Source organism: Streptomyces sp. NPDC091649 (genome assembly GCF_044756785.1).
GTDB lineage: Bacteria > Actinomycetota > Actinomycetes > Streptomycetales > Streptomycetaceae > Streptomyces.
Genome location: NZ_JBIVTR010000012.1, coordinates 1 through 55,278 on the forward strand (window position 1 = coordinate 1; position 55,278 = coordinate 55,278).

53 protein-coding genes, 1 tRNA gene and 1 CRISPR repeat array (1 of these 55 only partly in view) are annotated in these 55,278 nt (G+C 72.0%); of the genes, 31 read left to right on the forward strand and 23 right to left on the reverse strand.

Features of this window, described 5'->3' with window-relative positions:
* The first annotated feature begins 598 nt into the window (after window positions 1-598).
* From ACIQMU_RS20540 to ACIQMU_RS20550, 3 genes are all read left to right on the forward strand, one after another.
* Complete coding sequence (locus ACIQMU_RS20540; RefSeq protein ID WP_402689388.1) at window positions 599-1,642, forward strand: MarR family transcriptional regulator; 1,044 nt, start codon at window positions 599-601, stop codon at window positions 1,640-1,642.
* Between the two features lie 298 nt (window positions 1,643-1,940).
* Window positions 1,941-2,396: direct repeats of the CRISPR family, unit length 29 nt; unit sequence GTGGTCCCCGCGCACGCGGGGGTGGTCCC.
* Between the two features lie 227 nt (window positions 2,397-2,623).
* Window positions 2,624-2,917, forward strand: coding sequence for an ArsR/SmtB family transcription factor (locus ACIQMU_RS20545; protein WP_402689389.1), 294 nt, complete (start codon window positions 2,624-2,626; stop codon window positions 2,915-2,917).
* Entirely contained in the window at window positions 2,914-3,303 is a 390-nt protein-coding gene (locus tag ACIQMU_RS20550; protein ID WP_402689390.1) for a VOC family protein, read from the forward strand. Before ACIQMU_RS20545 ends, ACIQMU_RS20550 begins: the two co-directional genes overlap by 4 nt.
* A 31-nt stretch (window positions 3,304-3,334) precedes the next feature.
* Here ACIQMU_RS20550 and ACIQMU_RS20555 read toward each other — a convergent pair whose 3' ends face one another.
* Complete coding sequence (locus ACIQMU_RS20555) at window positions 3,335-4,183, reverse strand: hypothetical protein (RefSeq protein ID WP_402689391.1); 849 nt, start codon at window positions 4,181-4,183, stop codon at window positions 3,335-3,337.
* A gap of 100 nt (window positions 4,184-4,283) precedes the next feature.
* Entirely contained in the window at window positions 4,284-4,859 is a 576-nt protein-coding gene (locus ACIQMU_RS20560; protein ID WP_352239972.1) for an ATP-binding protein, read from the reverse strand.
* A gap of 167 nt (window positions 4,860-5,026) precedes the next feature.
* Between ACIQMU_RS20560 and ACIQMU_RS20565 the strand changes: the two genes are divergently transcribed.
* From ACIQMU_RS20565 to ACIQMU_RS20595, 7 genes are all read left to right on the forward strand, one after another.
* Entirely contained in the window at window positions 5,027-5,941 is a 915-nt protein-coding gene (locus ACIQMU_RS20565) for a Scr1 family TA system antitoxin-like transcriptional regulator (RefSeq protein WP_402689474.1), read from the forward strand.
* A complete protein-coding gene (locus tag ACIQMU_RS20570) occupies window positions 5,898-6,023 on the forward strand; it encodes a DUF397 domain-containing protein (RefSeq protein WP_402689392.1) in 126 nt (41 codons plus the stop codon). Before ACIQMU_RS20565 ends, ACIQMU_RS20570 begins: the two co-directional genes overlap by 44 nt.
* Before the next feature lie 602 nt (window positions 6,024-6,625).
* A complete protein-coding gene (locus ACIQMU_RS20575; RefSeq protein ID WP_402689393.1) occupies window positions 6,626-8,611 on the forward strand; it encodes an ATP-binding protein in 1,986 nt (661 codons plus the stop codon).
* Window positions 8,612-8,726: 115 nt separating this feature from the next.
* Window positions 8,727-9,143 carry a roadblock/LC7 domain-containing protein gene (locus tag ACIQMU_RS20580; protein ID WP_352239975.1) on the forward strand — a complete coding sequence of 139 codons (417 nt, stop codon included), beginning with the start codon at window positions 8,727-8,729 and terminating at the stop codon, window positions 9,141-9,143.
* Complete coding sequence (locus ACIQMU_RS20585) at window positions 9,140-9,496, forward strand: DUF742 domain-containing protein (RefSeq protein ID WP_352239976.1); 357 nt, start codon at window positions 9,140-9,142, stop codon at window positions 9,494-9,496. Before ACIQMU_RS20580 ends, ACIQMU_RS20585 begins: the two co-directional genes overlap by 4 nt.
* On the forward strand, window positions 9,477-10,091 hold the full coding sequence (locus ACIQMU_RS20590; protein ID WP_352239977.1) for an ATP/GTP-binding protein: 615 nt from the start codon (window positions 9,477-9,479) through the stop codon (window positions 10,089-10,091). Before ACIQMU_RS20585 ends, ACIQMU_RS20590 begins: the two co-directional genes overlap by 20 nt.
* Window positions 10,088-11,350 carry a cytochrome P450 gene (locus ACIQMU_RS20595; protein WP_402689394.1) on the forward strand — a complete coding sequence of 421 codons (1,263 nt, stop codon included), beginning with the start codon at window positions 10,088-10,090 and terminating at the stop codon, window positions 11,348-11,350. The genes ACIQMU_RS20590 and ACIQMU_RS20595 overlap by 4 nt, the downstream gene beginning before the upstream one ends.
* Window positions 11,351-11,403: 53 nt before the next feature.
* On the opposite strand, the gene ACIQMU_RS20600 is transcribed toward ACIQMU_RS20595, so the two are convergent.
* The 4 genes from ACIQMU_RS20600 to ACIQMU_RS20615 all read right to left on the reverse strand — a co-directional run bounded on the left by ACIQMU_RS20600 (window position 11,404) and on the right by ACIQMU_RS20615 (window position 17,527).
* The gene (locus ACIQMU_RS20600) at window positions 11,404-12,555 is read right to left on the reverse strand and encodes a cytochrome P450 (protein ID WP_352240191.1); all 1,152 of its coding nucleotides are present in this window, start codon (window positions 12,553-12,555) and stop codon (window positions 11,404-11,406) included.
* A 260-nt stretch (window positions 12,556-12,815) separates the two neighbouring features.
* The gene (locus tag ACIQMU_RS20605) at window positions 12,816-13,712 is read right to left on the reverse strand and encodes a cellulose-binding protein (RefSeq protein WP_402689395.1); all 897 of its coding nucleotides are present in this window, start codon (window positions 13,710-13,712) and stop codon (window positions 12,816-12,818) included.
* Window positions 13,713-13,958: 246 nt separating this feature from the next.
* Entirely contained in the window at window positions 13,959-16,544 is a 2,586-nt protein-coding gene (locus ACIQMU_RS20610) for an SUKH-4 family immunity protein (protein WP_402689396.1), read from the reverse strand.
* Window positions 16,545-16,549: 5 nt separating this feature from the next.
* Window positions 16,550-17,527 (reverse strand): SMI1/KNR4 family protein, encoded by a 978-nt coding sequence (locus ACIQMU_RS20615; RefSeq protein WP_352239981.1) that lies wholly within the window; start codon window positions 17,525-17,527, stop codon window positions 16,550-16,552.
* A 235-nt stretch (window positions 17,528-17,762) separates the two neighbouring features.
* Between ACIQMU_RS20615 and ACIQMU_RS20620 the strand changes: the two genes are divergently transcribed.
* Together ACIQMU_RS20620 and ACIQMU_RS20625 are read left to right on the forward strand one after the other, a co-directional pair.
* Window positions 17,763-18,287, forward strand: coding sequence for a YwqJ-related putative deaminase (locus ACIQMU_RS20620; RefSeq protein ID WP_352239982.1), 525 nt, complete (start codon window positions 17,763-17,765; stop codon window positions 18,285-18,287).
* Between the two features lie 10 nt (window positions 18,288-18,297).
* The gene (locus ACIQMU_RS20625) at window positions 18,298-18,813 is read left to right on the forward strand and encodes an SUKH-3 domain-containing protein (RefSeq protein ID WP_352239983.1); all 516 of its coding nucleotides are present in this window, start codon (window positions 18,298-18,300) and stop codon (window positions 18,811-18,813) included.
* A gap of 298 nt (window positions 18,814-19,111) precedes the next feature.
* On the opposite strand, the gene ACIQMU_RS20630 is transcribed toward ACIQMU_RS20625, so the two are convergent.
* Complete coding sequence (locus ACIQMU_RS20630) at window positions 19,112-20,437, reverse strand: histidine kinase (protein ID WP_352239984.1); 1,326 nt, start codon at window positions 20,435-20,437, stop codon at window positions 19,112-19,114.
* Window positions 20,438-20,593: 156 nt separating this feature from the next.
* On the opposite strand from ACIQMU_RS20630, the gene ACIQMU_RS20635 reads away from it, so the two are divergent.
* The 8 genes from ACIQMU_RS20635 (at window position 20,594) to ACIQMU_RS20670 (ending at window position 27,067) form a co-directional block, all read left to right on the forward strand.
* Window positions 20,594-21,478, forward strand: coding sequence for a hypothetical protein (locus ACIQMU_RS20635; protein ID WP_352239985.1), 885 nt, complete (start codon window positions 20,594-20,596; stop codon window positions 21,476-21,478).
* Window positions 21,479-21,551 (forward strand) — tRNA-Gln (locus ACIQMU_RS20640). It begins immediately after the preceding gene.
* A 109-nt stretch (window positions 21,552-21,660) separates the two neighbouring features.
* Window positions 21,661-23,109, forward strand: coding sequence for a bifunctional UDP-N-acetylglucosamine diphosphorylase/glucosamine-1-phosphate N-acetyltransferase GlmU (glmU, locus tag ACIQMU_RS20645; protein ID WP_352239986.1), 1,449 nt, complete (start codon window positions 21,661-21,663; stop codon window positions 23,107-23,109).
* 119 nt (window positions 23,110-23,228) lie between these two features.
* Window positions 23,229-24,206: a ribose-phosphate diphosphokinase gene (locus ACIQMU_RS20650; protein WP_015609053.1), complete on the forward strand. Its 978-nt coding sequence runs from the start codon at window positions 23,229-23,231 to the stop codon at window positions 24,204-24,206.
* Between the two features lie 204 nt (window positions 24,207-24,410).
* Window positions 24,411-24,992: a 50S ribosomal protein L25/general stress protein Ctc gene (locus ACIQMU_RS20655; protein WP_352239987.1), complete on the forward strand. Its 582-nt coding sequence runs from the start codon at window positions 24,411-24,413 to the stop codon at window positions 24,990-24,992.
* A gap of 131 nt (window positions 24,993-25,123) precedes the next feature.
* Entirely contained in the window at window positions 25,124-25,717 is a 594-nt protein-coding gene (gene pth, locus ACIQMU_RS20660; RefSeq protein ID WP_352239988.1) for an aminoacyl-tRNA hydrolase, read from the forward strand.
* Between the two features lie 39 nt (window positions 25,718-25,756).
* Complete coding sequence (locus tag ACIQMU_RS20665; RefSeq protein WP_352239989.1) at window positions 25,757-26,200, forward strand: hypothetical protein; 444 nt, start codon at window positions 25,757-25,759, stop codon at window positions 26,198-26,200.
* 126 nt (window positions 26,201-26,326) lie between these two features.
* Window positions 26,327-27,067, forward strand: coding sequence for an LPXTG cell wall anchor domain-containing protein (locus tag ACIQMU_RS20670; RefSeq protein ID WP_402689397.1), 741 nt, complete (start codon window positions 26,327-26,329; stop codon window positions 27,065-27,067).
* A 184-nt stretch (window positions 27,068-27,251) separates the two neighbouring features.
* On the opposite strand, the gene ppc is transcribed toward ACIQMU_RS20670, so the two are convergent.
* Window positions 27,252-29,981 carry a phosphoenolpyruvate carboxylase gene (gene ppc, locus ACIQMU_RS20675; RefSeq protein WP_352239991.1) on the reverse strand — a complete coding sequence of 910 codons (2,730 nt, stop codon included), beginning with the start codon at window positions 29,979-29,981 and terminating at the stop codon, window positions 27,252-27,254.
* A gap of 397 nt (window positions 29,982-30,378) precedes the next feature.
* On the opposite strand from ppc, the gene ACIQMU_RS20680 reads away from it, so the two are divergent.
* Window positions 30,379-31,365, forward strand: coding sequence for a fatty acid desaturase (locus tag ACIQMU_RS20680; protein WP_352239992.1), 987 nt, complete (start codon window positions 30,379-30,381; stop codon window positions 31,363-31,365).
* Window positions 31,362-32,048, forward strand: coding sequence for a TetR/AcrR family transcriptional regulator (locus ACIQMU_RS20685; protein ID WP_352239993.1), 687 nt, complete (start codon window positions 31,362-31,364; stop codon window positions 32,046-32,048). The genes ACIQMU_RS20680 and ACIQMU_RS20685 overlap by 4 nt, the downstream gene beginning before the upstream one ends.
* 63 nt (window positions 32,049-32,111) lie before the next feature.
* On the opposite strand, the gene ACIQMU_RS20690 is transcribed toward ACIQMU_RS20685, so the two are convergent.
* Together ACIQMU_RS20690 and ACIQMU_RS20695 are read right to left on the reverse strand one after the other, a co-directional pair.
* Window positions 32,112-32,489 (reverse strand): glyoxalase, encoded by a 378-nt coding sequence (locus ACIQMU_RS20690; RefSeq protein ID WP_352239994.1) that lies wholly within the window; start codon window positions 32,487-32,489, stop codon window positions 32,112-32,114.
* Window positions 32,486-33,292 carry a trans-aconitate 2-methyltransferase gene (locus ACIQMU_RS20695; RefSeq protein WP_402689398.1) on the reverse strand — a complete coding sequence of 269 codons (807 nt, stop codon included), beginning with the start codon at window positions 33,290-33,292 and terminating at the stop codon, window positions 32,486-32,488. The genes ACIQMU_RS20690 and ACIQMU_RS20695 overlap by 4 nt, the downstream gene beginning before the upstream one ends.
* Window positions 33,293-33,380: 88 nt before the next feature.
* Here ACIQMU_RS20695 and ACIQMU_RS20700 point away from each other — a divergent pair, with 88 nt between their 5' ends.
* Window positions 33,381-33,878 carry a MarR family transcriptional regulator gene (locus ACIQMU_RS20700; RefSeq protein WP_352239996.1) on the forward strand — a complete coding sequence of 166 codons (498 nt, stop codon included), beginning with the start codon at window positions 33,381-33,383 and terminating at the stop codon, window positions 33,876-33,878.
* Here ACIQMU_RS20700 and ACIQMU_RS20705 read toward each other — a convergent pair.
* A complete protein-coding gene (locus ACIQMU_RS20705; RefSeq protein WP_402689399.1) occupies window positions 33,834-34,616 on the reverse strand; it encodes a LuxR C-terminal-related transcriptional regulator in 783 nt (260 codons plus the stop codon). The genes ACIQMU_RS20700 and ACIQMU_RS20705 overlap by 45 nt on opposite strands.
* 244 nt (window positions 34,617-34,860) lie before the next feature.
* On the opposite strand from ACIQMU_RS20705, the gene ACIQMU_RS20710 reads away from it, so the two are divergent.
* Window positions 34,861-35,301: a GNAT family N-acetyltransferase gene (locus ACIQMU_RS20710; RefSeq protein WP_352239998.1), complete on the forward strand. Its 441-nt coding sequence runs from the start codon at window positions 34,861-34,863 to the stop codon at window positions 35,299-35,301.
* An 18-nt stretch (window positions 35,302-35,319) separates the two neighbouring features.
* On the opposite strand, the gene galK is transcribed toward ACIQMU_RS20710, so the two are convergent.
* The 7 genes from galK to ACIQMU_RS20745 form a co-directional block, all read right to left on the reverse strand.
* Window positions 35,320-36,537: a galactokinase gene (gene galK, locus ACIQMU_RS20715; RefSeq protein WP_402689400.1), complete on the reverse strand. Its 1,218-nt coding sequence runs from the start codon at window positions 36,535-36,537 to the stop codon at window positions 35,320-35,322.
* The gene (gene galE / locus ACIQMU_RS20720) at window positions 36,534-37,514 is read right to left on the reverse strand and encodes a UDP-glucose 4-epimerase GalE (RefSeq protein WP_402689401.1); all 981 of its coding nucleotides are present in this window, start codon (window positions 37,512-37,514) and stop codon (window positions 36,534-36,536) included. The genes galK and galE overlap by 4 nt, the downstream gene beginning before the upstream one ends.
* On the reverse strand, window positions 37,511-38,554 hold the full coding sequence (gene galT / locus ACIQMU_RS20725; RefSeq protein ID WP_352240001.1) for a galactose-1-phosphate uridylyltransferase: 1,044 nt from the start codon (window positions 38,552-38,554) through the stop codon (window positions 37,511-37,513). The genes galE and galT overlap by 4 nt, the downstream gene beginning before the upstream one ends.
* A gap of 174 nt (window positions 38,555-38,728) precedes the next feature.
* The gene (locus ACIQMU_RS20730) at window positions 38,729-39,439 is read right to left on the reverse strand and encodes a LuxR C-terminal-related transcriptional regulator (RefSeq protein ID WP_352240002.1); all 711 of its coding nucleotides are present in this window, start codon (window positions 39,437-39,439) and stop codon (window positions 38,729-38,731) included.
* 244 nt (window positions 39,440-39,683) lie between these two features.
* Window positions 39,684-41,579 (reverse strand): PQQ-binding-like beta-propeller repeat protein, encoded by a 1,896-nt coding sequence (locus tag ACIQMU_RS20735; protein ID WP_402689402.1) that lies wholly within the window; start codon window positions 41,577-41,579, stop codon window positions 39,684-39,686.
* Between the two features lie 85 nt (window positions 41,580-41,664).
* Window positions 41,665-43,533 carry a PQQ-binding-like beta-propeller repeat protein gene (locus ACIQMU_RS20740; protein ID WP_402689403.1) on the reverse strand — a complete coding sequence of 623 codons (1,869 nt, stop codon included), beginning with the start codon at window positions 43,531-43,533 and terminating at the stop codon, window positions 41,665-41,667.
* Between the two features lie 557 nt (window positions 43,534-44,090).
* Complete coding sequence (locus ACIQMU_RS20745) at window positions 44,091-45,905, reverse strand: ABC-F family ATP-binding cassette domain-containing protein (RefSeq protein ID WP_352240005.1); 1,815 nt, start codon at window positions 45,903-45,905, stop codon at window positions 44,091-44,093.
* A gap of 126 nt (window positions 45,906-46,031) precedes the next feature.
* Between ACIQMU_RS20745 and ACIQMU_RS20750 the strand changes: the two genes are divergently transcribed.
* The gene (locus ACIQMU_RS20750) at window positions 46,032-46,283 is read left to right on the forward strand and encodes a type II toxin-antitoxin system Phd/YefM family antitoxin (protein ID WP_402689404.1); all 252 of its coding nucleotides are present in this window, start codon (window positions 46,032-46,034) and stop codon (window positions 46,281-46,283) included.
* The gene (locus ACIQMU_RS20755) at window positions 46,280-46,540 is read left to right on the forward strand and encodes a Txe/YoeB family addiction module toxin (protein ID WP_352240007.1); all 261 of its coding nucleotides are present in this window, start codon (window positions 46,280-46,282) and stop codon (window positions 46,538-46,540) included. The genes ACIQMU_RS20750 and ACIQMU_RS20755 overlap by 4 nt, the downstream gene beginning before the upstream one ends.
* Here ACIQMU_RS20755 and ACIQMU_RS20760 read toward each other — a convergent pair.
* A complete protein-coding gene (locus ACIQMU_RS20760; RefSeq protein WP_402689405.1) occupies window positions 46,528-47,925 on the reverse strand; it encodes an acyltransferase in 1,398 nt (465 codons plus the stop codon). The genes ACIQMU_RS20755 and ACIQMU_RS20760 overlap by 13 nt on opposite strands.
* Before the next feature lie 261 nt (window positions 47,926-48,186).
* Here ACIQMU_RS20760 and ACIQMU_RS20765 point away from each other — a divergent pair, with 261 nt between their 5' ends.
* Entirely contained in the window at window positions 48,187-48,705 is a 519-nt protein-coding gene (locus ACIQMU_RS20765; RefSeq protein WP_402689406.1) for a PASTA domain-containing protein, read from the forward strand.
* A 64-nt stretch (window positions 48,706-48,769) separates the two neighbouring features.
* On the opposite strand, the gene ACIQMU_RS20770 is transcribed toward ACIQMU_RS20765, so the two are convergent.
* From ACIQMU_RS20770 to ACIQMU_RS20785, 4 genes are all read right to left on the reverse strand, one after another.
* Entirely contained in the window at window positions 48,770-49,675 is a 906-nt protein-coding gene (locus ACIQMU_RS20770) for a 4-(cytidine 5'-diphospho)-2-C-methyl-D-erythritol kinase (RefSeq protein ID WP_402689407.1), read from the reverse strand.
* 5 nt (window positions 49,676-49,680) lie between these two features.
* Window positions 49,681-50,553: a 16S rRNA (adenine(1518)-N(6)/adenine(1519)-N(6))-dimethyltransferase RsmA gene (gene rsmA, locus ACIQMU_RS20775; protein WP_352240011.1), complete on the reverse strand. Its 873-nt coding sequence runs from the start codon at window positions 50,551-50,553 to the stop codon at window positions 49,681-49,683.
* Between the two features lie 88 nt (window positions 50,554-50,641).
* On the reverse strand, window positions 50,642-51,517 hold the full coding sequence (locus ACIQMU_RS20780; protein WP_402689408.1) for a TatD family hydrolase: 876 nt from the start codon (window positions 51,515-51,517) through the stop codon (window positions 50,642-50,644).
* A 124-nt stretch (window positions 51,518-51,641) separates the two neighbouring features.
* Complete coding sequence (locus tag ACIQMU_RS20785; RefSeq protein ID WP_352240013.1) at window positions 51,642-52,004, reverse strand: hypothetical protein; 363 nt, start codon at window positions 52,002-52,004, stop codon at window positions 51,642-51,644.
* Window positions 52,005-52,457: 453 nt separating this feature from the next.
* Between ACIQMU_RS20785 and ACIQMU_RS20790 the strand changes: the two genes are divergently transcribed.
* The 4 genes in view from ACIQMU_RS20790 to ACIQMU_RS20805 are tightly spaced (at most 10 nt apart) and all read left to right on the forward strand, a layout consistent with a single transcriptional unit that may run on beyond the window.
* The gene (locus ACIQMU_RS20790) at window positions 52,458-52,634 is read left to right on the forward strand and encodes a hypothetical protein (protein WP_352240014.1); all 177 of its coding nucleotides are present in this window, start codon (window positions 52,458-52,460) and stop codon (window positions 52,632-52,634) included.
* Between the two features lie 10 nt (window positions 52,635-52,644).
* Window positions 52,645-53,364, forward strand: a complete 720-nt coding sequence (locus tag ACIQMU_RS20795) for a hypothetical protein (RefSeq protein ID WP_402689409.1) — start codon at window positions 52,645-52,647, stop codon at window positions 53,362-53,364.
* Complete coding sequence (locus ACIQMU_RS20800; RefSeq protein ID WP_402689410.1) at window positions 53,361-54,386, forward strand: DUF6895 family protein; 1,026 nt, start codon at window positions 53,361-53,363, stop codon at window positions 54,384-54,386. The genes ACIQMU_RS20795 and ACIQMU_RS20800 overlap by 4 nt, the downstream gene beginning before the upstream one ends.
* Window positions 54,383-55,278, forward strand: the 5' portion of a protein-coding gene (locus ACIQMU_RS20805; protein WP_402689411.1) for a DUF6895 family protein. The gene runs 34 nt beyond the window's last position; only the first 896 of its 930 coding nucleotides appear in the window; it begins with the start codon at window positions 54,383-54,385; the stop codon falls past the right edge of the window. Before ACIQMU_RS20800 ends, ACIQMU_RS20805 begins: the two co-directional genes overlap by 4 nt.

A 55,278-nucleotide genomic window follows, 5' to 3' on the forward strand; every position in this document is an offset into this window, starting at 1 on the left:
GCCATAGCCACCCGCTACGACAAAACCCGCGAATCCTACGAAGCAGCACTCACCATCGCGTCACTCCTGATGTGGATATGACCCTTTGAAGACAGGCCCTAGGGCCGGTGTGTCTACGCGCGCCGCTCCCAGGCATCTCGACATCAGCGGCTGACCGCGTCATCGACCAGCTCGGGACGGCTCATCCCTCGAAGCTCGGGGCCCGGACCCCGAGCCCCGGGCCCCGAGCTTCGGAACGGTCGGTTCACTCTTCCGGGGGTACGTGGGTGGGGCTCCGGCCCGAAGCTCGGGTGCCGGGACTCGGGCGTCGGGATGCGGGACCCGGGGTTCGAGCGCCTTCTGTAACCGGTAGGGAGAAGAAGGGGGTTGGGGGAAACCTCCCCTACCTCCCCACCTCGTAACGGCCAGCAAGTATGACTAATCGTGACAGCTTGCGGCACAGCGTCACGACTGCTTACGGTGCGAGAACCAAACGACCCCGACCGGTGTTAGCGCACCAGGCCGGGGTCTCACCGCAAGATCGAGACAAGGCGATCCCGTGGCTATCCAGCACCTTAGCTCTGCCCCGCATGCCCCAGCGGCTGCACCCGCGTACCCGATGGCGAAGCCCGGCTACGGCAAACGCTCCGCACCCGACCAACGCCCGCGTACGCGCGACGATTTCGCCCTCCTGCCGACGCGGGAACGGTATGTCGCCGGGTTCGTCGACCACCTCCCCGAGGGCGCGGCGATGAGCGTGAAGCAGCTCGCCAAGCAGCTCCCGCTCTACGGGCAGCAGGCCATCTCCACGGCCCTGACAGCCCTGTCCGTCGCCGGGCACCTGCGGCGCGTCCGGTGTGCGGTCGGCGCGGGGGACGAGATGCGCTGGGTCTTCCGCACGTTCTGGTCCCGCACGGCCCGGGACAACGAGTGGTGGAACGCGTACCTCGCCACCGAGAAGGCCGTGCTGGCCGCAGCCCCCGTGCCGTCGCCGTCCGTGCCCGACACAGCACCGCCGCCACCGTGGGCCCCGGCCGAGGAACCGCCGCCGCTGCCCGCCCCGGAGGGGCTCGGTACGGAACACGCCCCCGAGCCCACCGCCGTACCGCGTCGGCGCACCCCGGCCCAGACTCCGGACACCGAGCCCGCGCCACCCTCACCGCCCGCCCCGGGCAGGGTTCCCACGACGTCCCGAGCCCCCGGAGCCGGCCGGTCTCCCGCCTACCTCGCCCTGGCCCGCCTCGGCCGCGACGACCACCGCCTCGCCCTCTCCGCCGACGACTGCGCCGCCCTGGAAACCCAGGCAACGGAATGGCTCGCCCGAGGCGTGAGCGTCGACTACCTGACCCACGCCCTCACCGCAGGACTCCCCGCCCAGGTCGACAGTCCCCTCGGCTTCCTACGCCGCCGCCTCACCGACAAGATCCCACCCCAACTCCCCACCGACAACGCCCGACCCGCCGCCCCCGCGGTAACCCGCCGCCTCCTCATGGAATGCACCGACTGCGGACGCCCCGGCCGGCCGGAAGCTCTCCCCGACGGCCTCTGCCGCCCCTGCCGCACCGCCCACTCTCCGGCAGACGAGACCCCGCCCCACCCTGCCGAGATCGCCGACGTCAAGGCCCACATGAGCAACCTCCGCGACCTGCTCAAACCCATCTGAGCCCGAGCGCCACGATCAACTCGCACCCCCGACCGACAGAAGCCACGGGCAAAGCGCACGACAGTCACCGAACCTCCCGCATGGCAGCCATGCACCTCCTCTGGATCCCGAACACGACGACGAATGCCCTCCCTCTTGCAGAGACGAGATACCGCACGCGACCGGCAGAGGGCAGAATCACCCGTGCACATGCCGAGCTCCAGGCCATGACGGTTTGCCACATCGAGGAGATATGCCCGTTTCTCAAGAAGTGGGTAAAAACAGCCCCACGGGCACATAAACCCGCAGGTCACGAACTGTGGTCCCCGCGCACGCGGGGGTGGTCCCCAGCTCCGAGCCGCTCAGGACGCCTCCGGTGAGTGGTCCCCGCGCACGCGGGGGTGGTCCCACCGCAGTGTGGACCCGGGTCGTCGCCACGATGTGGTCCCCGCGCACGCGGGGGTGGTCCCTGCCCATGCTCGGCAGAGTAGACGCGGCACACGTGGTCCCCGCGCACGCGGGGGTGGTCCCTGGTGGGAGCCGAAGCCGGTCATCACCGCCGAGTGGTCCCCGCGCACGCGGGGGTGGTCCCAGGGCCTTGACGAGCAGGTAGGCGCCGAGGTGGTGGTCCCCGCGCACGCGGGGGTGGTCCCCTGGTCTCCGACCTGGCGCTGGACGCCGCCCTGTGGTCCCCGCGCACGCGGGGGTGGTCCCTTCACGGCCTGGATCTGCCGCTCGGGCAGGATGTGGTCCCCGCGCACGCGGGGGTGGTCCCGGCATAACTCTGCGCACGCAGGTCCTGGGCAGACGGTTTCCGCGCGTGCGGGGGACCCATGGGAGGCACGTCGTTCCGCCTCAGCGACAGGGGCTGCCCGCACGCCATGGCACCCCTTCTCCTATTACCCCCTCCATGGCCCACCCTCCGCGAGCCGACAACGGGTCCCGGCAACCGGTCCCGGACCCGCCTTGATAGGCAAGTCGATACTTGCCTATCGTGTAGTCATGGCGGACGATGTCTTCAAGGCCCTGGCCGACCCCACACGGCGGCACATCCTCGACGAACTGACGGAACGGAACGGCCAGACCCTGTTCGAGATATGCGCCCGGCTGGCCACCAAACACGGCCTGGGCCTGTCCCGCCAGGCGATCAGCCAGCACCTGGCCGTCCTGGAAGCGGCGGGCCTGGTCACCACCCGCCGCCAGGGCCGCTACAAGTTCCACGATCTGAACACCGACCCCCTTGAGCGCATCGCCGACCGATGGCTCAGGCCGAAGACACCGGAGAGCACCCCATGAGAATCACCCTGACCAGCGTCTTCGTCGAGGACCAGGAGAAGGCGCTGCGCTTCTACACGGACGTCCTGGGCTTCGTGAAGAAGCACGACGTCCCGCTCGGCGGCGAGGCCCGCTGGCTGACCGTGGTCTCGCCGGAGGACCCGGAGGGCACCGAACTGCTCCTGGAGCCGAACAAGCACCCCGCCGTGAAGCCCTACACGAATGCCCTGGTCGAGGACGGAATCCCGGCCACCGCCTTCGCCGTGGACGACGTACGGGCGGAGTTCGAGCGGCTGAGCGGACTCGGCGTCCGGTTCACCCAGGAGCCGCTGGAGATGGGGACCGTCACCACCGCGGTCCTGGACGACACCTGCGGCAACCTGATCCAGATCATGCACACCTCCTGATCCCGCGCCCCGGGGGCGGCGAGGCCGGCCCTCAGGAGTTCGGGTAGGTGAAGCACACCAGGATCGTGCGGTCGGCGACCACCAGGGACCAGTACGTGCGCCGGTCGGACGAACCCTTCCTGCAGTACTTCGAGCCGGCGTCCGACGGGGCGCGGTAGACGTCGGAGACGACCAGGACGTGGTCGTACGGCTTGGGTACGCGCTTGGCCCGGCAGTCGACGGCGGTGGTGGTGCCCAGCGACATGCCGTCACTGGTGTTGTTGCCGAGGATGCAGTAGCGCGCCACCCAGACCCGTTCCAGGCACAGCGTCGTCGTCCCCGCCACACGGGAGCGGTAGCGCCAGGACGTGCTCCCCCTCCCGGCCTCGCAGGTGACGCCGCCGTCCCCGGTCCGTGTGACACGGAAGAGACCGGCGCGGCGGGAGCCGCAGGAGACCGCGCGGGGCGGTACGTCGACGTTCCAGGCGCTACCGCGCCCGGTGCGGTGGACGGGGAGGCAGCTTCCCACGCGTACGCGCTGGAACGCCTCCGCCGTGGGATCACTCTCGGGCGGCTGCTCCACCACGCCGCCGGATCCGCCGCTCCCGCCGTCGCCACCCGAGTCGGAGCCACCGCCGCCGTCACCACCGCCGCCCCCGCTCCCGCTCCCGCCGCCGATGCTGACCTCCACGCCGACGTCGACGCCCGGGCCGCCACCCCCGTCGTCCGCGCCGTCGCCGTCCCTCGCCTCCGACGAACCGGAGGGCCGGCCGGGACCCGCATCCGGGTCCGGGCCTCCACCCCTGCGGCCCGACGCCCCGCACCCGGCCACCACCAGCATCACAGGCACCAGGAGCCACACCAGCCAGACCCGGGCCGACCGTCGCCGCGCACTCTTCATCGAGCCCCCCTACTCAGAACAGTGCCCACCAATATTCCACAGCCGGACGCCCAACTCACTTAGCACGCACATCTGTTGATACGCACCCGGCGCACTCCCCTCAGGCCGGACGCGCCCCCTGGGGCCGGGCGGCCGCCACCTCCGCCCAGACCGTCTTCCCGATCGGGTTCCGGGGCTCCCACCCCCACCGCGACGCCAGGCACTCCACCAGGAACAGGCCGCGCCCCGACTCCTGATCCTCCGGCGGCAGCTTCGGGTCCTCGGGCGTCCGGCCGAGCACGGCGTCCGAGACCTCGATACGGAAGCGGCTCACGGGGCCTTCGTAGTCCACCCGCACATGGAAGTCCCGCCCCCGGAGCCGCCCGTGGCACACCGCGTTGGCGGCCAGCTCCCCCACCACCAGCGCCACCGCGCATGTGGCGTCCGTCAACGGCCCGAACCCCCAGTGGCCCAACTGGCGCACCACGGTGCGGCGGGCGAGTCGCACACCCCGGGGCGTGGAGGGAAACTGCCGGGACAGTGAGCCGTAGCCGTTGGCGGTCAGCCCGAAGCCGCGCGGAACGGACCGGACCGCTTGCCGCCCACCGGCCTTCTCCGCCTGCTCCGCCTCCTCCGCTTTCTCCACCTTCTCCACCTGCTCCGCCGTGGTCGTCCTCTTGCCGGCCATGCTGACCATCCGCTCGCTCGACTCTCCTCACGTCACCCACACGTGCGGGTTCCGTGACGTTCCGTACTCAAGAGTCGTCAGCGCGGCCTAGCCTCGGAAGGTGACAGCGCCTTACCTCGCAGGCCGTAAGGAACGGAAGTAACGCCGTGGCCAAAGCAATTGATCCGCAGTCCTCCATGGCCGCGCTCTTCGGATCGCGCGTACGCAAGTTACGTACGGCGGCCGGACTCACCCAGACCGAGGTGGGCACGCTGACGCACGTGGTCGGCAGCCGCATCGCCCAGATCGAGCGCGCGACCGGGGCGAAACCGACCCTGGAGCTGACCCGGGCCCTGGACAAGGAGCTGGTGGCGGACGATCTGCTGATCGACCTCTGGCCGTATGTGTACCGGGAGGCGTTTCCGGACTGGTCGCAGGCGTTCATCGCGCACTCCGGCCGCGCGGCGGCGATCCGCGAGTACGCCTCCCACGTCGTGCCAGGTCTGCTGCAAACTCGGGAGTACGCACGGGCGTTGCTGAGCGTGGGCCACTCGCTCCGGGACGCCGAGCATCTGGATGAGCGCCTCGCAGCCCGGCTCGACCGACAGGTGCGGCTGACCGGCCCGGACCGGCCCGAGCTGTGGATCATCCTCGACGAGGCCGTGCTCCGGCGGCCGGTCGGCGGATCGGCGGTGATGCGCGGCCAACTGGAGAAGCTGCTCCGCATGGCGGAGGAGCCCGCGATCACCGTTCAGGTGTTGCCGTTCGATCAGGGCGAGCACGGTGCCCTGGGCGGCTCCCTCACCGTGCTGGTCATGCCGGACGGCACCGAAGTGGCTTACACGGAAGGCGCGCACCACGGCCAGTTGACCGAGGAACCGGACGACATCGAACGGTTCGTTCTGACTTACGATCAACTCAGGGCGATGGCACTACCGCCGCTGATGTCGCTCGACCTGATCCGATCCGCGCTGGAGGCCGATTACCGTGGAAGCCGCGTCCCGTCCCGATCTGACCGCCGCCACCTGGCGCAGCAGCAGTTACAGCAACCAGGAGGGCGGCAACTGCGTGCAGGTGGCCGACGGATTCCCCGGCGTCGTCCCCGTCCGTGACAGCAAGAACCCCCACGGCCCCGCCCTGGTCCTCCCGGCCGCCGCCTGGACCGCGTTCCTCGCCGGAGTCGTCGTCCGCTGACGCCGCCCCCACCGGACGGCCGATCCGCGCATCCGCCCGGTGCGAACGCCGGCCCGGCCGCCCGGCCAGTCATCTTCACGCGCGCGTCGGCCTCATTCGTTGACTGGTGTCATCAGACCTTTACCGGCGCTACTCCGGATTTACCGGTCCTTTACTGACCGCCGGAACGATCGCATCATCCGACGCGAATTCTCAGATTGACTGAAAAGAATTCCTCCACGCGGGCCAATACCGGCGTGCGGCTCACGTCCCCGCCGAACGGCGGGCGGGACGCGTACGCCCCGGCCGCTCCCCGCAGGCCAGGCCCACTGTGGCGCCTGGCAGGGCGGTGCGCACCAGCGCGAGTAACACAACTGCCGCAGCACAACGGCTAATTCTCGACAAAATCACTCTGCCTACGGACTATGCCGCTCGCCGGATCATCCGGTGCATCAGGATGTCTACGATGAGGGTTGCTCCCTGACGGGAAAGGTCGTTTTCGACCTTCTTTCGGCTCACCAAGGTGATCTGCACCTTCTCGGGGCGGCCGCATACCTTCTGCTCGGTAGAACTGAGGGACCGCATCCATGCCAAAACCCGCACCAGCCAGTCAGCGACGGCCGATGAGAACACCGAAGGCGGCGATAGCCCCGCTTGCGGCCGTTCTGTCGGTGAGCGCCGTCGCCGGAGCCGTGGCCGCGGTCCTGGCGCCTTCGGAGGCGCGCGGCTGGGCGGTGGCGGTTGTTCTCACCGCCTGGGTGGTCCTCGCCGTCACGCTCGCCGCCACGCACCGCGCCACGCGGCGGGCCCAGCGCACGGCCGCGGAGCGGGCGGCGGAGGCCGACCGCCTCAAGAATTCGCTGTCCGCCATCGAAGCGGACACGGCGCACACCGCCGACGTGGCGCTGCCCGCACTGATCAGGCTCGTGCGAGGCGGCTGGACGACCCCGGACTCCCTCGGCCAGATCCCGTTGCCGCAGAGTCCGCGTCAGCGGAAGCTGCTGCACGTCCTCGCGACCACGATCGAGGAACAGGAGCAGCAGACCGCCTCGCTGCGGGCGGAGAACGCGCGCCTCCGCGAGGAGATGGGAGCGGAGAACGCCCGGCTCCGCGAGGAGATGCACGCGGTGACCACCGAGGTGGAGCGCTTCACCCGCGACACCCTGCCGACCGTGACCGCCAGGCTCCGGGAAGGCGAGTCCGGCGCCACGGTGCGCGCCGAGGTGGAACTGCCCGCACATCCGCTCCTGCGTACGCCGGTCGAAGCGGTGCTCCGGGAGCTGGCGCTCAGCGAGCGCCGTGCTCTCGCGGCGCAGACCGCGTCGGCCAAGGCGCTCAGCCGCGTCCAGGCGAAGTCCGTCAGCATGCTCGCCGACCTGCGCAGCATGCAGGAACGTCACGGCGAGGAGGTCTTCGGTGATCTCCTGAAGCTGGACCACAGCACCTCGCAGCTCGGCCTGATGACGGACCGGCTGGCCCTGCTGATGGGCGGCCGGACCAGCCGCGCCTGGAACAGGCCGATCGTCATGGAGAGCATCCTGCGCGGCGCGGTCGGCCGCATCGCCGCCTATCAGCGGGTACGGCTGCACTGCTCGTCCAGCGTCGCCATCTCCGGCTTCGCCGCCGAAGGCGTCATGCACCTGCTCGCCGAGCTGATGGACAACGCTGCCAACTTCTCGCCGCCCATCGACGAGGTGCACGTCTACGTGGAGGAGCGCGGCACCGGCATCGTCGTCACCATCGAGGACAGCGGTCTCAAGATGGCCGACGCGGCGATGCGCCGGGCAGCGGACTCCGTCGCCGGCCGGATGACCGACCTCGCGACCCTGCAAGGCACCCGGCTCGGCCTCGCCGTGGTGGGGCGGCTCGCTCTCAAGCACCGGATCAGCGTCAACTACCGGCCGTCCTCGCGCGGTGGCACGGGCGTGGTGGTCCTCCTGCCGCGGCACCTGATCGCGCAGGAGCCGCGCGAAGGCCACCAGACCCCGGGTCACCAGGCCCCCGGCGGGCAGACGCCCGGACACCGGGTCTCCCGTGACCAGGCGCCGGACCGGCGCGCGATCCCCGCGCCTGCCGCACCGCCCGCACCCGCCTCCCCGGCGCCGCCCGCCGCACCCGTGACCGCCGAGCCGCCGTCCCCGTTCTCCGCGGCACCGCCCGCGCCGCCCTCCGTGCCGGATGCCGTGGTTCCCGCCCTCGCACCGCCGCCGGCCGCGCTCCCCCCGCTGCCGCCCGCGACGGCCGACGACCACCTCGTCGCCCGTCCCCGCGAGTCCGCGACGGAGACCGGGCCGGAGGCAGGGCGGGAGACCGGTCGGCAGGCCCGGCGCCCCGCGGCCGGCTCCACCCCCGGCGGTCTGCCCGTACGCACGCCCGGCCGCACCATGGCCGAGGCGGACCGGGAGCGCGGCCGCCACCGCGGCTCCCCCGCGCCCACCACTCCGGCGGACTCGCCCGCCGCCCCGCCACGAACCTCGCCGCCCCGCAGCGCGGGACAGCAGTTCGGCGCCTTCCGGCTCGGTACCAAGCCCGAAGGCGCGGCCGGAAGGCAGGAAGGCAGGGCCGGAGCACCCGACGGCCCGCCGGTACCGCCGACCACCGCTCCGTAACCCGGAACACCCATCCGTACGGTGTCCGGTCCGCCGGACGCGCTCGCTCGAACTTCCGAGATTGGAGGTACGGGCCGTCGGCCGGTCCCCCGGCGCCACGGTCCCGTCACTCATCATGCAGACCACAGACAACAGCCTCACCTGGCTCCTGCAGAGGCTGCTCGAGCAGACCCCCGGAACGCGCCACGCCCTGGCCCTGTCGCGCGACGGGCTCAAGCTCTGCTGGACCGAGCACCTCACCCTCGACCAGGCGGACCAGCTGGCGGCCATCTGCTCGGGCATGCAGGCGCTCGCCCAAGGCGCTTCCATCGAGTTCGGCGACAGCACCGGAGGCGTCCGGCACTCGATGACGGAGTTCCACGGCGGCCTGCTCTTCATCGTCGAAGCCGGTGAGGGCGCGCATCTCGCCGTCGTCGCGACGGAGGAGGCCGACCCCACCGTCGTGGGCCACCAGATGACGCAGCTGGTCGAGCAGATCGGCGAACACCTGCGCGCCGCACCACGCGGCGAGGTGCCGAGGAGCACGTCATGACCCTTCGCCCCGTCGACACCGGAGCCCCCGACCGGCTCTACACGGTCACCGGCGGACGCAGCCGCTCCGAGGACTCCTTCGATCTGGTGACCCTCGTGGTCAGCGAGTGCCGGCCCACCCCCGGAATGCAGTCGGAGCACGCGCAGATCCTCGACCTGTGCCGCCACCCGACCGCCCTCGTCGAGATCGCCGCCGAACTCTCGCTCCCCATCACCGTGGTGCGCATCCTGCTCGACGACCTCCACGCCATGGGCCGTATCACCGCCCGCCACCCCCGCTCGGCCGCCTCACCCGCCGCGCTCCCCGACTCCGATCTGCTGAAGGAGGTGCTCCATGGGCTCCGGAGGCTATGAGCTGCCGGACCGGCGCACACCGCTGGCCGACGCGGCGGAGACCGGCCTGAAGATAGTCGTCGTCGGCGGATTCGGCGTCGGCAAGACCACGCTCGTCCACTCGGTGAGCGAGATCCGGCCGCTGAACACCGAAGAGGTCATGACGCAGGCCGGCGTCGGCGTCGACGAGACCAGCGGCGTCGACGCCAAGACGACCACCACGGTCGCCTTCGACTTCGGCCGCATCAGCCTCAACGAGCGCATCGTGCTCTACCTCTTCGGCGCCCCGGGCCAGGAGCGCTTCTGGTTCCTGTGGGACCGGCTGTTCTCCGGCACGCTCGGCGCCGTGGTCCTCGTGGACACCCGCCGGATGGACGACTCCTGGTACGCGATCGACCGGCTGGAACACCACGGCACCCCGTTCGTGGTGGCCGTCAACCGCTTCGACGACGACCTCGCCCACTCCCTGGACGAGATCCGCCAGGCGCTGGCCCTGCCCGCACACATCCCGATGATCGACTGCGACGCCCGGGTCCGGCGGTCCAGCAAGAACGTACTGATCACGCTCGTCGACCATCTGCGCACGATGGCCATCGCCCGGGAGACGACACCATGAGCACCTCCAGCCCCTCCTTCGGACACCAGACCCCCGCGGGCTGCCCGGCCGGCTCCGGCGCGGTGCGCCTGTCCGGAGCCTCCTACCAGCAGACGCCCACGGAGCTCTACCGCACGCTGCGCCGGGAACACGGTGCGGTGGCGCCGGTCCTGCTCGACGGCGACGTACCGGCCTGGCTGGTGCTCGGTTACGCCGAACTGTCCTACGTCACCACGCACGACGAGCTGTTCGCGAGGGACTCGCGCCGCTGGAACCAATGGGGGGCCATCCCTCCGGACTGGCCGCTGATGCCGTTCGTCGGCTACCAGCCGTCGGTGCTCTTCACGGAGGGCGACGAGCACCGCCGCAGGGCCGGCGTCATCACGGAAGCCCTCGAAGGCATCGACCAGTTCGAGCTCGCACGCGACTGCCGGCGCATCGCCGAACGGCTCATCGCGGACTTCGCCGGAAGCGGCCGCACCGAACTGATGAGCAGCTACGTCCACGCTCTGCCGATGCGGGCCGTGGTCCAGATGTGCGGCATGCCGGTGTCGGGCGCCGACACGCAGCAGCTGGTGGAGGACCTGCGCATCTCGCTCGACGCCGGCGAGGGGGACGATCCGGTGGCGGCCTACGGGCGCGTCGGCGACCGGCTGCGCCAACTGGTGAAGGACAAGCGGGCGGCCCCCGGCCCCGATGTCACCTCCCGCATGGTGACGCACGGGGCGGCCCTCACCGACGAGGAGATCGTCCAGGACCTCATCTCGGTGATCGCCGCGGCCCAGCAGCCCACCGCCAACTGGATCTGCAACACACTGCGGCTGCTGCTGACCGACGAGCGCTTCGCGGTGAACGTCTCCGGCGGCAGGCTCAGCGTCGGCGAGGCGCTCAACGAGGTGCTGTGGCTGGACACCCCGACGCAGAACTTCATCGGCCGCTGGGCCGTACGGGACACCCAGCTCGGCGGCCGGCACATCCGGGCGGGCGACTGCCTGGTCCTCGGGCTCGCCGCCGCCAACACCGACCCGGAGATCTGGCCCGAGTCGTACGTCGGCGCCGAGAACTCCGCACACCTGTCCTTCAGCGCCGGCGAGCACCGCTGCCCCTACCCGGCGCCCCTGCTGGCCGACGTGATGGCCCGTACGGCGGTGGAGACGCTGCTGGAACAGCTGCCGGACCTGATGCTGGCGGTCGAGCCGACGGAGCTCGCCTGGCGTCCTTCGATCTGGATGCGCGGGCTGTCGACACTGCCCGTCCGGTTCAGTCCGATGGCGCAGTAGCGGGGCGAGCGGCCGGAGTCCACGGATCCGGCCGCTCGGGTACGACGTCGCGGTCAGCCCTGCACCGGTGTGAAGCGGACCGGCAGGCTCTGCGGCCCCCGGGTGAAGACACCGCGCTCGACCGGGTCGAAGCCGTCGGCCAGCCGCAGGTCCGGCATGGCGTCCAGCAACTGGCCCACCCCGATCTCGACTTCGGCCTTGGCGAGCAGAGCGCCGACGCAGAAGTGCCGGCCGAGCGCGAAGGCGAGGTGATCTGCCGCCGCCGAGAACGCGTTCGTGGCGGTCAGGTCCTCGCGGAAGATGTCGAAGTCGTCGGGATCGCGGTAACGGTCCTCATCACGGTTGGCGGCGCCTATCAGGCAGGTGACGGTGACTCCCGCCGGCACGGTGCCGCCGCTGAGCGCCACCTCCGTCGCCGACTTGCGCATGATCATGTGTACCGGCGGGGTGTAGCGCAACGTCTCGGCGAAGGCCCTGGGTATCAGACCGTGGTCGGCGCGGACCGCCTCCAACTGCTCCGGATGCCGCAGCAGGTTGGCGAAGATGCCGGCGATGGCCTTGTCGGTGGTCTCGCCCCCGGCGGCCAGCAGCAGACTGCAGAACGCCTTGATGTCCTCGTCTTCCATCCGGACGCCGTCGACCTCCGCGGTGCACAGCGTCGACAACAGGTCGTCGCCCGGCGCCTCCCGTCGCGCGCGGATGATCGGCAGCATGTACTCGGCGAACTCGACGCGCGTACGCTCCCCGTTCCGCGTCACCTCCGGATCACCGGAGAGATTACCGAGAAAGGCGATGACGGCCGTGTACCAGCCGTGAAAGCGCTCATAGTCGGACTTGTCCAGCCCGAGCATGTCGGCGATGACGTTGACGGGAAAGCGGGTGGCGTAATCAGCGACCAGATCGACGGAACCGGAGGAGCGGAACACGTCGATCAATTCACGCGAATTGCGCTCGATGACCGGTAAAAACTTCTCCCGCAGGTCGCTGCCCCGGAAGGCCGGCGCCACCAGCGCCCTGCGCACGGCGTGTTCGCGCCCGCTGAGCTGGAGTATCGTCCGCCCGTGCACGGGTTCGATCTGCCAGTCGTAGTTCTCCGTGGTGAATTCGCCTTCTTTGTCCTTGAAGACGCGCTCGACGTCCTCGTAACGCGAGACGATGTAACTCCCGGTGGGCTCGTGCCACAGGAGAGGCGCGTCCTGACGCATCAGGCGATATGCCCGGTACGGGTCTCTCTCGAACTCGGGTGACAAAATGTCCGGCGCTCCGACCGACATGAACACTCCCTTGGACTGCGAACGAGAACGTGCGAACTGACTGAGCCAATCAGCTCGCGCGAACAAACATTCGTCAAGGGTTGCCACCCGTTGCGACCACCCCGGACCGGGCTGGAACGCCCCGGTCCGGACCCACTCGCGAACGGGAGCCGAACCGGCCCCGGGCCGGCCCACACCCCGCCGGGGAACGCTCAGTCGTCCGGCCCCGACGCCACCCGCCCCGTCAGCGCCGCCAGCGAGCTGCGCACATGCGCCATATGCGCCTGGACCTCCTCGCGGCCCTCCTCGTGCTCCCGCAGAATCCGCTCCGTCTCCCGGACCACCCGCTCCTCACGGACCCGGGCCTCGGCCAACAGCTCCGCCGCCCGCGCCTCCGCGTCCTCCTGGCCGTGCCGGGCCGCCTCCTGCGTGGCCGCGAGCCCCCGGGCGGCCTCCGCGAGCAGCGCCTCCGCCCGCTCGGTCAGCTCCGTGTACCGGGCCTCCGACGCCGCCTCCGCGGCGGCCAGTTCGGCCTCAAGGGCCTTGAGCCGCTCGGCGTGCTCCTGCTCCTGATGGGCCAGCACGCTCGCCGTACGGTTACGGGTCTCCTCCATCGCGGAGGCGGCGGCCGACCGCACCTCCTCGGCGTCCTGCCGGGCCGCGGCCAGCAGGCCCTCCGCCTCCCGGACCGCTTCGGCCACCCGCTCCTCGGCCGCCCGGGACGCCGCCGCGCGCACCGAATCGGCCGCCTCACGGGCCGCGTCCCCGGCCGCCCGGCCCGCCGCCTCCGCGGCGTCCCGCAGCGCCTGGCCCGCCGCCACCGCCTCGGCGTCCAGCGCCTGCGCCTCGCTCTCGGCCAGGGCCAGAAGCCGCTGCGCCCGCTCCCCCAGCTCCGCGTAGTCCTGGACGGGCAGCGTCGCGACGGTCTCCGCCAGCCGGGCCGACTCGGCGGCCAGCTCCTCCACCCGGCCCGTCAGCCGCGCCAGCTCGGCGAGCGCCGCGTCCCGCTCGGCCGTCAGGGCGGCCGTCATCCGGTCCACCTGCTCCGGGCGGTAACCACGCCCCCGCACCCCGACGACGTCGTACGCGGACACCGGTCCAGCACTCATCCCTGAAACCTCTCTACGACCCGCCGACACGCTCTGCCACGCTCCGACACCCGTACTACGCCAAGGATGCGGCAATTGACGCCCGAAGTCGGAATCGATCAGCGGCATTCCGGCCGGAAGCGACCGGCATCACAGACCCGGGCGAACCGGGGCCATCGGCCCGAAGCCCCCGCACACGGCAAGGCACCCGGCCCCTCCCGGGTCCGGGTGCCTCGGGCGCGCCCGCCGCTCAGCCCTGCCCACCGCTCAGATCAGGCCGTCCCACATCTGCTCCAGCAGCACCGACCACCAGCTCTCCGGCGACGCCAGCGCCGCCGGGTCCAGCGCCACCAGCTGTGCCTGGAAGTCGACGGTCCAACGGCCCGCCTGCTCCGGATTCAGGCCGAACCGCAGCCGCCACATCCGGCCCAGCAACGCCATCGACCGCACGAACTCCGGCAGCCCCGTGTTGACGAACTGCGGCGGCACCGACTGACCGCCGGGCCCCGCCTCCACCGGCACGGCCACGATATTCGCCGTCCCGTACTGCACACAGATCGCCCGGCCGAAGTCCGTGCCCATCACCAGGTACGACCCCGCGTCCGGCGCGGGCTGCACCTGACGCTGCGCCGCCAGCTCGGCCAGCGTCGGCACCACCGGCTGCCCCGGCTGCGCCCAGAAGAACGGCCCGAAATCGGCGGGCAGCCCCGCCCACACCAGGGTGTGCGCCACGACCTCGGGCACCCCCTGACGGGACACCGCCCGCTGGTCGAACCGCAGGATGCCCTGCGGACCGAACGCCTGTGCCAGCTCCTCGGCCACCGCCTCCGGCGGCAGCGCGGGCGCCGGCGGCATGTGCGGCAGCGGCGCCCGCACCGGCGCCGGCCGCGCCGGCCCGTCCGCGACCTGGTGCAGCTCGCCCTGGTGCGTCAGCAGATGCTGCATGCCCTGCTGCCGGCTGGCGTGATCCGTACCGTACGGAGCGACGCTGGTGATCCGCACCTGCGGCCAGGTCTCCCGGATCATCCGCGCGCAGTACCCGCCCGGCAGCTCACAGGACTCCAGCTCGGTGTGCAGCTCGATGACCTGCTGCGGCGGTACGTTCATCGCCCGCAGCTCGTGCAGCATCTGCCACTCGGGGTGCGGGGTGCCCGGAGCCGAGCGGCGGATCAGCTGCTGCTCGCTGCCGTCCGGAGCCCGGAACCGCAGAACGGCCTGGTAGCCGGGGCCCACGGTCGGCTGACCGGTGGGCGGCTGCGGATAGCCGTACGCCGGAGGCGGCGGGGTGTGCGGACCGGCCGGACCGGGCGGCGGGCCCGGGGGGCCCGGCGGCTGCGGCACGGGGCCCGGCGCCCCGGGAGGACCGGGCAGACCGACCTGGCCCGGAGCCGCGAACATCGTCTCCGCATGGTGCACCCCGCCCCCCGGAGGCGGCGTGGAGCCCGGCGGCGGACCCGGCGGTCCGGGCGGCTGCGGCGCACCCGGAACACCGGGCGGACCGGGCGGCTGCGGGGCCCCGGGCGGGCCCGGCGGCCTGGGCGGGCCCGGGAGACCCGCACCGATGCTGCTGCCGTCCGCCAGCATCGTCGCGGCATGGTGCATCCCGCCCCCCGGAGGCGGCGTGGAGCCCGGCGGCGGACCGGGCGGACCCGGAGGCGGCGTGGAGCCCGGCGGCGGACCCGGCGGGCCCGGCGGCGGCGGTGTGGCGCCGGGCGACGGCGGCCCGAGCTGGGAAACGAGCTGCGTCGGGAGGTACCCGCCCGCCGGAGCACCGGGCGCGCCCGGACCCGAAGGCGGCGGCGTCGCGCCGGGAACCCCCGGCGCACCGGGCGGCGGCGGGGTCGACGAGCCGGCCCCGCGCGCCCCGCGCGGCGGCACCTCGGCCTTGCCGGTGGCCGCGTCCGCGATGCCATCGACACCGGGCGGCGGCCCCTGGTCCGGCCTGAGCGCCTGCGCCACCTGCGTACGCGGCAGCTGGCTGCCCCCGGACATCAGAGCGGTGGGCGCCTCCGCCGGGACGACCGGCGGAGGCGTCCCCTCGTCGTCCGTCCCCGACAACGGCGGCGCGAACACCGTCGCCGGCAGCGGGACGGCCCCGTCGTCGGAGTCGGAATTGGTGTCCGTACCCGCCCAGGGGGTCGCCCCGGCCGGCACGCCCTCGGGCGCCGTGGGCTCGTGGGCGTCACCGCCGGCGGCGGGCCACGAAGCGGCCGAATCCCCGGCAGCGGCGGAAGAAGGGGACGAAGAGGGAGAGGGAGAGGGCGACGGAGGTGTCGCGGCGGACGACGCGGACTCGGGGACGGACACGACAGCCGGACCGGGACCGGGCGCCGGAGCCTCCCCCGGGGGCGCTGCCGCCGGGGACACCGACGGAGCCGAGGGCGCGGGGACCGAGGGCGCGGGGACCGAGGGCGCGGACGAGTCGGAAGGCGGCCGACCCGCCGCCTCCGGCTCCCGCCGCTCCGCACGATGATCCGGAATCCCCAGCTTGTCCGCCGCCTCCTGAAGCCACTCCGGCGGCGTCAGCAGGAACGACGTCTGGTTCAGATCCACCCGCTGCGGCGGCTCCGGAGCAGCCGCCGGAGCACCGGCCACCGTCCCGTACTCCTCCTCGTACCGTCGGATCACCTCACCCACCGGCAGCCCCGGCCACAACGTCGCCTCACCGCTGTCCCGGGCGATCACCAGCCGCTGACGGCCCCCGTCCGAGACAGGACCCTCCGGCCGGTCCTCGGCCCACACCACGAAACCCAGCTCGAACTCACGGACCCGCACCTCACGGTGCTGGTACGCGGGCACGTCGCCGTTGACCCACTCGTCCGCCCGCTCCTGCGCCTGCGCGAAAGTCACCACCGCGCTCACCCCTCCACCGGGACGGCCCGCGCGAAGCCGCCGTCCACCATCAGGTTCGCCACGGTCTCCAGCTCCGGCGGATTGCCCGCCAGCCGCTGGAGGAAGGCGTCGAAGTCCGCACCGCAGGGCAGCAGCAGCCGCTCCACACGCTCCTGGACACTCCAGCCGTCCTGATCCCGGGCATCGTCGTACGGGCAGAACCACACCGAACCCAGGTCCTGACCGCGCACCTTCACCGCGAGAATCCCACCCTGGACGAACGCGACGCCCAGGAAGTCCTTCGTGAAGTGGTCCCGCAGACACTTGTTCACGTACACCAGATCATTCACCGCGGCCTCGTCACGCACCGTGAAGAACGGCTGGTCCACCAGCAACCCCAGCTCCGCGTCCAACGCGGCGCCCACCGGAGCCGAACCGCCCGCCGCCTTCAGGAACGAGCGGTACGCACCGGGCAACCGGTAGCCGAGGTCCTCCTCGACACCCTGGACCTGCTGCTCGCTCACCGCACCCGCGCCCTTGGGCAGCCGGAAGTGCGCCGGACGGGTCTCCTGCAACGGCCGCGTACCGCGACGGTGCTGATCCACGTCCGTACCCGCCAGACCCCCGTGATGACGCAGCAGCGCCTTCACCTCGACCGGCACCAACTCCATCCGACGGCCGCCCGCCACGTGGTGCCACGTCCAGCCGTGCGGAGTCGCCACCGCGGGAATCGTGTCCCACAGCTCATGACCACTCGCCGCCATCGCCGCGTTCGCCGACACGTAATCGGTCAGGCGCAGCTCATCGATCCCGAAACCCGGAGGCGGATCGGCGATCTCCGCGGCGGCACGCGCGTACGGCGAAAGAACCGGGTGACCGCCCTCGTCCATCCGCACCCCTCCGGGGTGACGGGACGCCCGGACCGGGTCCGGGAAGTTCACGGCCTGCCCGGCATAGGCGGCGTTCGGTGGCGCGGCTTGCTGCCCGAGCCGACCTGTCGTCATGGCTGATGCCCCCTGCTGCGTCCGGTGTTCCGCACAGCCTAAGCGGTGGGGCGACAGGCGATCCCGTCCCGCCGGTTCCATCACGAACGGTCACATTCACGTGACAGCGAGGCGACCGCCCCGCCCCCAACGGCGACACGCAGAGGCGTTTGCCCGACCCAGCTTCCCCACCACCTGGCACATTTGGCAGGCTGTCCCCGCAACTCGGGGGATTGCAGGGAGGGACGTCAACACGATGCATTCCACACAAACCGTCACATCAGGGGACCCGCGACTCACCTGGAGCAGCACCGAGACCAGCCGTACACCCCGACTGATCCACCGCCGCGACGGGATCCTCCCCGCCGTGGCCGCCGCCCTGTCCGTACGCGGCGAGACGCTCACCTGCACCGCGGGCAAGGGAGACCAGCCACCCGTACTGCACCCGCTCGTCCAGGACTTCCTCGACACCCTCACCAGCGGCCAGCGCGAACGCTTCACCGGCCGCTGCCCCGAAGCCATACTGCTCTCCCGCCAACTCACCGCAGCCGAGAGCGGGCGCTCCAAACGAGCCCAGCGCAAACCCCTCACCAACGGGGAAGCACGCCGCGCGCTCAAACACTCCCGGCTCACCGCCCGCCGCATCCGCGAGGACGGAGACCCCCTCCACGGCAGCTACGCACCCCCCTGCCGATCCTGCTCGGCACTCCTGTCCCACTTCGGCGTACGCCCCGTCGACCTGACCTCCACCGGCCCCGCCACCACCGCCGAGAAGGGCTGACCGCCCACCGATGCACGACCGCCAGCACACCACCACCCGCTTCCCCGTCGCCGTCGACGCCGCCCTGCGCGACGCGGGCTGGCAGCCCGGCCGCTGGGACATCCGCCAAGCGGAGGAATGGGCCGACGCGCTGCGCTCCCACGCCTCACCCGCCGGCCACCAGCACGCCGTCTTCCCCGCGGCGGTCGAGGCATGGGCGGAGTTCGGCGGCCTCCACATCACCGCATCCGCCCCCGGCCGCCACATCGCACCCGCCGCCGTGCGCATCGACCCCCTGCACGGACTCCACCTGGCCCGCACCCTGGGAGACCTCGGCCGCGCCCTGGAGACGGAGGTCAGCCCACTCGGAGCGGAGGGCGAGGAACAGGCGGTCCTCGCCATCGACACCGAGGGCCGGGTGTACAGCGTCGACCACACGGGCGACTGGTTCCTGGGCCAGGACATCGACGAAGCACTCGCGACACTCGTCACCGGTACCCAACCGGCCCGCCTCACCTCGGCCCCGCCCAACCCGGCCGGCGGCTGAGGACCCGCCCGCCGCCCGGGACGCACGGGCACCACCGCGTCCCGGACACGACGAGGCCGCCGCGCCGCACAACGAGAGTTCCGTCCGCACCCGCCGGAGCGACCGAAGGGAAGCAGGACCTCACCCGCCGGACCGGCCGAAAGGGGCTGCTGCCACCACGCCGGGACGGGCTGCCGACAGCGGCCCCGGCACGGGCGGCCACCCCGGCACGGGCCGACGACGGACCGGCCCCCACCCCCGGCACAGGCCGAAGACGCGCCGGCCCTCAGGCACCGACCGGGCAGAGGAGAGGCAAGCCTCAGCCGTCGCCCGAGCCGTCCGGAAGCACCGCCGAGACCCGGAACCCGCCCGCGTCCGTCAGACCGGAAACGAACACACCCCCCAGCCCCAGCACCCGCTCCCGCATCCCCACCAGACCGTTCCCCCCGCTCGGCAGCCCCGCATCGGCCGCCGCGGAATCCGAAGGACCGTTCTCCACCTGCATCGCCACCTCGGCCTCCCGATGCGCGAGCCGCACCCACGTCCTCGCACCCGCCGCGTGCTTGTGCACGTTCGTCAGCGCCTCCTGCACCACCCGGAACGCGGTCTGCTCCACCTCCGGCGGATACGGCCGCGGCTCACCGTCCACCGACAGCTCCACCGTCATCCCCGCCTGCCGCGACTGCGCCACCAGCGCCTCCAGCTCATGCAGCCGCGGCCCGTCCTCGGAGGCGGCGGCCGCGGCGGCCACCACCGCCGCCTGCCGCACCGAAGCGAGCGGAACCGCCCCCGCGGCGGCGGGCGCCGTCAACGCCTCCCCGGTACGCAGCACCCCGAGCATCTCGCGCAGCTCCGTCAACGCCTGCCGCCCCATGTCCCCGACCAGCGCCGCGTTCCGCACCGCCTTCGCCGGGTCCTTCGGCGCGACGGCCTGGAGAGCAGCCGCGTGCACCACCATCAGGCTCACCCGGTGAGCGACCACGTCGTGCATCTCCCGAGCGATCCGCGTCCGCTCCTCCGTACGCGCCCACTCGGCCCGCTCCTCCGCCCGGTCCGCGAGCAGCGACAGCTCCCGCTCCAGCGAATCGGCCCGCTCCCGCAGGCTCTCCATCAGACGGCGCCGGGCCCCCGTGTACAGGCCGAACAGCACGGACGGGGCCGTGAGCCCCACCGCCATGAAGACGGACATCAGCGGGACGTACCAGTCCCCCGGACCGAAGTCGGTCTGCTCGGCCACACTCTGCCGCAGCCGTACATACGTGACGATGAACGTCCCCACCAGCGCCATCCCCGCCAGCACGACGGTGATCCGGCGCGGCACCTCCGACGCGGCCAGCGTGTAGAGACCCACGAGGCCCATCAGGAAACCCATCTCGGCCGGCGTCATCGCGATCATCACCAGCACCACGACGATCGGCCACCGCCGGCGCACCAGCAGCACCGAACCCGCCAGCATCCCGAACACCACGCCCACCGGCACCGGCACGCCGGTGTTCCGGGCGAACTCCACCCCCTCCAGGCCACACTCCAGCGCCGACACCAGCGCCAGTCCCACGTCCAGGGCGACACTGCGTCGCCGCTCCCACCACCAGTAGCCGCGGGTGGTCGATCCCGCCGCCTCCCGGTCTGCCCCCGTTGCGGTCATGGCATCCAGCCTACGGGCGGACGCATCGCATTTTCGGGTGACCGGCAACAGCACGTTCCGCGTACGAACAAGCACGAAACACAGCCCGATCGCCTGAAAAGGCGAATCGACCGCACTTTCGACCCGGACGTCCGCATTCCGGACGACGCTCCCCGTATGACGGAAACCACGAGCAAGTACGCCGACTTCGAGGGCCTGCGCGAGCGGGCGGTGGCGCTGCGCAGGGAGGGGCTAAGTGTGCGCCAGATCAGGGACCGGCTGAAGGTCTTCAACAACGACATGCTCCACCGCCTCCTCCAGGGCGAGCCAGCCCCCGAGTGGACGAAGCGCCCGAACGCCAAGGATGACGTCCGGGAGATGGCCCGCGAACTGCGGCTCCAAGGTCTGACCTACGACCAGATCCAGATCGAGCTGGGATGCTCGAAGAGTTCGATCTCGCTATGGGTACGGGACCTACCGAAGCCGAAACCCCGCTTCACGGAAGAGGAGCGTCTTGCCCGCATGCAGGCCGGCCTGACCGCTCTGCGCGCAGGCCAGGAACAGGAGCGAAACGAAACCAAGCGTGTCGCGCGCGAGTCGATGGGCGACCTCTCCGACCGAGAACTGTTCATCGCCGGAGTCACCCTCTACTGGGCCGAGGGCATGAAGGACAAGCCGTACAGCCGCCGGGAAAGCCTGCTCTTCATCAACAGCGACCCCAACGTGATCAAGCTCTACCTGCGCTGGCTCAACCTGCTCGGCGTCGAACGCGAGCGCCTGCACGTTCGCGTCAGCATTCACGGGACGGCAAATGTCACCGAGGCCGAGGGTTTCTGGTCGGAGCTCACAGGGGTGCCCCACAGCGACTTCATGAAGGCAACACTCAAGAAGCACACCCCGAAGACCAACCGCAAGAACACCGGCGAGGCTTACCGCGGCTGCCTCGTCATCTACGTGACCAAGAGCGCCGAGCTCTATCGTCGCGTAGAAGGCGCTTGGTACGGCATAGTGTTGGGTGCCGATCCGGCGAACCGACGCAACGTCCGGTTTAGTCGGAATTGATCCCCCATGGTGTAATCAGGCAGCACTGCGGTTTTTGGTACCGTCTGTTCAGGTTCAAATCCTGATGGGGGAGCTCCGGCCTTCGGGCCCCGACCACACCGGTCGGGGCCCGCCCCCGTTTCGTGCGGAAACACCCCCGGTATCCTGCGGATGACCACCACCCGAAGCCGAAGGGCACATCCGTGAGCGCAACCAGCCCGGCAGCCGTCGTCGTCCTCGCAGCGGGTGAGGGCACCCGCATGAAGTCGAAGACCCCCAAGGTCCTGCACGAGATCTCCGGGCGCTCGCTCGTCGGACATGTCGTCGCCGCAGCCCGTGAGCTGGACCCCCAGCACCTCGTCGTGGTCGTCGGCCATGCCGGCGAGCGGGTCACCGCGCATCTCGACGCCGGTGAGGCCCCGGTGCGCACCGCCTTCCAGGCCGAGCAGAACGGGACCGGCCACGCCGTCCGCATGGGGCTCGAAGAGCTGGGCGGCGCCGTCGAGGGCACCGTGATCGTCGTCTGCGGCGACACCCCGCTGCTCTCCGGCGAGACGCTGGGGGCGCTCGCCGCCACCCACGCCGCCGACGCCAACGCGGTCACCGTCCTGAGCGCCGAGGTCCCCGACTCCACCGGTTACGGGCGCATCGTGCGCGACCCGGCCACCGGCGCGGTAACCGAGATCGTCGAGCACAAGGACGCCACCGACGAGCAGCGGGCGATCCGGGAGATCAACTCCGGGGTGTTCGCGTTCGACGGGCGGCTGCTGGGCGACGCGCTGAGCCGGGTGCGCACGGACAACAGCCAGGGCGAGGAGTACCTCACCGACGTGCTGTCCATCCTGCGCGAGGCCGGGCACCGGGTCGGGGCGTCGGTGGCGGGCGACCACCGGGAGATCCTCGGCGTCAACAACCGGCTCCAGCTGGCGCAGGCCCGTCGGCTGCTGAACGAGCGGCTGCTGGAGCGGGCGATGCTCGCGGGGGTGACCGTGGTGGACCCGGCGTCCACGCTGATCGACGCGACGGTGACGTACGAGCGGGACGCGGTCGTGCACCCGGGGACGCAGCTGCTCGGGGCCACCCACCTCGCGGAGGACTGCGAGGTGGGGCCGAACTCGCGGATCGAGGACACCGTCGTCGGAGCCGGGGCCCGGGTGGACAACTCCGTGACGCACTCGGCGGAGGTCGGGCCGGGGGCGTCGGTGGGCCCGTACGCGTTCCTGCGGCCGGGGACCCGGCTGGGGGCGAAGGCCAAGGCCGGTACGTACGTGGAGATGAAGAACGCGACGATCGGCGAGGGGACGAAGGTCCCGCATCTGAGTTATGTGGGTGACGCGACGATCGGCGACCACACCAACATCGGTGCGGCGAGCGTCTTCGTGAACTACGACGGTGTCGCCAAGCACCACACGACGATCGGCTCTCACTGCCGCACCGGTTCGGACAATATGTTTGTGGCGCCTGTCACGGTCGGGGACGGGGTCTACACCGCCGCCGGGTCGGTCATCACCAAGGACGTGCCCGCCGGTTCGCTGGCCGTGGCGCGGGGCCAGCAGCGGAATATCGAGGGTTGGGTGGCCCGGAAGCGGCCGGGCAGCGCCGCCGCGCAGGCCGCTCAGGCGTCGTCGCGGGAGACCGACGGGCAAAGCTGACCGGAAACAGGTGCGCCGGTGACGGCGTACCGTGATAGATGCTCACCCATTTCGGCTGGCTCGTTGCACATCGGGACCTTTGCGTGCAGCGCCAGATACATGTCTGAGGAGACTGTGCTGTGACCGGGATCAAGACGACCGGCGAGAAGAAACTGATGCTCTTCTCCGGCCGCGCCCACCCCGAGCTTGCCGAGGAGGTCGCCCATCAGCTGGGAGTCGGTCTCGTGCCGACGAAGGCGTTCGATTTCGCCAACGGTGAGATCTATGTGCGGTTCCAGGAGTCGGCACGTGGCGCGGACTGCTTCCTGATCCAGAGCCACACGGCTCCGATCAATAAGTGGATCATGGAGCAGTTGATCATGCTGGACGCGCTGAAGCGCGCTTCGGCCCGCTCCATCACGGTGATCGTGCCGTTCTACGGGTACGCCCGTCAGGACAAGAAGCACCGCGGTCGTGAGCCGATCTCGGCGCGCATGGTGGCGGACCTGATGGCGACGGCGGGTGCGGACCGGATTCTCACGGTCGATCTGCACACGGACCAGATCCAGGGCTTCTTCGACGGCCCGGTGGACCACCTGTTCGCGCTGCCGATCCTGGCGGACTACGTGGGTGCGAAGGTCGACCGTTCCAAGCTGACGATCGTGTCGCCGGACGCGGGCCGGGTGCGGGTCGCCGACCGCTGGTGCGACCGGCTGGACGCGCCGCTGGCGATCGTGCACAAGCGTCGTGACAAGGACGTGCCGAACCAGGTGTCCGTCCACGAGGTCGTGGGCAATGTCGAGGGCCGGGTGTGTGTGCTGGTCGACGACATGATCGACACCGGTGGCACGATCTGCGCGGCCGCGGACGCCCTGTTCGCGCACGGTGCGGAGGATGTCATCGTGACGGCGACGCACGGGGTGCTGTCGGGTCCGGCGGCGGACCGGCTGAAAAACTCGAAGGTGAGCGAGTTCGTGTTCACGGACACGCTGCCGACGCCGGGTGAGCTGGAGCTGGACAAGATCACGGTGCTGTCGATCGCGCCGACGATCGCGCGTGCGGTGCGTGAGGTGTTCGAGGACGGTTCGGTGACGAGCCTCTTCGAGGAGCAGGGCTGACCGCCTGAGGGCGGTCTGTGGAGATCCACTTTGGGGTGCGGCCTCCCCGCCGGGTAGACTCAGCGAGTTGCTCGGCGAGGGAGGCCGTACCTGTGTGTACGGCGGTCCGTTATCGACGCGCTCTTCGTAGCAGGCCCGTCGTGGGCCGGGTGACCGTTTTGAGTTCCGTCATTCGACGGCTCACCCCTGACGAGGAGTGCAACCATGGCTGAGATCAAGCTCGCCACTGAGGTCCGTACCGAGTTCGGCAAGGGCGCCGCCCGCCGTGCCCGTCGTGCCAACCTGGTTCCCGCGGTCGTGTACGGCCACGGTGCCGAGCCGGTCCACGTGACGCTGCCGGGCCACGACCTGCTGCTCGCGCTGCGTACGGCGAACGTGCTGATCGGTCTGGAGATCGACGGCAAGGACGCGCTGGTCATTCCGAAGGCCGTGCAGCGTCACCCTCTCAAGGGCACCATCGAGCACGTCGACCTGCTGACCGTGAAGCGCGGCGAAAAGGTCGAGGTCGAGATCGCGGTGCACGCCGAGGGCGACCTGGCGCCGGGCGCCAACCTGCTGGAGTTCGTGCTGAACACGCTGCTCGTCGAGGCCGAGGCCACGCACATCCCGGAGTCCGTGACGGTCTCCGTCGCGGGTCTGGACGCCGGTGACTCGATCTCGGCCAAGGACATCCCGCTGCCGAAGGGCTCCGTGCTCGCCGGTGACGAGGACGCCATCGTGATCCAGGTCGTCGCCGCGCAGGCGGAGGAGCCGGCCGCGGGCGAGGGCGAGTCCGCCGAGGGCTGAGCCGTACCGCTCACCGTTTGATCTGCTCCACCTGCTCCACCTGCTTGACTGACGGGGTGGTGGTTCCCTCCCGGGGGACCGCCACCCCGTCTGCCTGTGTCGTACGCCGTATGTGAGGAGACCGAGCGCTGATGTCCGACGCCACCGACCCCTGGCTCATCGTGGGCCTGGGCAATCCTGGTCCCGACTACGCGGCGAACCGGCACAACGTCGGGTTCATGGTCGCCGATCTGCTGGCCGAGCGGATCGGCGGGAAGTTCAAGCGGGCGCAGAAGGCGCAGGCGCAGGTGGTGGAGGGCCGGATCGGTCCGCCGGGTCCGGGGAGCCGGCGGGTGATCCTGGTGAAGCCGATGTCGTACATGAATCTGTCGGGCGGGCCGGTGACGGCGTTGCGGGATTTCTACAAGGTGCCGACGGATCATGTGGTGGCGGTGCATGACGAGTTGGACGTCGATTACGGGATGCTGCGGTTGAAGCTGGGTGGCGGGGACAACGGGCACAACGGGCTGAAGTCGATGACGAAGGCGATGGGTCCGGACTATCACCGGGTGCGGTTCGGGATCGGGCGGCCGCCGGGGCGGATGCAGGTCGCGGATTTCGTGTTGCGGGATTTCTCGTCGACGGAGCGCAAGGAGCTGGCGTTCCTGGTGGACCGGTCGGCGGACGCGGTGGAGTGTCTGCTGGCGGAGGGGCTGGAGCGGGCGCAGAGCGCGTACAACTCCTGACCGGCCGGGCGGAGCGGTGCGTCTGTACGATCGCCGCCCATGACACATCTGCGAAGAGTCGCCGCGGCCCTGGTCATCGTGCTGCTCCTCGTCGCGGGAGCCTGGGCTTCCTGGGAGTCGGCGTATCACGTCCTGTTGCCCGAGGGGCGTGAGCGCGGCGTGCTGACGGTGGATTCCTGTGGCGAGGAGAGGTGCGAGGGCCGCTATGTTCCGGGGGACGGGGGCCCGCCTCGCGGCTCGTTGACGATCGGGCGGTCGGTGGCGGTGCGCGTGGGCCGGAGTCTGCCGGTGGTGGTGAAGCCGGGGACGGACGAGGCGCTGAGGGCGGGGTGGGGTGGTGGGCTGCATGCCTGGTTGCCGCTCGGCGGGGCGATGGTCCTCGCGGCCCCGTTGGCCGCGGGCGGTCTGGGGGCGACGCGGACGGCGTGGTCGCTGGCGGGCGTGGGCGGGTTGTTCCTGGTGACGACGTTCCTGGTGCTGTGACGGGTGCCGGGGCCGGGTGTTCGCGATCGTTATGCGCAGGTGATCGAGGTCGGCTCGGTGGTGGGGTTAATCTGCCCTCGCCACTCTTCCCGGCACCTTTCGACTCTTAGATGGACGACTGCCACCATGCGACGCTCCTTGACCTCTTTCGGCGTGCTGGTCGCCGCCATGACGACGTGCCTCACGGCGGCGCCCCTCGCCGCGGCCACCGACGGCGGTGCGAGCCACCCGACTCTCCGTCAGGAACTGCCGCTGACGGCGGAGGGGTACTCCGGCGGGACGTGTCCGGGGGTGCCCGGCGACAAGGACGGCTGGCACTTCATCCTTCCCGGCAACTCCGCGACCTTCACGAAGCTGACGGTGACTTTCGAGCCGGGCGGTGAGCAGGTGATCACGGTTTTCGGCCCGCCCAAGGATGACCACGCCTATGCCGTTTCCGAGCCGGGCGCCAAGCTGACCGCGGTCGAGGCCGAGATCGACGGGACGGTCAAGCACGGCAAGTTCAACCTGTCGCACACCTGCCCGGCCTCGGTGACCCCGACGCCGTCCGCTTCGGAGACGACGGACAGCCCCACGGACGACCCGACGGACGGCCCCACCGAGAACCCCACCGACAACCCGACCGAGAACCCGACCGGCACCCCGACGGGCGAGCCGAGTGCGACGCCGTCGGCCGGCACGCCGACCCCGGCCGCGTCGAAGACCCCGGGTGCGGTGCCGTCCGCCTCCGAGAGCACGGGCACGGGCGGGGGCGACCTGGCCGAGACGGGTTCCGGCGCCCCGGTGGGCGTCATGGCCGCCGTCGCCCTCGCCCTCGCGGGTGCCGGCGCCTTCCTGGTGACCCGCCGCCGCGCCGCCCGGCGGTAGGCCGCACAGGGCTGATGCCCCGGGGGCGGGCCGCGCCGGCGGTGTGGCGGGCCCGTGCCCGGGCCGGCGTCGGCCCGATCCGCTCCTCACCGGCCCGCTGTCCCCGCTCACCCTGCGCGGTGCCGGTTCGAGACATACGTGTGCCCCGTCGGCCCGGCCGACGGGGCACACGTGTGTCGGAGGGTCAGCCGGTGTTGCGGAGTCCTGCCGCGACGCCGTTGACGGTGAGGAGCAGGGCGCGGGCGAGCAGCGGGTCGGGTTCCTCGCCGCGTGCGGCGGCCTGGCGCTGGCGGGCGAGCAGGGAGACCTGGAGGTAGGAGATCGGGTCCAGGTAGGCGTCGCGGATGGAGAAGGTCTGCTGGAGTACCGGGCTGGTGCCGAGCAGTTCGGTGGAGCCGGTGACCTTGAGGACTTCTCTGACGGTCAGCGCGTGCTCGGCCTCGATGGCGTCGAAGACGTGCTTCAGCTCGTCGGGGACGAGTGTGTCGACGTAGTGCCGGGCGATGCGCAGGTCGGTCTTGGCGAGCGTCATCTCCACGTTGGAGAGGAAGTTCTGGAAGAAGTGCCAGTGTTCGTGCATTTCCTCCAGGACGGTGCTGAGTCCGGCTTCGCGCAGGGCCTTGAGGCCGGAGCCGACGCCGTACCAGCCGGGGACGATCTGGCGGGACTGGGTCCAGCCGAAGACCCACGGGATGGCGCGGAGGCCGTCGAGCGAGACGCCCGAGCCGGGGCGCCGGGAGGGCCGTGAGCCCAGGTGCAGGTCGGCGAGCTGGTCCACCGGGGTGGAGGCGAGGAAGTACGCGGGCAGGTCGGGGTCCTCGACCAGCTTGCGGTAGGCGGCGTGGGCGGCGACGGAGACGGTGTCCATGGCCGCGTCCCAGCGGGCGAGGGATTCGTCGGACTGGCGGGGGGCCGTGTGCAGGGCGGATGCCTGGAGGGTGGCCGCGACGGTCAGTTCGAGGTTTTCGCGGGCGAGGGCGGGGATGAGGTACTTGTCGGAGATGACCTCGCCCTGTTCGGTCACCTTGATCTCGCCTTCGAGGGTGCCCCAGGGCTGGGCGAGGATCGCGTCGTGGGAGGGGCCGCCGCCGCGGCCGACGGTGCCGCCGCGGCCGTGGAAGAGGCGCAGGCGTACGCCGTAGCGGTGGGCGACGTCGCGCAGTCGGCGCTGGGCGCGGTGGATTTCCCACTGGGAGGTGGTAATGCCGCCGAACTTGGAGGAGTCGCTGTAGCCGAGCATGACCTCCTGGACGTCGCCGCGCAGGGAGACGAGGCGGCGGTAGGAGGGGTCGGCGAGCATCTCGTCGAGGATGACGTCGGCGGCGCGGAGTTCGTCGGTGGTTTCCAGGAGCGGGACGATGCCGATCTTGGCCCAGCCCGCGTGGAGGTCGAGGAGTCCGGCTTCGCGGGCGAGGACGGCGGCGGCGAAGACGTCGTCGGCGCCCTGGCACATGGAGATGATGTAGGACTCGATGACTTCGGGGCCGAAGCGTTCGAATGCCTGCTTGATGGTGTGGAAGACGCCGAGGGTCTTCTCGCCGGCCGCGTCGAGCGGGGCCGGGGTGGGGGCGAGGGGCCGGCGGGAGCGCAGTTCCTTGGCGAGGAGCTTCTGCCGGTATTCGCGGGGCATGTCGGCGTAGCGCCAGGATTCCTCGCCGAGCCGGTCGAAGAGCTGGCCGAGGGCGTGGTGGTGGGCGTCGGCGTGTTCGCGTACGTCCATGGTGGCGAGCTGGAGGCCGAAGGCGGCCAGGGTGCGGATGGTGCGGTCCATCCGGCCGTCGGCGAAGAGGCCGCCCTTGTGTTCGCGCAGGGAGGTCTGGATGAGCTCCAGGTCGGCGATGAGCTCGGCGGTGCCGAGGTAGTCGCAGCCGGGGCGGTGGGGGGTGCCTTCGGCGAGGCGCTCGCGGGTGTTGACGAGCTTCTGCCGGATGCAGGTGGCCTTGAGGCGGTAGGGCTCCTCGGCGTTCAGCCGCTTGTAGCGGGGGCTGATGCCGGGGAGGCGTTCCAGGTCGGCCTGGAGGGAGCTGAGGAGTTCCTCGGTGGCTCCGGCGTAGCGGATGGAGTTGGAGAGGAGGCCGCGGAGGTAGTCGATCATCTCCAGGGCGTCGGTGATGCCGTGTTCGTGCTGGAGGATCAGGACGTCCCAGGTGACGGCGGGCGTCACGTTGGGGTTGCCGTCGCGGTCGCCGCCGATCCAGGTGCCGAAGGTGAGGGGGCGGGTCCCGGCGGGGAGTTCGACGCCGACGCGTTCCAGTTCGGCGGCGAGGTCCTCCAGGACGTCGCCGACGGCGTCGGCGTGGAGTTCGTCGAGGTAGTAGATGGCGTTGCGGGCCTCGTCGGCGGGCTCCGGGCGGACGACGCGGAGTTCGTCGGTCTGCCAGATGAGGTCGATGTTCTCGGCGAGCCGGAGGTCCAGGCGGCGGCGGTCGGCCTCGATGACCGGGGTCTCCAGGAGTTCCGCGATGCGGCGGAGCTTGTTGAGGACCGAGCGGCGGGCGGCCTCGGTGGGGTGTGCGGTGAAGACGGGGCGGACGTTGAGGTTCTTGACCGTCTCGCGCAGGTGTTCGGGGTCGGCGTCCTTGAGCCGGTCCGCGGTGCGGGCCAGGAGGCCGCCTTCGGCGGCGCGGCGGTCGCGCATCTCGTGGGCGCGGTGGACCTGCTCGGTGACGTTGGCGAGGTGGAAGTAGGTGGAGAAGGCGCGCACGAGCTGTGCCGCGGTCTCCAGGTCCGTGTCGCCGAGGAGCTGGGCGGCGGCTTCGCCGTCGGTGCGGGTCAGGGCGCGGACCCGTTCGACGAGGTCGAGGAGCTCCTGTCCCTCCTGGCGTACGAGGGTCTCGCCGAGGAGGTCGCCGAGGCGGCGGATGTCGGCGCGCAGCGCGGGGCTGGCGGCAGGGGTCTGGTCGGCACTGCTCACAGTGTGCGGCTCCTTGCAGTGAATGAGGAGGTGCGTTCGCTTCGCCGTCCCCACGTGGGTGGTGGTGGGGGCGGGTGGCGGGGTCCGGGGCCCTGCGGCCGGCAGCGGTGCTGTCGCCACGCCCGGACGAGCGGGTGCGGACCGCGCTGTCCGACCCTCTCAGGATAGGTGTCGGCGCAGGCGGCGTGTCGGTTGCCCCGGAGGGGTCGCGGTCGCCGCCCGGGACACCCGGGCGGTTACCCCCTACCCCGGGGGCGGTCGGGTTACCGCGTGGGACGGGTTGGAGCGGCCTCTCGTGTTGTGGGGCCCGTCACTGCCATACTTACCAAGCCGTAGGTTACGGAACCGTAGCCACGGCCGTCCGAGCTTTTTCCCTCACCCTCCGAGGTATTCCCCTATGCCGAGCACTCCCCGTGTGATCGACGAGACCGAGCCGCCCGGGACCGCCGAGGCTCCGCTGCCCCCCGCCACGCTGGGCGGCGACAACAAGCGGTCGATCGAGCAGTTCGCGCTGCTGGCGTTCATCGTGGTGCCGTTCGTGGCGCTGGTCGCGGCGGTGCCGCTGGCGTGGGGCCGGGGGGTGAGCTGGCTGGATGTGGGGCTGATGGTGGCGATGTACTTCATCGGCTGCCACGGGATCACGATCGGTTTCCACCGGTACTTCACGCATGGTTCGTTCAAGGCGAAGCGGCCGTTGCGGATCGCGTTGGCCGTGATGGGTTCGCTGGCGGTGGAGGGGCCCCTGGTGCGGTGGGTGGCCGATCACCGCAAGCATCACCGGTTCTCGGACGCGGAGGGCGACCCGCATTCGCCGTGGCGGTTCGGGGAGAGTCTGCCGGCCTTGATGAAGGGGCTGTGGTGGGCGCACATCGCATGGATGTTCGACGAGGAGCAGACGCCGCAGCAGAAGTACGCCCCCGATCTGATCAAGGATCCGGCGATCCGGGGGATCTCGCGCCACTTCCTCTCGTTCACGATTCTCTCGCTGGCGATTCCGCCGCTGGTCGGCGGTCTGGTGACGATGTCGTGGTGGGGTGCGGCGACGGCGTTCTTCTGGGGTTCGCTGGTGCGGGTGGCGCTGTTGCATCACGTGACGTGGTCGATCAACTCGATCTGCCACGCGGTGGGCAAGCGTCCCTTCAAGTCGCGTGACCGGTCGGGGAACGTGTGGTGGCTGGCGGTGCTGTCGTGCGGCGAGTCGTGGCACAACCTTCACCACGCGGATCCGACGAGTGCCCGGCACGGTGTGATGAAGGGGCAGATCGACTCCAGCGCCCGGCTGATCCGCTGGTTCGAGAAGCTGGGCTGGGCCTATGACGTGCGGTGGCCGGATGCCGCGCGTATCGACTCCCGGCGCACGTCCGCACCGGCCGACGCGGCATGATTGACGACGTGGCGACCGACGGCAGCACGAGCAGCGAGAAGAGCAGGACTTCCTCCTCCCGGCGGACCCGACGGGTCCGGATGACGGGTAAGGAGCGCCGCGAGCAGCTGCTGGACATCGGGCGCGCCCTGTTCGCCGACAAGGGTTTCGAGGGCACGTCGGTGGAGGAGATCGCGGCGCGGGCCGGGGTGTCCAAGCCGGTGGTGTACGAGCACTTCGGCGGCAAGGAGGGCCTGTACGCCGTGGTGGTCGACCGCGAGATGCGTCGGCTGCTGGACATGGTGACGGGGGCGCTCACGGCGGGTCATCCGCGCGAGCTGCTGGAGCAGGCGGCGTTCGCGTTGCTGGACTACATCGAGTCGTACACGGACGGGTTCCGGATCCTGGTGCGGGATTCTCCGGTGGCGCAGTCGACGGGGACGTTCGCGTCGCTGATCAGCGATATCGCCACGCAGGTGGAGGACATCCTGGGCCTGGAGTTCAAGGCCCGGGGCTTCGATCCGAAGCTGGCCCCGCTGTACGCGCAGGCGCTGGTGGGGATGGTGGCGCTGACGGGTCAGTGGTGGCTGGACGTGCGCAAGCCGAAGAAGGCGGAGGTCGCCGCCCATCTGGTGAATCTGTGCTGGCACGGGCTGGAGAACCTGGAGGCGAAGCCGCGGCTGATAGGTCACCGGAAGAGCTGACCCACCCTTTGTGATGACGGGTGCGGATGTCCCGCCGTAGTGGGGTCGGGGAGGGCACGTCGGTCACGCGTCCGGCTCCAGGAACTCCAGGCGGTTGCCGACCGGGTCGTGGGCGTAGAAGCGGCGGTGGCCGGGGAGGGCCCCGCCCCACTCGACGGCGACGCCGTGGGTCTCCAGGCGTGCCGCGTACGCCACGATCCCCGTCACGCGCAGGCCCGGATGGGCCTTCTTCGCGGGGTGGAAGTCCTCCTCGACGCCCAGGTGGAGCTGGACGGGGCCGGAGGCGAACCAGCAGCCGCCGCGGGCGGCGAGCACCGGGGGTTTCGGGATCTCGGTCATGCCCAGGGCGTCGGCGTAGAAGCCGCGCAGGGCGTCCTCGGAGCCGGGTGGGGCGGTGAGCTGTACGTGGTCGACGGCGGCGAGGCCCACCGGAGCGGTCACTCCTTGCGGGCGACCGCGAAGATGCGGCGGAAGGGGAAGACCGTGCCGTACGGGCCGGGCGGGTAGACCTCGCGCAGCAGGTCGCGGTATTCGGTGAGGAACGCGTCGCGGGCCTCGGGGTCGTCGGCCAGGGCGGTGAGGACGGGCCGCAGGGCGGTCCCCTTGACCCAGTCGAGGACCGCGTCGTCCCCGTGCAGGGTCTGGAGGTAGGTGGTCTCCCAGACGTCCGTCGTGCAGCCCAGGTCCCGCAGGCGGGTGAGGTAGTCGGCGGGTTCCAGGACCGAGGCGGTGCGGTCGCCGACGCCGCGGAGCAGGTGCCGCCAGCGGTCGGAGGTGCGGAGGCCGGTCAGGAGGGCGTGGCTGGGGGCGGTGAAGTTGCTGGGAACCTGGAAGGCGAGGGTGCCGCCGGGGGCGAGGGCGTCGAGCCAGCGGGGGAAGTGCGCGGCGCGCCCGGGGATCCACTGGAGGGCCGAGGTGGAGACGACCAGGCCGTATGCCTCGGTGGGCGTCCAGGTCGCGGCATCGGCCTCGGCGAAGTCGAGCAGGGGCGGCCGGGCGTGGGCGGCGGCTTCGGCGAGCATCTCGCGTGAGGTGTCGTAGCCGGTGATGCGGGCGTTCGGCCAGCGGTCCGCGAGGAGGGCGGTGACGTTGCCCGCGCCGCAGCCGAGGTCGGCGATGCGGGGGGCGGGGTGGCCGGGGAGGTCGCCGACGCGGGCCAGGAGGTCGTGGAAGGGGCGGGTCCGGTGGTCCGCGTGACGCAGGTACTGCTGCGGATCCCAGGCGGGCCGGTCAGATGCGGTCATGGCACCAGGATCACGCCTCTAGTCTCTTGATGTCAAGAGACTTGAATTCAAGAGACTTCATGTCGAGGGACCCTCTACACTGATCGATATGGAGGACGAGGTCGACCGACTGGTCGCTGCATGGCGCCGAGAGCGCCCCGACCTCGACGTGGAACCACTCGAGGTGCTCAGTCGCGTCTCCCGCCTGGCACGCCACCTGGACCGGGCGCGGCGCATAGCCTTCTCCGAGCACCACCTGGAGCCGTGGGAGTTCGACGTGCTGACGTCGCTGCGCCGGGCGGGCGCCCCCTACCAGCTCTCCCCCGGACAGCTGCTGACCCAGACGCTGGTGACCTCGGGCACCATGACCAACCGCATCGACCGCCTGGCCAAGAAGAACCTCGTCGAGCGGCTGCCCGATCCGAGCGACCGGCGCGGCGTCCTCGTCCGGCTCACGCCGGAGGGGCGCGACAAGGCCGACCAGTCACTGGCCGGGCTGCTCGACCAGGAACGCGCCATCCTCGGCGAGCTGTCCCGCCACGAGCGGGGCGAGCTGGCCGGGCTACTGCGCCAGTTGACCGCCCCGTTCGACAACATCCCCACCTAGCGCGGGCACCGGGCCGGCCGGGCCGACCCCCGCCCGGCGGGCCAGCGCGACCGCGGCCAGGGTCGAGTGCACCCCGAGCTTGCCCAGTACGTTCTGCATGTGGGTGCGCACCGTGTGCGGCGACAGGAACAGCCGCTCGGCGACCGCCTTGCGGCCCAGCCCCGCCACCATGCAGCGCAGCACCTCGCGCTCCCGCGGCGTCAGCGACTCCACCAGCCGCTCACTCTCCGAGCGGTGCTTGCGGGTGGCGGTCAGCTCCCGCAGTACGCCGGTGAGCAGCGCGGGCGGCAGATGCGTCTCGTCGCGCAGCACCCCCCGCAGCACCGCCAGCAGCCGTTGCAGCGAGCAGTCCTTGGCCACCCAGCCCGACGCGCCCGCCTGGAGCGCCCGGGCGGCCGTCCTCGGATCGTCCTTCTCGGCGAGCACCACCGACCGCACGGCGGGCCGGCCCGAACTGACCCCGGCGACCAGCGAGATGCCGTCGACGGCGCCCGCCCCCTCCAGCCGGGGCGCGGGGACCGCCTGCGCCCCGCCGGGCGCCGGGGCGCCCAGCTCGGCGTCCACCAGCAGCACGTCGTAACCGCGCCCCTCGGCGTCCGCGCGCTCCAGAGCGCGCAGCGCGGCCGGGCCGCTGCCCGCCGCGGAGACGTCCACGTCCGGTTCGGCCGCGAGGGCCGCCGCGAGCGACTCGGCGAAGATGCGGTGGTCATCGACCACCAGAACCCGGATACGCGCCACAGAACCCCCATCAGTGAGGACGGACAGCCACGGGTACGGCGTCCGGGGCTTCCGGTGCGGCCCGCGGTGCTCCGGCCGCCGCCGTCACACCGCCCGCCGCCCTGCCCCGGGCGCCGTACCCGGCTCTCTCGTCCCCTGAATCGGCACCGGCCCCCACCGGTGCTGAGCTTCAGCGTACGGGCGGGGGCCTGGGCGGGAAGGCGATTCGCCGAACTGGTCGCCGCGCGTGTTTAGGGTGGGCTTCATGTTCCGTCTTGAGACAGAAGTAGACAAAGAACGTCGCATTCTGCTGAGCGGGCGTCTGCATGAGGACAACATCGCGGCCGCGGCCGGCCTGCGTGCGCTCCTCTCCACCTCCGCCGAGCACGAAGTCCCCTTGGAGGTGTGGGCGTCGGACGAGCGCGGGGCCCTGGCCGGCGGGCTGACCGGGCGGACCTGGGCGTACTGGCTGCACGTCGACCTGCTCTGGGTCGACGCCCCGCACCGGGGCCGCGGCCTCGGCGCGCGCCTGCTCGCCGAGGCCGAGCGGACCGCCCGCGCCGAGCGCGCCTGCACCCGCTCGCGGCTGGAGACCTGGGACTTCCAGGCCCCCGGCTTCTACCGCAAGCAGGGGTACGAGGAGATCGGCCGGGTCGCGGACTACCCGCCGGGCGTCACCGAGTTCATCCTGGTCAAGGACCTGTGAAGGCGGGGCTCCGCGGGCTCACCGCAGGCGGCGCGCTCCGGCGGACGGGACGGCGTCGAAGATCCCCGGGGCCGCGTGTCCGGCCGCCGCGAACGCCTCGCTGACGGCCTCGGCCACCGTGCCCGCCGCCGCCTCCTCCACCAGGACGACCGCCGAGCCGCCGAAGCCTCCGCCGGTCATGCGCGCACCGAGCGCCCCGGCCGCGTTCGCCGCCTCGACCACCAGGTCCAGTTCGGGGCACGAGACCCGCAGATCGTCGCGGAGCGAGCGGTGGCCCTCGTTGAGGACGGGCCCCGCCGCCCGGACGTCACCCGCGTCGAGCAGGGCGATGACCTGCTCGACGCGGCGGTTGTCGCCGACCACATGGGTGACGTAGCGCATGACGGACTCGTCCGCCCCGGCGTCGGCGAGCGTGGTGAGCGCCGCGGCGAGGTTCTCGTACGGGAGGTCGCGGAGCGTCGGTATGCCGAGCAGCCGGGCGCCCTCCTCGCAGCCGGCCCGGCGCTCCGCGTACGCCCCGTCGCCGAGCGCGTGCTCGACCCGGGTGTCGACGACCAGGAGCGTCAGGCCCTGGGAGGCCAGGTCGAAGGGGACCTGGCGCAGCGAGAGGTCGCGGGTGTCCAGGTGGAGGGCGTGGCCCTCGGTGCAGCAGGCCGAGGCCATCTGGTCCATGATCCCGCAGGGCACGCCGACGAAGTCGTTCTCGGCGCGGCGGCCGATGACGGCGAGGCCCGGGCCGTCGAGTCCCAGCCCGAAGAGGTCGTTCAGGGCCAGTGCGGTGACGGTCTCCAGGGCGGCGGAGGAGGAGAGTCCGGCGCCCGTGGGCACGGTGGAGGTGAGGGCGACGTCGGCGCCGGTGACCGGGTGGCCGGCCTCCCGCAGCGCCCAGACGACGCCTGCCGGGTAGGCGGCCCAGCCGTGGCCGGAGTGCGGGGCGAGTTCATCGACGCGGAGGGAGACGACGCCGCCGGGGACGTCGCGGGAGTACAGGCGCAGGACGCCGTCGTAGCGGCGGGATACGGCCGCGCGGGCGGTGTGCGGGAGGGCGAGCGGCATCACGAAGCCGTCGTTGACGTCGGTGTACTCACCGATGAGGTTCACTCGTCCGGGTGCCGCCCAGACGCCGTCGGGCTCACGCCCGTACAGCTCGGCGAAGACGGCTGCGGGGCCGGGCCCGCCGGGCTCCGCCGCGAGTGCTGCGGAGCCGTGGCCGTGGGGCGCGGTGGTCTGCGTCATGGGGTCGGCGTGTCCTCTCGGCGGGCGAACCGCCAGGCGTCGGCGATGATTCCGGCCAGGTCGGCGCGGGAGGGCTGCCAGCCGAGGCGCTCGACGGCGGTGGCGGCGGAGGCGACGAGGACGGCCGGGTCGCCGCCGCGGCGGGGGGCGGCGGTCTCGGGGACGGGGTGGCCGGTGACCTTGCGGACGGTCTCGATGACCTCGCGGACCGAGAAGCCGTTGCCGTTGCCGAGGTTGCAGATCAGGTGCTCGCCGGGGGCGGCGGCCCCGAGGGCCAGCAGGTGGGCGTCGGCGAGGTCGGCGACATGGATGTAGTCGCGGACGCAGGTGCCGTCCGGGGTGGGGTAGTCGTCGCCGTAGACGGAGATCGACTCGCGCTGCCCCAGGGCCACTTGGAGGACCAGCGGAATGAGGTGGGACTCGGGGGCGTGGCGTTCGCCGAAGGCGCCGTAGGCCCCGGCGACGTTGAAGTAGCGGAGCGAGACGGCGGCCAGGCCGTGGGCGGTCGCCTCGCCGCTGATCATGTGGTCGACGGCGAGCTTGGAGGCGCCGTAGGGGCTGGTGGGCGCGGTGGGGGCGGTCTCGGTGAGGGGGGTGGAGACCGGTTCGCCGTAGGTGGCGGCGGTGGAGGAGAAGACGAGGGTGCGCACCCCGTGCTCGCGCATCGCGGCGAGGAGGGCTACGGTGCCGCCGACGTTGTTGACCCAGTACTTCTCCGGGTCCACGACGGATTCGCCGACCTGGGAGAACGCGGCGAAGTGCAGGACGCCGTCGTAGGAGGGGTCCAGGTGACGGGCGGCGTCCTGGACGCGGCCCTCGATGAACGCGGTGCCGTCCGGGACGCCCGCGCGGAAGCCGGTGGAGAGGTCGTCCAGGACGGCCACCGTGTGCCCGGCCTCCAGCAGGTGCTGGGCGACGACGCTCCCGACGTATCCGGCACCGCCGGTGACCAGGTACTTCTTCCGGTGGTTGCTCACTTGCTCGCTACCTCTCGCAGTCGCTCGGCCGCGGCCTCCGGCGGCACGTCGTTGATGAACACGCTCATGCCGGACTCGGACCCCGCGAGGAACTTCAGCTTGCCGGAGGTCCGGCGGATGGTGAAAAGCTCCAGGTGCAGGGCGAAGTCCTCCCGTCCGGGGACCCCGAACGGCGCCTGGTGCCAGGCGGAGATGTACGGGGTCGGCCCTTCGCCGGGTCCGAAGATCCGGTCGAAGCGCCTCAAGAGTTCCAGATAGACCTGTGGGAACTCCGTGCGTGCGCCCTCGTCCAGTTCCCGCAGGTCGGGGACGCGGCGGCGGGGGTGGAGGTGGACCTCGTAGGGCCAGTGCGCCGCGTACGGGACGAAGGCGGTCCAGTGGTCGGTGGCGAGGACGACGCGCGAGCCGTCCTCCTCCTCGCGGGCGACGACGTCGTCGAAGAGGTTGCGTCCGGTCTCCTCGCGGTGGCGGGCGACGGAGCGGAGCATCAGCTCGGTGCGCGGGGTGACGAAGGGGTAGCCGTAGATCTGGCCGTGCGGGTGGCCGAGGGTGACGCCGATCTCGGCGCCCCGGTTCTCGAAGCAGAAGACCTGGGTGACCTGGTCGAGCGCGGCGAGTGCGGTGGTGCGGTCGGTCCAGGCGGCGAGGACGAGGGCGGCCCGCTCGTCGGTGAGGTCGGCGAAGGACGCGTCGTGGTCGGAGGTGAAGCAGACCACCTCGCAGCGGCCGGAGTCGCCGGCGAGGGAGGGGAAGCGGTTCTCGAAGACGGCGACGTCGTAGTGGTCGTCGGGGATCTCGCCGCTGCGCCCCTGCCCGGCGGGGCAGAGCGGGCAGGCGTCGGCCGGCGGGTGGTAGGTGCGGGTCTGGCGGTGCGAGGCGATGGCGACCGCGTCGCCGAGCAGCGCGTCGCGGCGGATCTCGGACGACGTCGAGACGGGGTCGAGGGGGCGTGGGTCGACGGCGTCGCGGACGGTGTCGTCCGCGGCGTCGTAGTAGATCAGCTCACGGCCGTCGGCGAGGGTCGTCACCGTCTTCTTCACCAGGCTCCTCCATCGACTCCTTCCAACATAACCGCACACAACAAATCACGAGCGCACATCTCCGTCAACGGTCCGGCGGCCGTCACCCTCTTCACGGCGCGGGAGGCAGCACCGGACTCCGACGCGGTTCGGCCCGCCCGGCGCTCGTCCGTCACGCCCCGCGGGCGCCCTGCGTCAGCCGCTTCGCCCGGGTACGCACGGCTCCTGCGGTGTGGCGCCGTCGCCGGCGGCCCTCTCCAGCAGCCCCGTACGGGCGGCGAGGGCGGCCGCCTCCAGCCGGGAGCCGACCCCGAGCTTCATCAGGACCCGCTGGACATGGGTGCGGGCGGTGCTGGGGGCGATGCCCATGCCGGCCGCGATCAGCCGGGTGCCTTCGCCCTCGGCGACCCGCACCAGCACCTCCGCCTCGCGCGGGGTGAGCAGCCGCAGCAGCCGCCGCCCCTCGTCGTCGGGCTGGGCCGCCGGGTTGAGCAGCTCGGCGAAGGCGCCCCGCAGCAGCTGCGGGGCGATGGCGCTCTCCCCCGCCCGCGCCTTCAGCATGGCCCGCTCGACGCCCTCGATCCGCTCGTCGTGCCGGACGTACCCGGCGGCCCCGGCGGCGAACGCAGCGGCGATCCCGCGCGGGCTGGGCACCGGGCCCAGCACCACCACCGCCACCTGCGGGCGCTCCCGCCCGATGCGCGTGATCGGGTCGAAGACGCCGGGGGCGGCCGGCGAGGCCGTACCGAACAGGCAGACCTCCGGGGCCCGGCCGGCCACCAAGTCCGCCGCCCCGGACGTCGGCGCGGCCGCCGCGAGCACCCGGTGCCCGCGCAGCCTCAGCGCCGAGGCGAGCGCCTCGGCCAGCAGCCGGTGATCGTCGACCACCATGAGCCGCACGCCCATCGGCCCTCACCCCCCCAGCCCCGTACGCCCGGCCCCCGGACTCCTGCCCCGGCAAGCTACACGCTCGCTCGACGGCGCGCGGCCCTTACGTGGGAGAAGCCCCTCGGAATGCCGAATCCAGCGCCGCCCGGGGCCCGTTGACCGGAAGTCGGTGGTCGCGCGGCGGGGGAGAGCGAACGGCCCCGCCGGTCAGGTGGTCGACCGGCGGGGCCTGGCGCTGCTCCGGCGAGGAGGAGCGCGGTGATCAGTCGGCGCGGTAGGCGACGACGAGGTAGACCTTCTCGTCGGGGTTGACGGTGCTGGGCTTGTGGACCGACTTGCCCGCCATGAAGAACCGGCCGTCGGAGTAGATGAGTTCGGCCGAGTCGATGGAGAACCGCTTCTCCGCCTTCCGGACGGCCTCGTCGCTCGGGTTCTCCATCAGCTGGGTCTGCTCGAAGGTCTCGCCGTCGATGGAGACGACCTGGCCGCCCTTGTCGTACGGGCCCTCCTTGTAGGCGATGACGCTGGTGCCGTCCATCCGGAGCGGGACCAGGGTGTGGCGGTCGCCCGCGTCCGCCCGGCCGCCGAGAAGCTTTCCGGTGGCGAGGTCGAAGGCGACGATCTCGTTCGTGTCGCCGTACTCGCTGGTTCCGTCGTGCCTCTCGGTCGGCAGGTAGAGCCGGTTGTTGCCGACGGCGATGTGCTTGCACTGCTCCACATCGGTGGAGCCGCAGCGTGCGGCGTACTTCTCCGCGTCGGCGGGGATGCGGACGATCAGCTTGCCGGTCGCGGCGTCGATCGAGAAGAAGTCGGAGATGCTGCTGCCGTCGCCGGCGGTGTCGCCGACGTCGGCCGCGACCACGAGCGGCTTGGTGGAGACGATGCTCGCGTAGTCGACGCCCGCGGGCATCTGGTACGAGGACAGCGGCGCGCCGGTCGTCGGGTTCAGTGCCTGCACGGTGAGCTGCCGGCTGTCGGACGTACCGCACATGCGGACCACGGCGAGGGCTTCGCCGCCCGCGTATCCGCCGTCGTAGCAGCCGTCAGCGCCGACCTTCGGCTTCCAGAGTTCGGCGCCGTCGTCCAGCTTGAAGGCCGCGCCGCCCGAGGTGCCGCCCGCGGCGACGGTGGTCCCGCTGAGCGTGACCTCGTCGAAGCGGACCGGCTTGTCACCGCCGGTGGCGGAGGTGACGCTCTTGCTCCACATGAGCTTGCCGGCGGTCATGTCGATCGCGCCGACCTGGTTGCACGACGGGTACTTGTTCTCCTTGGTCGGCTTCGACTCCTGGAAGACAATGGCCGTCTTGTAGTCCTCGCTCATGTGCCGGGACACGGAGCAGATCTCGCCGGCCAGCGGGAAGGACCAGAGCTTGGTGCCCTTGTCGCGGTCGTAGGCGGTGATCTCGGCGATCCCCGACTTCACGTACGCCTTGTCGGTGAGCCAGGAGCCCGCGACCGTGACGATGTCGGTGACCACCGGCTGCGGCAGCTGGAAGGCGACCTTGGACTTGGTGTTGGCGGGCACCTTCTCGTCGCCGCCGGCCAGACCGCCGCCCTCGCCGCCCTTGGCCTCGCCGCCGGTGGAGCCGGACGAGGACGCCTCGTCCTTGCCGTCGTCACCGCTGGTGGAGGCGTAGATGAAGCCGCCGCCGATGATCAGCACCACGGCGACGGCCGCGGCGACGATGATCTGCATCTGGGTGCTGAACTTCTTGCCGCCGCCGTCGGGCTGCGGGCCCCCGTACTGCGGCTGCATCGGCTGGGTGGGGTAGCCGTAACCCTGCTGCGGCACCCCGGGCTGGCCGGCGGGCCCCTGCGGGTACCCGTAGCCCTGCTGCGGGGCCTGGGGGTAGCCGTAGCCGTTGGGCTGCGGCGCGGGCGGGGTGGGGTAGCCGCCCGCCGGCGGGGGCGGCGGGGTGCCGTAGCCCCCTGCGGGCGCGTCGTGCGGGGCGGCGGGCGGCTGCTGCTCCGGCTTGCCGAAGGGGCCCGCGGGCGGCGGGGCCGGCTGGCCGAACCCTCCCGGCGGCGGGTCCTGCGGGGCGCCGAACCCGCCGGAGGGCGGGCCGGCGGGCGGTGCCGGGGGTGTGTTCGGCGCGCCCGGGGGCGTGTTCGGCGGCTCGTTGGGCGGCTGCTGCGGTGGCTGGGGCGGTTGGGTCATGGCGTGCGTTCCTCGGGAGACGAGTGGGGGTGGGGGCGCATCGGCCCGGAAGGGGCCGGCCGCAGTCGGAGGCCGTGGCGAGCCGTCACTTGGTGAACACCAGGATCGTCGACTGCTCCAGCTCTTCCTTGTCGTTGCTCGCGCTCACGCGCTTGCTGAAGATGTAGGAACGGCCGCCCTCGTAGAGGACCCTGGACGAGAAGAAGCCGTTCTCGATCCGGCTGGTCGACTCCGGGTGCTTGAGCAGCGCCTTGGGGGTGCCGCCGGCCGGCGGGAGGGTCATGACGGCGCCCGGGGCGTCGTACGTCGGCCGCATGTAGAGCATCAGCTCGCCGCCCTCCATGCCCAGCGGCTGCAGGACGCGCTCGGCCGGGGCGGGCTCCTCCCACTTGGGCTTTCCGGTGTTCAGGTCGAAGGCGATGACCTTGTTCGTCCGGGAGGTCCCGCTGGTGTCGTCCTTGGTCGCGATGTAGAAGGTGTCGGCGTCGGCGGCGACGCCGCCGCACCCTTCGAGCTTCGCGCCGAAGATGGAGAGCCGGCTGCCGCAGTCGTAGGTGAGGGTGTCACCCTTGGCCGGCGTGATCTGGGAGCGGAGCTTTCCGCTGTCGGTGAGCGCGGCGATGGCCCACTGCTTCTTCTCCTCGTGGGTGAAGGAGACGATGAGCGGGCTGACCGAGAAGACCTTGCCGACCTCCCAGCCGCGCTTGGGCTGGTACGTCCACTTGGCCTTGCCGGTGGCCGGGTCCAGCTCCTGGACCTGCTGCTGCGGGTTCTTCACGTCGTCGGTGCGGCAGTTGGCGGCGGCGATCAGCTTCTCGCCGCCGGCGAAGGCGAACGTCTTGCAGTTGCCCGAGGGGTTGCCGAACAGCTCCTTGCCGTCGCTGACCCGGTAGCCGTTGGAGTTGCTGGTGCGCCCGACGGTGACGGTGTCGCCGCTGATGGCCAGACCGATGTCCGACATCAGGTCCCAGGTGCCGTTCTTCTTGACCGTCTTCTTCCAGCCGGCCTTGCCGGTGTTGAGGTCGATCATCTGGAGGACGGAGCAGTTGGCCCGGTCGGTGGTGCCGTCCTTCACACCGATGACGAGCTTGCCGTCGGCGGTCGCGGTGTTGGGCGTGGCGCAGATGTCGGCGGGCAGGGGCAGGGTCCACTTCTGCTTGCCGTCGGCGACGGAGTAGCCGGAGACGCCGCGGTACATGGCCTTGACGACCAGGTCGCCGGTGAACCAGGGGCCGTCCACGGACGAGCCGTTGCGCGGCAGGTCGACGTCGTTCTTCTGGAGCCAGGCGACCTTCGCCTCGCCCGGCTTGCGCGATGCGTTGAAGTCGTCGTCCGCCTCGCGGCCGTCGCCGCTGCCGTCGCCCTCGTCGACCGTCGGCGACTCGCTGGGGGCCTTGGGGTCGGTGCTCGGCCCGGCGACGGGCTTCTTCGGCTCGTCACCGCTGTCGCTCACGATGAACCAGACGCCCGTGCCCGCCGCCAGGACGACGGCGAGCGCCGCCGCGACGACGATGCCGGTCCGGCCCTTGAGGAACCCGCCACCGCCGGAGCCCGGTCCGCCGGGGCCGGGGGCGCCGGGGTACTGCTGCGGCGGATAGCCGTGACCGGGCTGGGGCTGCTGACCGTACGGGCCGGGAACCTGCTGACCGTACGGGCCCGGGGCCTGCTGACCGTAGGGGCCGGGCTGCTGGCCGTACGGGCCGGGGGGCTGCTGACCGTAGGGGCCGGGCGCCTGGCCGGGCTGCTGCGGGTAGCCGTAGCCGGGCTGCGCCGGGGGCTGCTGCTGCGGGTAGCCGTACGCCGGGCCGCCCGGCGGAGGCGTCTGCGGAGGGCCGGCCGGGGGCTGCGGCGGCTGGTTCTGGGGCGGCGGCGGCTGCTGAGGAGCTCCGTGCGGCGGCTCCTGCGGGGCCCCGAAGCCTCCCTGCGGCGGTTGCTGGCTGGGCGGCTGGCTCATCAGCACGTCCCCCTTCGTGCGGTCCGGTGCGCGATCCGGTCTCCCCCGCGATTCCGAGAGGGTTCAATTCCCCTCGGAAAGGAGCGAATCGGGCATGGCTTCCGCGGTGTCACGACAGTCGGGCGGGGCTTCTTTGTACCACTCGCGCGCCACCGGGCAGCCGAGCGGTCCGGGCCCTGTACCCAAGGGAGAACCGCCTTGTGATGCCCTCGTTACGCCCGGCGGGAGGTGATGGCCAGTCACCTGGGGCGAGCACCGTCCGCGGCTTCGTCCCGCCGTCGTCGGCGATGCCGGCGACCTGGCCGCGCATGAGGGGAGGGTCCGCCTGCGGAGCGGACGAGCGGTGCGGGAAGAAGGCCCGCCCGGCAGACGCCGGGTGCCGCGGGACCGGCCTGCCGGCACCGGCTCGACGCCCCGGGCCCCAGCTCCCGGCCCGGGGCCTTGATGCCGTTGATGCGGCCGCCCGCCTCAGGGGGCGGGCGCGGGCCCCGCCGCCGGGCGCCGCCGAACGTACGGCCCCCGCCGCCTTGTTCCCCCACCCGCCGCGGCGGTCTCCGTCAGGCGTCCTCGGCCAGCTCCAGCCAGCGCATCTCCAGCTCGTCGCGCTCCGTGACGAGTTCGCGCAGTTCGGCGTCGAGCCCGGCGACCTTCTCGAAGTCGGTGGCGTTCTCGGCGATCTGCGCGTGCAGCTTGGTCTCGCGGGTGGAGAGCTTGTCGAGCTGCCGCTCGACCTTCTGCAACTCCTTCTTCGCGGCGCGGGACGCCTGCGAGGAGACCGCCGGGGCGGCGGCGGCCGAGGCCGAGCGGGGGGCGGCGGCGGAGGGGGTGGACTCCTCCTCCATCCTCTGCCGGCGCTCCAGGTACTCGTCGATCCCGCGCGGCAGCATCCGCAGGGCGCGGTCGCCGAGGAGCGCCATGACGCGGTCCGTCGTGCGCTCGATGAAGAACCGGTCGTGGGAGATCACGATCATCGACCCGGGCCAGCCGTCGAGGAGGTCCTCCAGCTGGGTCAGGGTCTCGATGTCGAGGTCGTTGGTGGGCTCGTCGAGGAAGAGGACGTTGGGCTCGTCCATCAGCAGCCGCAGGATCTGGAGCCGGCGGCGCTCACCGCCGGAGAGGTCGCCGACGGGCGTCCACTGCTTCTCCTTGGTGAAGCCGAACTGCTCGCAGAGCTGGCCGGCGGTCATCTCGCGGCCCTTGCCGAGGTCGACCCGGTCGCGCACCTGCTGAACGGCCTCCAGGACCCGGAGGTTCGGGTTCAGCTCGGAGACCTCCTGGGAGAGGTAGGCGAGCCTGACGGTCTTGCCGACGACGACCTTCCCGGCGGCGGGCTGCTCCTCGCCCTGGGTGCGGGCGGCCTCGGTGAGCGCGCGCAGCAGCGAGGTCTTGCCCGCGCCGTTGACGCCGACCAGGCCGATGCGGTCGCCGGGGCCGAGCTGCCAGGTGAGGTGGGTGAGAAGGGTCTTCGGCCCGGCCTGGACGGTCACGTCCTCCAGGTCGAACACGGTCTTGCCGAGGCGGGCGTTGGCGAACTTCATCAGCTCGCTGGTGTCGCGCGGCGGAGGCACGTCGGCGATCAGCTCGTTGGCGGCCTCGATGCGGTAGCGCGGCTTGGAGGTGCGTGCGGGGGCGCCGCGGCGCAGCCAGGCCAGCTCCTTGCGCATGAGGTTCTGGCGCTTGGACTCCTCGGTGGCGGCGATGCGTTCCCGCTCGGCGCGGGCGAACACGTAGTCGCTGTAGCCGCCCTCGTACTCGTGGACGGAGCCGCGCTGGACGTCCCACATGCGGGTGCAGACCTGGTCGAGGAACCACCGGTCGTGGGTGACGCAGACGAGGGCGGAGCGCCGGGTCCGCAGGTGGCCCGCCAGCCAGGAGATGCCCTCGACGTCGAGGTGGTTGGTGGGCTCGTCGAGGACGATCAGGTCCTGCTCGTCGATGAGGAGCTTGGCCAGCGCGATACGGCGGCGCTCGCCGCCGGAGAGCGGGGCGATCACGGTGTCGAGGCCGTGCTCGAAGCCCGGCAGGGCGAGGCCGCCGAAGAGTCCGGTGAGCACGTCGCGGATCTTGGCGCTGCCCGCCCACTCGTGGTCGGCCAGGTCGCCGATGACCTCCTGGCGGATGGTCTTCGCCGGGTCCAGGGAATCGTGCTGGGTGAGGACGCCGAGGCGCAGTCCGCCGTTGTGGGTGACGCGGCCGGAGTCGGCGTCCTCCAGTTTCGCGAGCATCCGGATGAGGGTGGTCTTGCCGTCGCCGTTGCGGCCCACGACACCGATCCGGTCGCCCTCGGACACCCCGAGGGATACACCGTCGAGCAGGGCACGGGTGCCGTACACCTTGCTGACCTGCTCGACATTGACCAGATTGACGGCCATTTCACTCCTGCCTAGGGGGTTGATCGACCTTCCCAGGGTACGGCGCGGCGGCGGGGGCGAGGTGTGCGGTCTCACCAGCGTGCAGGTGGCTGCGGTACGGAAACCGTACATACCTGGGAGGCGATCATGCGGACCATGACCTACACCGAGTCCCGCGCCGAATACGCCGAGACCCTGAGCGCGGTCGTGGACGACCGTGAGGAATTCGTGGTCACGCGCGCCGGCCACGAGCCGGTGGTGATAGTGGCGCTCGATGAGTACGAGTCCCTGAAGGAGACGGCGTACCAGCTCCGGAGCCCGGAGAACGCGCGTCGGCTGCTGGCTTCGATCGACCGCCTGGAGAGCGGTGGCGGCTCGGTACGGGAGCTCGCGGAGTGAAGTTCGTGTGGGATCAGTCGTCGTGGGACGACTACGTCTGGTGGCAGAACCAGGACCGCAAGATCCTCAAGAGGATCAACACACTGCTCCAGGACATCGCCAGGAACGGCGACGAGGGAATGGGCAAGCCGGAACCTCTGAAGCACGGCTTTCACGGGTACTGGTTCCGCCGCATCACCGACGAGCACCGGCTCATCTACAAGGTGGTCGACGACGAGGTCCGCGTCGCCGCCTGCCGCTACCACTACGGTCGCTGACACCCGGCCCGCCGGGCGCCCTTCCCGGCCCGCTCCACCAGCAGCCAGCCGCCCAGGGTCATCGCGACGGCGGCCGGGGCGCTGACCGGGATGGCGATCAACAGGGCCGTACGGCCGTCCAGCAGGCCGCCGAAGCCGACCATGGACAGGCCCAGCACGCCGAGCAGGCAGAGGGTCGCGCCGAGCGCCGCGAGGGGGCCCGCGCCCGGTGTCCCGGCGGCCCCGGGTGTACCGGAGGCCGCCGTGCCCGGGCGCTCGAAGGTGCGGAAGGCGGCGACGAGCCCGGCGGTGAGGGCCGCCGCGAGCGCGAGCCGCGGCGGGACCTGCGCCCACCAGGCGGCCGACGCCGGTTCGGGCAGCGGGACGTCGAGGGCGAGCATCGCCCCGTACACCCCGAACATCGCCGTGAGGTGCCAGAGGAACGCGGTCATCGCCACCCCGTTCGCCGCCACCACGGTGCGCCAGACCCGGGGGCGCTCAAGCAGGCGGGCGGCCGGGGCGCGGAGCAGTTCGACCGCGCCGACGAGCCAGAGGCCGTGGCAGAGCAGGGCGAGGGTGGGCGGGGCCATGTTGCTGACCCTCTCGCCCGGCATCCCGACCATGGACAGCGGGTACGGGCCGGTCGCCACCAGCGCGCAGGCGGCGACCAGGCCGGCCCCGGCGAGGTGGGCGGGGCGGCGGATACGGCCGTCGGCACGCAGGAAGCCGAGTTGGTGGACGGCCAGCCAGACGAACGCGAAGTTGAGGAACTCGACGTACGGCACTCCGGCCGCGAAGCGCAGCACGTCCACGGCGGCTGCCGCCCCGGCCAGCCCGGCGAAGGTCCCCCAGCCGTACCGCTCGTGCAGCCTCAGCAGCGGCGGGGTGAACGCGACCATCGCCAGGTAGATCCCGATGAACCACAGCGGCTGGGTCACCATGCGCAGGGTGACCCCGGTCAGTCCGCCTCCCCCGCCGAGGAGCTGGACCAGCAGCGCCGCCGCGCCCCACACCAGGACGAAGACCATCGTCGGGCGCAGCAGCCGCTGGAGCCGGGCGCGCAGGAAGGCGGAGTAGACGGAGCCCTCGGAACCCCCGGGCCCCTCGGAACCCCCGGGCCTCTCCAGACACCCGGGGCCGGTGCGCTTCCGGAGCAGGGAGCGGTAGGACAGCGCGTGGGAGAAGCCGCCGACGAAGAAGAACACCGGCATGACCTGGAGCAGCCAGGTCAGTGGCTGGAGCGCCGGGACGACGGCGAGCAGGTTGCCGACCCCGTCCGGGGTGACGGCGGCCATCAGCCAGTGGCCGAGCACGACCGCGCCGAGCGAGGCGACCCGCAGGAGGTCGACGTAGCGGTCCCGGGTGGCGGGCGTCGCCCCGGCCAGTTCACGAACACCTGATCCCATGTCCATACGGTCGTGGCAGGCGGGTGTGGGGCGGCAGGGCGCGGGTACTCAATTCGGCATCTGAGTACCGGGCCGGCGCGGGGGGAGGTCCTTGCCGTGGAGCAGATCCGGTCGGGCCGCCGTGCGACGAGCGGAGAGAGGTCCGAGAGCCGCTGCCCGCGGGGCGGCGTACACGCTCGCCCTCCTTCACCGGAGAAGCCCGGCCCGCCGTACGGCCTGTCACGTCGCTCGCCGTTCCCGAGAGACCGGAGTACGAACACTGTGCGGACTCTTCGCCACCTCGCCCCCGTCATCCTTCTCGGCGGGCTCGTCCTGGCCGGATGCTCGGGCGGGTCACAGACCGACGGCACCGCCCCGGTGACGCCGACCGCCGCTACGGACACGGCCTCGGCCGCTCCGCCGGCCACGACCACCCCCACATCCACCCCCACAGCCATCCCCACGGCCATCCCCACGGCCACCGTGAGCGCCACTCCTGACCGGGTCATGCCCGCCCTGCACGGCCGGACCTACGAGGAGGCGCGGGCGGAGTTCACCCGCCGGGGCCTGTCCGCCGCGCGTCTGACAACCGCTGCCCAGCACAAGGACGTCACCCTCTCCCGGGACCACGACGCCTGGTACGTGTGCGCATCGAGCCCCCGGCCCGGGGCGCCGCTCTCGGCCGCCACCACGGTCACCGTCAAGCTCGCGAAGGACTTCAGCGACTGCACGACCAGCTTCCACGGCTACCTCCACCAGGAGAACGACCCGGCGTACACCCCGCCCCCGGCCGGCGGCTGACTCCGCCGCCCTCTCCCCCCGGGGCCACCGGGGGGAGAGGGCGGTTCCGGGCCGGCCCGGAGTGTCAGGGCGTCACGACGCACGCCCCCGGGGCGGGCGACACCGCCACGCGCGCCTCGCGGCACGTTCCGGACGCCGTCAGCATCTCGGCGACCTTCCGGCCCGTCTCCTCGTCCGGCACCAGGAACGCCGTCGTCGGCCCGGATCCGGAGACCAGGGCGGCCAGCGCCCCCGCCTCCGTGCCCGCGGCCAGGGTGTCCGCGAGGGAGGGGCGCAGGGAGAGGGCGGCGGGCTGGAGGTCGTTGCTCAGGGCCTGCGCGAGCGCGCCGGGGTCGCCGGAGCGCAGGGCGGCGAGAAGAGCGGGGGACGCGGCCGGTTCCGGGACCTCTACGCCGGCCGCGAGCCGGTCGAACTCCCCGTACACGGCGGGCGTGGAGAGGCCGCCGTCCGCCACGGCGAAGACCCAGTGGAAGGTCCCGCCCACCTCGATCGGCGTCAGCCGCTCACCGCGTCCGGTGCCGAGCGCGGCCCCGCCGACCAGGCTGAACGGCACGTCGCTGCCCAGCTCGGCGCAGAGGGCGAGGAGTTCGTCGCGGCCGGCGCCGGTTCCCCACAGGGCATCGCAGGCGACCAGGGCGGCGGCCCCGTCGGCGCTGCCGCCCGCCATGCCGCCCGCGACCGGGATGTCCTTGGCGATGTGCAGGTGGACGGCGGGTGCGACGCCGTACCGCTCGGCCAGCGCGAGAGCGGCGCGGGCGGCGAGGTTGGTCGTGTCCAGCGGGACCTGGGAGGCGTCCGGGCCCGAGCAGGTGACGCGCAGCTCGTCGGCCGGGGTCGCGGTGACCTCGTCGTACAGGCCGACGGCGAGGAAGACGTTGGCCAGGCCGTGGAAGCCGTCCGGGCGGGCGGCGCCCACGGCGAGCTGGACGTTGACCTTGGCGGGGACGCGGACGGTGACTGCCCTGCCCACAGGATTCACAGGGCTGCCTCCGGCTTGTTCTCCGCGATCGCCGCGAACTCCTCAACCGTCAGCGCCTCGCCGCGCGCCTGCGGGGAGATCCCGGCGGCGACGAGCGCGGCCTCGGCGGCGGGCGCGGACCCGGCCCAGCCGGACAGGGCGGCCCGCAGCGTCTTGCGGCGCTGGGCGAAGGCCGCGTCCACGACCGCGAAGACCTCGGCGCGGCTCGCGGTGGTGGCGATGGGCTCGGTGCGGCGGACGAGGGAGACGAGCCCGGAGTCGACGTTGGGCGCGGGCCAGAAGACGGTGCGGCCGATGGACCCGGCGCGCTTGACGTCCGCGTACCAGTTGGCCTTCACCGAGGGCACGCCGTAGACCTTGTTGCCCGGGCGGGCGGCCAGCCGGTCGGCCACCTCGGCCTGGACCATGACGAGGGTCCGTTCGATGCTGGGGAAGCGCTCCAGCATGGTGAGCAGGACCGGGACGGCCACGTTGTACGGGAGGTTCGCCACCAGCGCGGTCGGGGCGGGACCCGGCAGTTCCTCGACCAGCATCGCGTCGGAGTGGACCAGGGCGAAGCGGTCGGCCCGCTCCGGCATCCGGGCGTTCACCGTGGCGGGCAGCGCGGCGGCGAGCACGTCGTCGATCTCGACCGCGACGACGCGGTCCGCCGCCTCCAGGAGGGCCAGGGTCAGCGAGCCGAGCCCGGGGCCGACCTCGACGACGGTGTCGTCCGGGCGGACCTCGGCCGTGCGCACGATGCGGCGGACGGTGTTGGCGTCGATGACGAAGTTCTGACCGCGCTGCTTGGTGGGGCGGACCCCCAGCTTGGCGGCCAGGTCGCGGATGTCTGCGGGGCCCAGGAGGGCGTCGGGCTCTGTGCTGCTCACCCGGTAAGCCTACGGCCCGCCGCTCCTCGCCCCCCGCCGCGCGGACGTCCGCCCGGGCGTCGGGCGCACCCGTGGCCGTCGCCGGCGGTCAGAAGTCGAACGCCCGCGCCGTGTTGTCGTAGACGGCGGCGGCCAGCACGTCCTCGTCCAGGCCCTTCACCTCGGCCATGGCGCGGAGGGTGACCGGGACGAGGTAGGGCGCGTTCGGCCGTCCCCGGTACGGGGCGGGGGTGAGGAAGGGGGCGTCCGTCTCGACGAGGACCAGCTCGGTCGGGGCGACGGCCAGCGCGTCGCGCAGCGGCTGGGCGTTCTTGAAGGTCACGTTGCCCGCGAAGGACATGAAGTATCCGGCCCGCGCGCAGATCCTCGCCATGTCGGTGTCGCCGGAGTAGCAGTGGAACACGGTCCGCTCGGGAGCGCCCGCGTCGAGCAGTACCCGCAGTACGTCCGCGTGCGCGTCGCGGTCGTGGATGACCAGGGCCTTGCCGTGCCGCTTGGCGATCTCGATGTGCGCCCGGAACGACTCCTCCTGGGCGGCGACGCCCTCGGGGCCGGTGCGGAAGAAGTCCAGGCCCGTCTCGCCGACCCCGCGCACATGGCCGAGGGCGGCCAGCGCGTCGATCTCCGCCAGCGCGTCGTCCAGCGCCGCCTTGCCGCCGGGCTCCCGCGCGCCCCGCCGGGCGGTGCCGTCGGCGCCCTCGACATGCCCGTGGACGATGCGCGGGGCCTCGTTGGGGTGCAGGGCGACCGAGGCGTGGACGGCCGGGTGGGTCGCGGCGGTGTCGGCGGCCCAGCGGGAGCCGGCCACATCGCAGCCCACCTGGACGACGGTGGTCACGTTCACCGCGGCGGCCCGGGCGAGGGCCTCCTCGACGGTGGCGTCCTGCATGTCCAGGTGGGTGTGGGAGTCGGCGACCGGAACCCGCAGAGGTTCGGGCAGCGGCGGGGCTTCGGTACGGCTCATGCCGACGATCGTACGAGGCCGCCCGCCCTCGTTCACCGTCGGCGGTGCCCGGGCGGTCCGTCGTCCCGGGACAGGAGGGGAGGCCCGCCCCGCGCGATCGGGGGCGCCCGGCGGGCTGCCCGTCTCACCCGCGGTGGAAGAGGTCGGACAGCCGCCTGTGGCGGGCCGGTGCGGCCGCGGTCGGCACCGTCCGGTCCTTCGCGACGGTCTCCGCGGCAGGCGGGGTCCGCGACTTCCGCAGCAGCTCCTGGACACCGGCGACCCGCCCCGCCCGCATGATGCGCACCACATGTCCGCCGCAGTTGGCGCAGGTGGGCGTGGAGAGCGGGGACGGCACGCGCCGTCCGTCCGCCGTGTAGACGACGAACGGGTGGCCGTGGACGTCGACGTGGTGCTCTATCTCGTAGGACTGCTCCCAGCCGTACCCGCACTTCATGCACGCGAAGGCGTACGCCTCGTGAACCGTGGTCGCTGCGATCTCGCTCATGCCTGCTCCTCCTGGCCGCCGGTCACGTGCTCCGGGGACGGCCCGGCCCGTCCGAGGGGTTTCGAACAGGTGGCCCGTCCCTTCCAGTGGACACCTGCACCCGTAGGGACGCACCAGCTCAGAGCCATTGTTGATGCGTTCTTGGCCTCCTTTTGCCGCACTTTGCCGACGCGTGGCGCGGGACAGGGCTGCCGCAGGACAGCGCGTGACCGCAGGGCCACCGAGCGCCCCGTGCGCGCCGTACGGCGATCGTGAACGCGCCCGCGCACTACCCCCGGCCGACCCCACTCCCTTCCCTGTGTTCTCCGGCTTTTCCCCCTCCCGCACTCCATGAATTCATCATTCAATTGAATGCGGGATTTCCCCGGATGTCGCACGCCGATTTGCGGCGCCCCCATTTCTCCTTTTCACTCATTACGTCCACCCCATTTCCCACAGGACGGGGAACAACCCATGTTCACCACGGACACCACTGCCACCGACGTCGAGCTCGACCTCGACACGGCTCTCAACCCGGGCGAGGTCGAAGGTCTGTACCGCGACTCCCGCGAATGCGCCTATCTCGCGCTTCTCGCGGGCGGCGGCGCCCTGCTGCTCTCGCCTCCGACCCCGCGCCCGAAGAAGGGCTAGTCGCCGGAACATGGACCAGACACATGCTCCGTCGCCCCTGGCGGGCGCCGTGCATGACCTGGCAACAGAGGTGGTCCTCGCTCTTCGGAGCGGGGACCACCTCGCCACGGTGTGCGGCGCGGCGGGAATCGACGAGGAGAATCGGACCGGAATCGCGGCGGCCCGGGTCATCGGGGCCGACCTGCTGCTGCCCAGCGTTCTGTACGGACGTCATCCGCACCCGGGCGACGTCGCCGTGCTCGACCGGGCGGCACGGGAGTTCCCGCCCAAGCCGGACGCCCCGGCCGCCACGGCCTGGAGCCACTGGCACATGATCTCCACGCTCCGCCGGATGGCGCCCCCGAACCCCGGCGCCGCCGAGGTGCGCGGCGCACCCGTGACCCACGCGGAGCCGGACGCCGCCTGGCTGGAGGAGGCCCCCTGGCAGGCGTTCACCCACCAGCTCTCGGTCCTGGCCCCGCTCGCCGTCCCGGCCGCCCCCTCGGCCGTGCGGCGGGCCGCGGCGGACCGGGCCGTCGACCTCGCGCGCGGCTTCGTCCGCGCGGTCCGGCGGCGCGACTGGCTCCAGGCGGCGGGCGCGGGGCGCTGGCTCGCGGCCATCGGCGGCGAACCGGCGACGCTGGGACTGGAGCGCGGTCTGGACTTCACCGAGCTGATGGGCGGCCACGATCCCCGGGTCGCCCTCCATGTGCGGGCCGCCCGGCTGATGGCCGAGGCGAGGGCACAGTGACGACGACCGCGACCCAGGGCCCGCCGGAGCACCCGGCCCGGGCCCCCCGGGGGCACTCCTCCCCCGGCGCCGCGCTCGCCGTCCTCCCCGGCGTCCTGCGCGAAGCCCTCGCCTGGACCGACGCGCACCGGGCGCACTTCACGCTCCCCGACGACGTTCTGGAACCCCACACCCAGGTCAACGCCACGCTCAAACCGCTCGGCGAACTGGCCCAGCTCGGCTCCACGATCCGCCGCGCCACCGCCCCCGGCACCCCGGAACACGAGCTGGCCGGGGGCCTCGTCGCGTACGCCTGGGAGCAGGTGGGGGCGGGCGAGCTGCTTCTGGAGCTGCTGCGAGCGGAGCCGTTCGCCGCGTACCCGTACGAGATCTACGCCGCCTTCGCCGGGTACGGGCTGCGCCACGAGGGCTTCGAGGCCCTCGCCCGCCCGCTCACCGCGACCCGCGCCTGGGCCCACACCGAGCAGCACGCCAACCGGCAGCTGGGGCTGGTCAACTCCGAGCGGCGGGTCGGAGCGGTGGGCCACACCGACGCGGGCGCGGTCCTGTCCCGGACCTGGCTGGGCGGGCTGTCGGAGCCGTGGATGTTCGAGGGCCCCTCCGGCTACGCGCTGACCCACACCGTCTTCCACCTCACCGACTGGGGCCGGATGCCCGACCGGGTCCCCGGGAAGATCGACGGCTATCTGCGGACCTGGCTGCCCGCGTGGGCCGACGGCTGTCTGGAGAGCGGCCAGTGGGACCTCACCGGCGAACTCCTCGCGGTCGCCGCCTCCCTCCCGGGCCCACCGCCGGAACCGCTGCTGGACGCGGTCTGGCCGGTACTCGCCGACTTACAGCACCCGAGCGGCTGCGTCCCCGAGACCGGCCCGCCGGTGCGGGACGCCGCGACGCCGGACCCGTACCCGTTCATCGACTGCTACCACTCCACGCTCGTGACGGCCTTCGCCGCGGCTCTGGCCCTGCGGTCGCTGCGCCGGGCCGGCGAGGCCGTGCCCGGCCGGGAAAGGCGGACCGCATGAGCAGCGGCATCCAGCAGATCCACGACGTGGGGGCGAAGGCCCTGGGCTGGCTGTACGAACACCGGGAGGGCTTCCGGCTGGAGGCCGACCCGTCCCCGGAGGCGGGGATGCTGGACCGTTTCAAGCCGCTGGGCGAGCTGGCACTGATCGGGAAGGTCATCTTCCGCGAGGGGGTGGCCGGCTCGGAGCAGTCCTCCCTGGCCCACAAGCTCCTGGACCACGCCTGGCACGAGCTCCTGGGCTCGGGCACACGGCTGCTGGAGGGCCAGCGGCGCGAACCGCTCTCGCCCGTGCCGCTGGAGGTCTACGTCCCCTTCCGGGAGCTGGGCTACCGGCAGCCGGACCTGGAGTCCGCGATCCGCCTCAACCACCGGCTGACCAGCTGGGCGGCGCTGGAGGTGCTGCCGGTGCGGCGGCTGGGGCTGAGCGCGATCGAGCGCCGGTTCGGGGTGGAGCCGAGCGTCCCGGAGACGGCGGCGCTGGCCCACACCTGGCTGGCGCGGCGGCCCGAGCCGTGGACGGTCGAGGGCCACATCGGCTACGACATCACGCACACGGTCTTCCACCTCACCGACTGGGGCGAGAAGCCGGCCGGGCTGCCCGCCGACATCGCGGAGTACCTGGCGCTGTGGCTGCCGGTCTGGCTGGACGACTGGCTGGACCTGAAGCGCTGGGACCTGCTGGGCGAGCTGCTGGTGGTCGACGCCTGCCTGCCCGGACCGACCCTGGACCCGGCGGCCTGGCAGGGCTTCGCCCAGGCCCAGCAGCCGGACGGGGCGATGCCGGTGGTCGGCGGGATGCCCGAGGGCGACGAGGAGTCGGTGTTCGACCTCGTCTACCACCCGACGCTGGTCGCCGCCTTCGCCTCGGCGCTCGCCATGTCCCGCGCCCT

Bases quoted from the DNA above. Each gene is read 5' to 3' on its own strand.
- ACIQMU_RS20780 (WP_402689408.1), bottom strand. From the start codon at position 51,517: ATGAGCCGTACCGAAGCCCCGCCGCTGCCCGAACCTCTGCGGGTTCCG.
- ACIQMU_RS20545 (WP_402689389.1), top strand. From the start codon at position 2,624: ATGGCGGACGATGTCTTCAAGGCCCTGGCCGACCCCACACGGCGGCAC.
- ACIQMU_RS20550 (WP_402689390.1), top strand. From the start codon at position 2,914: ATGAGAATCACCCTGACCAGCGTCTTCGTCGAGGACCAGGAGAAGGCG.
- ACIQMU_RS20680 (WP_352239992.1), top strand. From the start codon at position 30,379: ATGCCGAGCACTCCCCGTGTGATCGACGAGACCGAGCCGCCCGGGACC.
- ACIQMU_RS20580 (WP_352239975.1), top strand. From the start codon at position 8,727: ATGCAGACCACAGACAACAGCCTCACCTGGCTCCTGCAGAGGCTGCTC.
- ACIQMU_RS20695 (WP_402689398.1), bottom strand. From the start codon at position 33,292: ATGACCGCATCTGACCGGCCCGCCTGGGATCCGCAGCAGTACCTGCGT.
- ACIQMU_RS20615 (WP_352239981.1), bottom strand. From the start codon at position 17,527: ATGACGACAGGTCGGCTCGGGCAGCAAGCCGCGCCACCGAACGCCGCC.
- ACIQMU_RS20665 (WP_352239989.1), top strand. From the start codon at position 25,757: ATGACACATCTGCGAAGAGTCGCCGCGGCCCTGGTCATCGTGCTGCTC.
- ACIQMU_RS20585 (WP_352239976.1), top strand. From the start codon at position 9,140: ATGACCCTTCGCCCCGTCGACACCGGAGCCCCCGACCGGCTCTACACG.
- galK (WP_402689400.1), bottom strand. From the start codon at position 36,537: ATGACGCAGACCACCGCGCCCCACGGCCACGGCTCCGCAGCACTCGCG.
- ACIQMU_RS20790 (WP_352240014.1), top strand. From the start codon at position 52,458: ATGTTCACCACGGACACCACTGCCACCGACGTCGAGCTCGACCTCGAC.
- ACIQMU_RS20735 (WP_402689402.1), bottom strand. From the start codon at position 41,579: ATGACCCAACCGCCCCAGCCACCGCAGCAGCCGCCCAACGAGCCGCCG.
- ACIQMU_RS20600 (WP_352240191.1), bottom strand. From the start codon at position 12,555: ATGCGTCAGGACGCGCCTCTCCTGTGGCACGAGCCCACCGGGAGTTAC.
- ACIQMU_RS20655 (WP_352239987.1), top strand. From the start codon at position 24,411: ATGGCTGAGATCAAGCTCGCCACTGAGGTCCGTACCGAGTTCGGCAAG.
- ACIQMU_RS20560 (WP_352239972.1), bottom strand. From the start codon at position 4,859: ATGGTCAGCATGGCCGGCAAGAGGACGACCACGGCGGAGCAGGTGGAG.
- ACIQMU_RS20700 (WP_352239996.1), top strand. From the start codon at position 33,381: ATGGAGGACGAGGTCGACCGACTGGTCGCTGCATGGCGCCGAGAGCGC.
- pth (WP_352239988.1), top strand. From the start codon at position 25,124: ATGTCCGACGCCACCGACCCCTGGCTCATCGTGGGCCTGGGCAATCCT.
- ACIQMU_RS20590 (WP_352239977.1), top strand. From the start codon at position 9,477: ATGGGCTCCGGAGGCTATGAGCTGCCGGACCGGCGCACACCGCTGGCC.
- ACIQMU_RS20750 (WP_402689404.1), top strand. From the start codon at position 46,032: ATGCGGACCATGACCTACACCGAGTCCCGCGCCGAATACGCCGAGACC.
- ACIQMU_RS20740 (WP_402689403.1), bottom strand. From the start codon at position 43,533: ATGAGCCAGCCGCCCAGCCAGCAACCGCCGCAGGGAGGCTTCGGGGCC.
- ACIQMU_RS20630 (WP_352239984.1), bottom strand. From the start codon at position 20,437: ATGACCGCAACGGGGGCAGACCGGGAGGCGGCGGGATCGACCACCCGC.
- ACIQMU_RS20635 (WP_352239985.1), top strand. From the start codon at position 20,594: ATGACGGAAACCACGAGCAAGTACGCCGACTTCGAGGGCCTGCGCGAG.
- ACIQMU_RS20555 (WP_402689391.1), bottom strand. From the start codon at position 4,183: ATGAAGAGTGCGCGGCGACGGTCGGCCCGGGTCTGGCTGGTGTGGCTC.
- ACIQMU_RS20565 (WP_402689474.1), top strand. From the start codon at position 5,027: ATGGCCGCGCTCTTCGGATCGCGCGTACGCAAGTTACGTACGGCGGCC.
- ACIQMU_RS20625 (WP_352239983.1), top strand. From the start codon at position 18,298: ATGCACGACCGCCAGCACACCACCACCCGCTTCCCCGTCGCCGTCGAC.
- ACIQMU_RS20575 (WP_402689393.1), top strand. From the start codon at position 6,626: ATGAGAACACCGAAGGCGGCGATAGCCCCGCTTGCGGCCGTTCTGTCG.
- ACIQMU_RS20670 (WP_402689397.1), top strand. From the start codon at position 26,327: ATGCGACGCTCCTTGACCTCTTTCGGCGTGCTGGTCGCCGCCATGACG.
- ACIQMU_RS20685 (WP_352239993.1), top strand. From the start codon at position 31,362: ATGATTGACGACGTGGCGACCGACGGCAGCACGAGCAGCGAGAAGAGC.
- ACIQMU_RS20710 (WP_352239998.1), top strand. From the start codon at position 34,861: ATGTTCCGTCTTGAGACAGAAGTAGACAAAGAACGTCGCATTCTGCTG.
- ACIQMU_RS20605 (WP_402689395.1), bottom strand. From the start codon at position 13,712: ATGAGTGCTGGACCGGTGTCCGCGTACGACGTCGTCGGGGTGCGGGGG.
- ACIQMU_RS20760 (WP_402689405.1), bottom strand. From the start codon at position 47,925: ATGGGATCAGGTGTTCGTGAACTGGCCGGGGCGACGCCCGCCACCCGG.
- ACIQMU_RS20745 (WP_352240005.1), bottom strand. From the start codon at position 45,905: ATGGCCGTCAATCTGGTCAATGTCGAGCAGGTCAGCAAGGTGTACGGC.
- ACIQMU_RS20620 (WP_352239982.1), top strand. From the start codon at position 17,763: ATGCATTCCACACAAACCGTCACATCAGGGGACCCGCGACTCACCTGG.
- ACIQMU_RS20795 (WP_402689409.1), top strand. From the start codon at position 52,645: ATGGACCAGACACATGCTCCGTCGCCCCTGGCGGGCGCCGTGCATGAC.
- ACIQMU_RS20730 (WP_352240002.1), bottom strand. From the start codon at position 39,439: ATGGGCGTGCGGCTCATGGTGGTCGACGATCACCGGCTGCTGGCCGAG.
- ACIQMU_RS20540 (WP_402689388.1), top strand. From the start codon at position 599: ATGGCGAAGCCCGGCTACGGCAAACGCTCCGCACCCGACCAACGCCCG.
- ACIQMU_RS20595 (WP_402689394.1), top strand. From the start codon at position 10,088: ATGAGCACCTCCAGCCCCTCCTTCGGACACCAGACCCCCGCGGGCTGC.
- ACIQMU_RS20785 (WP_352240013.1), bottom strand. From the start codon at position 52,004: ATGAGCGAGATCGCAGCGACCACGGTTCACGAGGCGTACGCCTTCGCG.